Source organism: Streptomyces sp. NPDC006610, from assembly GCF_040611575.1.
Lineage (GTDB): Bacteria > Actinomycetota > Actinomycetes > Streptomycetales > Streptomycetaceae > Streptomyces.
This window is the reverse complement of record NZ_JBEXOP010000028.1, coordinates 1-57,671: the sequence shown is the minus strand read 5'-3', so window position 1 is coordinate 57,671 and position 57,671 is coordinate 1. Positions and strand designations below refer to the sequence as shown.

The 57,671-nt window shown below is 74.0% G+C and carries 41 protein-coding genes (1 of these 41 running past the window's edge); 17 read left to right on the top strand and 24 right to left on the bottom strand.

What is annotated here, in order from left to right:
* Positions 1–916 carry the 3' portion of an aminoglycoside phosphotransferase family protein gene (locus ABZY13_RS22285; RefSeq protein ID WP_356633377.1) on the top strand. It extends 263 nt beyond the left edge of the window, so the window shows 916 of its 1,179 coding nt (coding positions 264–1,179); its start codon lies off the left edge, out of view; the stop codon is at positions 914–916.
* 234 nt (positions 917–1,150) lie between these two features.
* On the top strand, positions 1,151–3,133 hold the full coding sequence (locus tag ABZY13_RS22280; protein WP_356633375.1) for an N-acetylmuramoyl-L-alanine amidase: 1,983 nt from the start codon (positions 1,151–1,153) through the stop codon (positions 3,131–3,133).
* A gap of 16 nt (positions 3,134–3,149) precedes the next feature.
* On the opposite strand, the gene ABZY13_RS22275 is transcribed toward ABZY13_RS22280, so the two are convergent.
* The 8 genes from ABZY13_RS22275 to ABZY13_RS22240 form a co-directional block, all read right to left on the bottom strand.
* Entirely contained in the window at positions 3,150–3,647 is a 498-nt protein-coding gene (locus ABZY13_RS22275; protein WP_356633373.1) for a hypothetical protein, read from the bottom strand.
* 83 nt (positions 3,648–3,730) lie between these two features.
* Positions 3,731–4,660: a universal stress protein gene (locus ABZY13_RS22270; protein WP_356633371.1), complete on the bottom strand. Its 930-nt coding sequence runs from the start codon at positions 4,658–4,660 to the stop codon at positions 3,731–3,733.
* A gap of 141 nt (positions 4,661–4,801) precedes the next feature.
* Entirely contained in the window at positions 4,802–5,044 is a 243-nt protein-coding gene (locus ABZY13_RS22265) for a DUF397 domain-containing protein (protein ID WP_356633369.1), read from the bottom strand.
* A 135-nt stretch (positions 5,045–5,179) separates the two neighbouring features.
* Positions 5,180–6,445, bottom strand: coding sequence for a hypothetical protein (locus tag ABZY13_RS22260; protein ID WP_356633367.1), 1,266 nt, complete (start codon positions 6,443–6,445; stop codon positions 5,180–5,182).
* Positions 6,442–7,956 carry an acyl-CoA synthetase gene (locus ABZY13_RS22255; RefSeq protein WP_356633365.1) on the bottom strand — a complete coding sequence of 505 codons (1,515 nt, stop codon included), beginning with the start codon at positions 7,954–7,956 and terminating at the stop codon, positions 6,442–6,444. The genes ABZY13_RS22260 and ABZY13_RS22255 overlap by 4 nt, the downstream gene beginning before the upstream one ends.
* A gap of 71 nt (positions 7,957–8,027) precedes the next feature.
* Entirely contained in the window at positions 8,028–9,596 is a 1,569-nt protein-coding gene (locus tag ABZY13_RS22250; protein ID WP_356633363.1) for an NAD(P)/FAD-dependent oxidoreductase, read from the bottom strand.
* Positions 9,597–9,653: 57 nt separating this feature from the next.
* Positions 9,654–11,867 carry a tetratricopeptide repeat protein gene (locus ABZY13_RS22245; RefSeq protein WP_356633361.1) on the bottom strand — a complete coding sequence of 738 codons (2,214 nt, stop codon included), beginning with the start codon at positions 11,865–11,867 and terminating at the stop codon, positions 9,654–9,656.
* A gap of 180 nt (positions 11,868–12,047) precedes the next feature.
* Complete coding sequence (locus ABZY13_RS22240; protein ID WP_356633473.1) at positions 12,048–12,422, bottom strand: ferredoxin; 375 nt, start codon at positions 12,420–12,422, stop codon at positions 12,048–12,050.
* 120 nt (positions 12,423–12,542) lie between these two features.
* Here ABZY13_RS22240 and ABZY13_RS22235 point away from each other — a divergent pair, with 120 nt between their 5' ends.
* The 3 genes from ABZY13_RS22235 to ABZY13_RS22225 all read left to right on the top strand — a co-directional run bounded on the left by ABZY13_RS22235 (position 12,543) and on the right by ABZY13_RS22225 (position 13,777).
* The gene (locus ABZY13_RS22235; protein ID WP_356633359.1) at positions 12,543–12,947 is read left to right on the top strand and encodes a ChaB family protein; all 405 of its coding nucleotides are present in this window, start codon (positions 12,543–12,545) and stop codon (positions 12,945–12,947) included.
* Between the two features lie 37 nt (positions 12,948–12,984).
* Positions 12,985–13,350: a DUF6479 family protein gene (locus ABZY13_RS22230; protein WP_356633357.1), complete on the top strand. Its 366-nt coding sequence runs from the start codon at positions 12,985–12,987 to the stop codon at positions 13,348–13,350.
* A gap of 79 nt (positions 13,351–13,429) precedes the next feature.
* Positions 13,430–13,777: a hypothetical protein gene (locus ABZY13_RS22225; protein WP_356633355.1), complete on the top strand. Its 348-nt coding sequence runs from the start codon at positions 13,430–13,432 to the stop codon at positions 13,775–13,777.
* A 33-nt stretch (positions 13,778–13,810) separates the two neighbouring features.
* On the opposite strand, the gene ABZY13_RS22220 is transcribed toward ABZY13_RS22225, so the two are convergent.
* From ABZY13_RS22220 to ABZY13_RS22195, 6 genes are all read right to left on the bottom strand, one after another.
* Positions 13,811–14,263 (bottom strand): RpiB/LacA/LacB family sugar-phosphate isomerase, encoded by a 453-nt coding sequence (locus ABZY13_RS22220; protein ID WP_356633353.1) that lies wholly within the window; start codon positions 14,261–14,263, stop codon positions 13,811–13,813.
* A gap of 188 nt (positions 14,264–14,451) precedes the next feature.
* Entirely contained in the window at positions 14,452–16,845 is a 2,394-nt protein-coding gene (locus ABZY13_RS22215; RefSeq protein WP_356633351.1) for a glycosyl hydrolase family 65 protein, read from the bottom strand.
* A gap of 135 nt (positions 16,846–16,980) precedes the next feature.
* Positions 16,981–17,388, bottom strand: a complete 408-nt coding sequence (locus tag ABZY13_RS22210) for a luciferase family protein (RefSeq protein ID WP_356633349.1) — start codon at positions 17,386–17,388, stop codon at positions 16,981–16,983.
* Between the two features lie 71 nt (positions 17,389–17,459).
* Positions 17,460–18,542: a LacI family DNA-binding transcriptional regulator gene (locus ABZY13_RS22205; protein WP_356633347.1), complete on the bottom strand. Its 1,083-nt coding sequence runs from the start codon at positions 18,540–18,542 to the stop codon at positions 17,460–17,462.
* Between the two features lie 91 nt (positions 18,543–18,633).
* Entirely contained in the window at positions 18,634–20,394 is a 1,761-nt protein-coding gene (locus ABZY13_RS22200; RefSeq protein ID WP_356633345.1) for a beta-galactosidase, read from the bottom strand.
* 201 nt (positions 20,395–20,595) lie between these two features.
* Positions 20,596–21,435 carry an aldo/keto reductase gene (locus tag ABZY13_RS22195; RefSeq protein ID WP_356633343.1) on the bottom strand — a complete coding sequence of 280 codons (840 nt, stop codon included), beginning with the start codon at positions 21,433–21,435 and terminating at the stop codon, positions 20,596–20,598.
* A gap of 210 nt (positions 21,436–21,645) precedes the next feature.
* Between ABZY13_RS22195 and ABZY13_RS22190 the strand changes: the two genes are divergently transcribed.
* The 3 genes from ABZY13_RS22190 (at position 21,646) to ABZY13_RS22180 (ending at position 24,103) form a co-directional block, all read left to right on the top strand.
* Positions 21,646–22,671, top strand: a complete 1,026-nt coding sequence (locus ABZY13_RS22190) for a DJ-1/PfpI family protein (RefSeq protein ID WP_356633341.1) — start codon at positions 21,646–21,648, stop codon at positions 22,669–22,671.
* A gap of 140 nt (positions 22,672–22,811) precedes the next feature.
* Positions 22,812–23,414 carry a DJ-1/PfpI family protein gene (locus tag ABZY13_RS22185; protein ID WP_356633339.1) on the top strand — a complete coding sequence of 201 codons (603 nt, stop codon included), beginning with the start codon at positions 22,812–22,814 and terminating at the stop codon, positions 23,412–23,414.
* Positions 23,415–23,614: 200 nt separating this feature from the next.
* Positions 23,615–24,103: a DUF6069 family protein gene (locus tag ABZY13_RS22180; RefSeq protein ID WP_356633337.1), complete on the top strand. Its 489-nt coding sequence runs from the start codon at positions 23,615–23,617 to the stop codon at positions 24,101–24,103.
* 84 nt (positions 24,104–24,187) lie between these two features.
* Here the strand turns inward: ABZY13_RS22180 and ABZY13_RS22175 are convergent, their stop codons facing one another.
* Both ABZY13_RS22175 and ABZY13_RS22170 read right to left on the bottom strand, forming a co-directional pair.
* Positions 24,188–24,862, bottom strand: a complete 675-nt coding sequence (locus ABZY13_RS22175) for a hypothetical protein (protein WP_356633335.1) — start codon at positions 24,860–24,862, stop codon at positions 24,188–24,190.
* Positions 24,863–25,411: 549 nt separating this feature from the next.
* Entirely contained in the window at positions 25,412–26,605 is a 1,194-nt protein-coding gene (locus ABZY13_RS22170; protein WP_356633333.1) for a phospholipase D-like domain-containing protein, read from the bottom strand.
* Positions 26,606–26,774: 169 nt separating this feature from the next.
* On the opposite strand from ABZY13_RS22170, the gene ABZY13_RS22165 reads away from it, so the two are divergent.
* Positions 26,775–27,584 carry an alpha/beta hydrolase gene (locus ABZY13_RS22165; RefSeq protein WP_356633331.1) on the top strand — a complete coding sequence of 270 codons (810 nt, stop codon included), beginning with the start codon at positions 26,775–26,777 and terminating at the stop codon, positions 27,582–27,584.
* On the top strand, positions 27,584–28,846 hold the full coding sequence (locus ABZY13_RS22160) for a SpoIIE family protein phosphatase (RefSeq protein ID WP_356633329.1): 1,263 nt from the start codon (positions 27,584–27,586) through the stop codon (positions 28,844–28,846). The genes ABZY13_RS22165 and ABZY13_RS22160 overlap by 1 nt, the downstream gene beginning before the upstream one ends.
* A gap of 31 nt (positions 28,847–28,877) precedes the next feature.
* Here the strand turns inward: ABZY13_RS22160 and ABZY13_RS22155 are convergent, their stop codons facing one another.
* Positions 28,878–29,903 (bottom strand): LacI family DNA-binding transcriptional regulator, encoded by a 1,026-nt coding sequence (locus ABZY13_RS22155; RefSeq protein ID WP_356633327.1) that lies wholly within the window; start codon positions 29,901–29,903, stop codon positions 28,878–28,880.
* A gap of 315 nt (positions 29,904–30,218) precedes the next feature.
* Here ABZY13_RS22155 and ABZY13_RS22150 point away from each other — a divergent pair, with 315 nt between their 5' ends.
* From ABZY13_RS22150 to ABZY13_RS22135, 4 genes are all read left to right on the top strand, one after another.
* On the top strand, positions 30,219–31,532 hold the full coding sequence (locus ABZY13_RS22150; protein WP_356633325.1) for an ABC transporter substrate-binding protein: 1,314 nt from the start codon (positions 30,219–30,221) through the stop codon (positions 31,530–31,532).
* 118 nt (positions 31,533–31,650) lie between these two features.
* Positions 31,651–32,628: a sugar ABC transporter permease gene (locus tag ABZY13_RS22145; protein WP_356633323.1), complete on the top strand. Its 978-nt coding sequence runs from the start codon at positions 31,651–31,653 to the stop codon at positions 32,626–32,628.
* Between the two features lie 14 nt (positions 32,629–32,642).
* Positions 32,643–33,569, top strand: coding sequence for a carbohydrate ABC transporter permease (locus tag ABZY13_RS22140; RefSeq protein WP_356633321.1), 927 nt, complete (start codon positions 32,643–32,645; stop codon positions 33,567–33,569).
* A 56-nt stretch (positions 33,570–33,625) separates the two neighbouring features.
* Positions 33,626–35,071, top strand: a complete 1,446-nt coding sequence (locus tag ABZY13_RS22135; protein WP_356633319.1) for a GH1 family beta-glucosidase — start codon at positions 33,626–33,628, stop codon at positions 35,069–35,071.
* Positions 35,072–35,237: 166 nt separating this feature from the next.
* On the opposite strand, the gene ABZY13_RS22130 is transcribed toward ABZY13_RS22135, so the two are convergent.
* The gene (locus ABZY13_RS22130; protein ID WP_356633317.1) at positions 35,238–36,227 is read right to left on the bottom strand and encodes a Gfo/Idh/MocA family oxidoreductase; all 990 of its coding nucleotides are present in this window, start codon (positions 36,225–36,227) and stop codon (positions 35,238–35,240) included.
* 581 nt (positions 36,228–36,808) lie between these two features.
* Between ABZY13_RS22130 and ABZY13_RS22125 the strand changes: the two genes are divergently transcribed.
* A complete protein-coding gene (locus ABZY13_RS22125; RefSeq protein ID WP_356633315.1) occupies positions 36,809–39,571 on the top strand; it encodes an AAA family ATPase in 2,763 nt (920 codons plus the stop codon).
* A gap of 47 nt (positions 39,572–39,618) precedes the next feature.
* Positions 39,619–40,572 carry an ACP S-malonyltransferase gene (locus ABZY13_RS22120; RefSeq protein ID WP_356633313.1) on the top strand — a complete coding sequence of 318 codons (954 nt, stop codon included), beginning with the start codon at positions 39,619–39,621 and terminating at the stop codon, positions 40,570–40,572.
* Positions 40,573–40,639: 67 nt separating this feature from the next.
* On the opposite strand, the gene ABZY13_RS22115 is transcribed toward ABZY13_RS22120, so the two are convergent.
* Both ABZY13_RS22115 and ABZY13_RS22110 read right to left on the bottom strand, forming a co-directional pair.
* Positions 40,640–42,241, bottom strand: coding sequence for a PQQ-binding-like beta-propeller repeat protein (locus ABZY13_RS22115; RefSeq protein WP_356633311.1), 1,602 nt, complete (start codon positions 42,239–42,241; stop codon positions 40,640–40,642).
* Between the two features lie 158 nt (positions 42,242–42,399).
* The gene (locus ABZY13_RS22110; protein WP_356633309.1) at positions 42,400–44,070 is read right to left on the bottom strand and encodes an AMP-binding protein; all 1,671 of its coding nucleotides are present in this window, start codon (positions 44,068–44,070) and stop codon (positions 42,400–42,402) included.
* 76 nt (positions 44,071–44,146) lie between these two features.
* Here ABZY13_RS22110 and ABZY13_RS22105 point away from each other — a divergent pair, with 76 nt between their 5' ends.
* Positions 44,147–44,437 carry an acyl carrier protein gene (locus tag ABZY13_RS22105; RefSeq protein ID WP_356633307.1) on the top strand — a complete coding sequence of 97 codons (291 nt, stop codon included), beginning with the start codon at positions 44,147–44,149 and terminating at the stop codon, positions 44,435–44,437.
* A gap of 148 nt (positions 44,438–44,585) precedes the next feature.
* Here ABZY13_RS22105 and ABZY13_RS22100 read toward each other — a convergent pair whose 3' ends face one another.
* The 4 genes from ABZY13_RS22100 to ABZY13_RS22085 form a co-directional block, all read right to left on the bottom strand.
* On the bottom strand, positions 44,586–45,842 hold the full coding sequence (locus tag ABZY13_RS22100; RefSeq protein WP_356633305.1) for a pyridoxal phosphate-dependent aminotransferase: 1,257 nt from the start codon (positions 45,840–45,842) through the stop codon (positions 44,586–44,588).
* 61 nt (positions 45,843–45,903) lie between these two features.
* Positions 45,904–47,226 (bottom strand): lysine 2,3-aminomutase, encoded by a 1,323-nt coding sequence (locus tag ABZY13_RS22095; RefSeq protein ID WP_356633303.1) that lies wholly within the window; start codon positions 47,224–47,226, stop codon positions 45,904–45,906.
* Between the two features lie 310 nt (positions 47,227–47,536).
* Positions 47,537–49,138 (bottom strand): amino acid adenylation domain-containing protein, encoded by a 1,602-nt coding sequence (locus ABZY13_RS22090; RefSeq protein ID WP_356633301.1) that lies wholly within the window; start codon positions 49,136–49,138, stop codon positions 47,537–47,539.
* A 41-nt stretch (positions 49,139–49,179) separates the two neighbouring features.
* Positions 49,180–57,671, bottom strand: an 8,492-nt coding sequence (locus ABZY13_RS22085; RefSeq protein ID WP_356633299.1) for an SDR family NAD(P)-dependent oxidoreductase, incomplete at its 5' end; no start/stop codon positions are given.

The following is a 57,671-nucleotide window of genomic DNA, read 5'->3' as shown; positions in this document are numbered from 1 at the left end:
CCAGCGGATCTGCCCGGAGTTCGCCCCGGTGCAGGTGCTGCGGCGCAGCGGACGGGCCGTGCTGCTGGTCGGGACCACCGGGCGCAGCACGGCGGTGGCCAAGTGCCTGGTGGACCAGTCCCCCGCCTGGGCCGAGCGGATCCGGCACGAGATAGCGGCATACCGCTCGTTCGTCCGGCACCGCCCGCCCGTGCGGGCGCCCCGGCTGATCGCTGCGGATCCGGAGAACGGCACGCTCGTGATCGAGCGGATGCCGGGACGGGTGGCCGCCCTCCAGCGGCACCCCGTGGAAGCCCCGCCGCGCGCCGACATCCGGGCGGCGCTGGGAGCGGTCCGCCGGCTGAACTCCTGGCGGCCCCCGGCGGGCACGTTCGACGCGCCGCTGGACTACGCGGCGCGCATCACCCGGTACCACGAGCTGGGGCTGCTCACCGACCGGGACCTGGGCGACCTCCAGAAGCTGCTGCACGGCATCGCGCACGCGGCGGGCCGGCAGGGCATGGGCCAGTTCTGCCACGGCGACGCGCTGCTGAACAACGTCCTGCTCTCCCCCGCCGGGCCGGTGCTGGTGGACTGGGAGCACGCCGGCTGGTACCTGCCGGGCTACGACCTGGCCACCCTGTGGTCGGTGCTCGGCGAGGCCCCGGCGGCGCGCCGGCACATCAGCCAGATCGCCCAGTCCGCGGGCCCGGCCTCGCGGGACGCGTTCCTGGTGAACCTGATGCTGGTGCTGACGCGGGAGATCCGTACGTACGAGACGGCCGTCCAGCGTTCGATGCGCGAGACGGCCCCGGCTCCGGCGGCCCACCCCGGCGCGGTGCCGACGGGCGAGGAACAGCGGCTGCTGCTGCGCCGGCTGCACGACGACTGCCAGCTGGCCCGGCGGGCGGTGCGCGCGGCGGTCGGGACCCGCTGACGGGACACGAGGGCCCGTGGCGCACCGCCCCGAAGGTGCGCCACGGGCCCTCGTCATGTCCCGTGCCCTGTGCGGCGGGCGTTCATTGGTGTACGCCACTGACGCCCCGCAGGCCGCGCCGACCCGGGAAAACGCCGGGGTGGTCGCATGATTGACGGATCGTCGGAGAGCCGGTAGCACTGACACGCCCGGCCCCGCACGGCTCATCGCGCCCGACCGTCACAGGAGGCTGCATTGCGAGGAACCGCCCACGACCCCAGCCGAGCCGGCGGAGCCCTCCGCGGGCGGCGCACCGCCGGCGCCGTGGCCTCGGCGGCGCTGCTGCTGCCCCTGCTCGGTGCCGCCCCGGCCGGATCGGCGCCGCCCGCCGCACCGGCGGGCGGGCTCCAGGCGGCGTTCGCCGCCGCTGCCGCCGCCTACGACGTGCCGCAGAGCGTGCTGCTGGGCGTCTCCTATCTCCAGTCCCGCTGGGACACGCATGGCAGCGCTGCCAGCGTGACCGGCGGCTACGGTCCGATGCACCTGACCGACGCCCGTACCGCCCTCGCCACCGCGCCGCCGCACCACAGCGAGGGGGAGGAGGATCCGCGCGGCGACGACGCCCGCACGCCGCTGCGTCCGGAGGCGGAACTGCCGGACACCGGTGAGCTGCCCGCGCGGCTGCGGACCCTGCCGAAGGCGGCCGAGGTGTCCGGGCTGAGCCCCGAGGCGCTGCGCACCGATCCCGCGGCCAATGTGGCGGGCGGCGCCGCGCTGCTGGCCGCCGCGCAGCGGGAGCTGGGCGAGCCGGCGAGCGACGATCCGGCGGACTGGTACGGGGCGGTGGCGCGTTTCTCCGGCGCGGACGACACCGCGACGGCGGCGGCGTACGCGGACGACGTGTACGACGTGATCCGCTCCGGCGAGGAGCGGATCACGGACAGCGGCGACCGGGTCGCCCTGCCCGCCCGCCCCGGCCTCGCCCCGGACACCGCCCAGTTGCGGCGCACGGGCCTGCGCGCGGCGTCCGCGGCGGGCACCGAGTGCCCGCCGACGGTGTCGTGCGAGTGGATCCCGGCCCCCTACGAGCAGTTCGGTGACGGTGACTACGGCAACCACGACCTGGGCGACCGGCCCGTCTCGCAGGACATCGACTACATCGTCGTGCACGACACGGAGGGCCGCTGGGAGGGCGTGCTGAGGATGGTCCAGGACCCGACGTACGTGTCCTGGCAGTACTCCCTGCGCTCCACCGACGGCCACATCGCCCAGCACGTCAAGGCGAAGGACGTGGCCTGGCACGCGGGGAACTGGTACGTCAACGCGAAGTCGATCGGCCTGGAGCACGAGGGCTTCCTGGCCTCGCCGGACGCCTGGTACACGGAGGCGATGTACCGCTCGTCGGCGCGGCTCGTGCGGTACCTGGCCCGGAAGTACGACATCCCGCTGGACCGGCAGCACATCCTCGGCCACGACACCGTGCCGGGGCCGACGACGGCGACGGTCCGCGGGATGCACACCGACCCGGGACCGTACTGGGACTGGCGGCACTACTTCGCCCTGCTGGGCCGGCCCCTGGTGCCCACGGCGGGCCCCGGCAGCGGTGTGGTGACGATCCGGCCGGACTACGCGTCGAACCGGCCGGAGTTCACCGGGTGCGCGACCGCCGGGCAGCCCTGCCCGGTGCACGGCTCCAGCGCGGTGCGGCTGTACTCGGGTCCCGGTGAGGGCTACCCGCTGATCAAGGACATCGGACTGCGACCGGGCGGCCAGGACTCGACGACCGGGGTCAACGACATCGGCTCGCGGGTCTCCACCGGGCAGCAGTACGCGGTGGCGGAGCGGTCCGGCGACTGGACGGCGATCTGGTACCTGGGCCAGAAGGCCTGGTTCGAGAACCCGGCCGCAAACCCGACCGCCGTCCCCGCCCGGGGCCGGGTGATCACGCCGAAGGAGGGGCTGGAGAGCGTCCCGGTGTACGGGCGCGCCTATCCGGAGGCGTCCGCCTATCCGGCGGGGGTGCCCGCGCAGTCGGTGTCGCCGCTGCCGTACAAACTGCTCGCCGGCCAGAAGTACGTCGCCGGGGAGAAGGTGCCGGGCGAGTACTACTACGCGGTCGCCTTCGACCCCGCCGGGCACCGGGTGGTGCGCGGCGACGACCTGTACTACCAAATCCAGTTCGGCCACCGGGTGGCGTTCGTCCGGGCCGCCGACGTCACGGTGACGACGGCCCGGTAGGCGCGGGCGGCGGGCCTCAGCCCTGCTGGAAAAGCTCCGCCGGGAGCGGCTTCAGCAGGGCGTACAGGTCGTCGGTGATGGGGCGGTCCCAGGCGGCGATGGTGACCAGGACGCTGTCGCTGCGGTCGAACTGCACGCAGGAGATCCGGCTCTCGGAGAGCTTCAGCCGGCGCACGATGAGCAGGTTGTCGCCCTGCATGACGGGCACGTCCTCGGTGCCGACGACGGTCACCTCCTCGTCGTTCTCCAGCGCCAGCAGCAGCTGGGCCACCTCGAAGGGGACCTGTCCGTCGGCGATCTCGCGGGCCGGGGAGCCCTCGGGCAGATTGCCGATGATCATGGCGGGACCGCGCCCGCCGAACAGGTCGTAGCGCAGGAAGACGCCCTGGCAGGTGCCGTCGGGGGCGGGCAGCAGACCCGCGCCCAGGTTGCCGGGCCAGTCGCCCGGGTCCATGGCCAGCACGTCGAAGTCGGGCCCGGCGGGAGTGGCGCTGCGGCGGCGGAGGAACGACATGCCGCCATGGTACGTGCCCACGGCCCGTCGGCGACGGCTGGGCAACCCCGCGGTCGGGGCGGGCACGGGTGCCGTGCGGCCGGTCAGTCCTCCGGCGGGGCCGGGGGCACGACGGCGACGGGACTGGCCGCGTGCAGCAGGACGGCGTGGGTGACCGAGCCCATCATGCGGGCGGGCGCGAGCAGCCGTCTGCGGTGCCGGCCGACGACGACCAGGTCGGCGTCCTGGGAGGCGGCGACGAGATGGCCGGCGGCGTCGCCGGGAGCGAGGTACGGCTCGGCGCGGACGTCGGGGTGGCGTGCGCGGTGCGGGGCGAGGAAGCCCTCGGCGAGGGCCCGGGTCTCGTCCTCGACCGCGCCCTGGTCGATCCCGGTCGGCACCGGCTCGCCCATGGTCCCGGCCCACACCTGCACCGGCCACGGATAGGCGGCCACGACCTGGAGGCGGGCGCCGCGCAGGGCCGCCTCGGCGAAGGCGAAGGCGAGCGCGGCGTCGTCGGGGCCGTCCGCGTTGAGGCCCACGACGACGCGGGGGCCGGGGCCGGTCGGCGGGGCGCCGAGGGGCCGGTCGACCTCGCGGCCGGGCCGGGGCACCACGACGACGGGGCACGCTGCGTCCCGGGCCGCGGCCAGGCCATTGGAGCCGAGCAGCAGCCGGGCGAAGCCGCCTCGTCCGCGGGAGCCGAGGACGAGCAGCTGTGCGTCGGCGCCCAGTTCGGGCAGCAGCGCCGCGGGCTGGCCCTCGGGGCCGAGGTACGCGACACCGCTCCCGCCGTCCGGCCGGTCCGCGCCGCGCCGCGCCAGGTGCTCGCGGGCGCGGGCCAGGACCGGGTCGTCCGCCGGTTCGGGCAGCGGGGCGACGCCGGTGCCGGCGGGGACCCGGACCGCGTACTGCCGCACGTGGACCACCCGCAGGGGGGCGCCGCGCCCGCGGGCGGCGTCGTACGCCCAGTCCAGCGCGCGCACGCTGTCGTCCGAACCGTCGAACGCCGCGATGACCGGCAGCGTGCTCATGGGTCCTCACCTCCGGAGGGCGGCCCGCCTGTTCCCGGGGTCAGCCTCGCTCAGACACCGCCCCGGGAGGCCATACGACATCGCGTGTCCGGAAAATCGGGGGGAACACCCCCGGATCGGCTCGCGGGCCGCGCGCGGGGCCTACGTCAGGTCGAACTCTCCTTCGCGCGCGCCGGAGACGAACGCGCCCCACTCGGCGGGGGTGAAGATCAGGGAGGGGCTCTCCGGGCGGCGGCTGTTGCGCATGGCGATGAAACCCTCGACAAAGGCGATCTGTACGTCCCCCAGGCCGCGGCTGCTGGACTGCCACTCGGCCTTGCTGAGGTCGAGTTCCGGCTTGTCCCAGCCCATGAGCGGCTTCTGCTGGGTGGTGCTGTCGGCCACGTCCGTGCTCCTCCCGGTTCGTCGTCCGCGGTCAGCCTAGCGACCGGTTCCCCGGGCGGACAGGCCGTGTGAGCGGCTCCCTCCCGGGCGCTCGGTCCGGCGGGCCGGCCCCGCCGGGTGCGGGTGCGCCGCCGGTCAGCGGCGCGGGGTGCCGCGCAGGGAGGCGAGGACGAGGCGGCCGTAGCGGGTGGTCAGGGCGGCCGTCGTGGCGGCCAGGGCGGCGAGGAGGGCGAGGACGAGGTGGCGGGGGTTCTCGTCGCCGAGGACCTGGAGGACGGACAGGGCGGTGCCCAGCGGCAGGCCGAGGATGGTGAGCACGCCGAGCGCCCCGGCGATCTGCCCGCTCTCGCGGGTCTGCACGATGCGGCTGTAGTCGGCGGCCTCGGCGAGGATGTCCGCGAACAGCTCGGGCAGGCGGTGGCGGGCCTGGAAGGCGCGCAGCAGGCCGTCGGCGGGTCCGTGCACGGTCTGGTGGCGCCGCCAGTGGGTGCTGCGGAAGACGGCGATGTTGCGTTCCAGGGCGAAGACGCGGCGGGCGAGTCCGGGGGCGCTGCCGAAGACCTGGGACAGTTCGTCGGTGAGGGCGTCGAGGTGGTCGCGCTGGACCATGCCGAGCAGCAGCGCGTCGAGGTGGACGGTACGGGCCTGGGCCAGGGCGAACCCGTAGAAGTCGCCCTCCCCGCGGTCGGGGCGGTGGCCCAGGAAGGCGGCCCCGTGCCGGTCGACGAGGGCGCTCCAGTCCGCCGAGATGCGGATCGCCTCGGCGGCGACGCGTTCGAGCCGCTGGGGCGGGGAGGGGTTGTCGTCCTCCGTGGCGCGGGCGGCCAGGGAGCGCAGCCAGCTGTCGGCGGAGGGCGGCAGTTCGCGGTCGGCGTCGCGCAGGGCGGCGGTGTGGTGGGCGGCGGGGGTGAAGAAGGCGACGGTGTAGGGGCGGGCGAGGGCGAAGGGGGCGGCCGGCGGGCGGGTGTCGGCCGCGTCGGCGAAGAGCACGGCCGGGTCGAGCGAGCCGGTCAGCGGGTCGGGGCCGGCTCCGGGGCGGTGGCCGATCGCGCGCAGTGTTTCCAGCAGGCGGGGCCCGGTGACGGTGAAGTGCAGGACGCCGAGGCCGCGCCGCGGCGCGCCGGGTGTCGCCGCGCGCAGCAGCTCCAGCCCTTCGAGGCGCAGCGCGCCCTCGGTCACGGACACCGTCCGGTGGCGCCGGTCGTCGTAGAGGGCGCGGGCGGCGGCCGGTGCGAAGTACCGGGCCCGGCGCTCACGGTCCCAGGCGCCCTGCCCGGCGCGGAAGGGCAGCGGCCCCGGCGTCCACCCGGTCTCCCGCGGGCCGCCGTCGGGCAGCGAGACGGGCAGCACGACGGTGACCGTCTGCCGTATTCCGGTGGCGCTGCTCAGCTCGCCGCTCAACCGGCGTTCCCCGCGCCGTCCGCGAGCCGGTCCCGCAGCTCCCTCTTGAGGATCTTGCCGCTGGCGTTGCGCGGCAGCTCCGGCACGAACACCACGCGCTTGGGCGCCTTGAACGGGGCGAGCCGCGTGCGGGCGTGCGCGATCAGCTCGGCCTCCGTGACCTCGCCGCGCGGCACGACGACGGCGGTGACGGCCTCGATCCAGCGTGCGTCGGGCAGGCCGACGACGGCTGCCTCGGCGACCGCCTCGTGCGTGTAGAGCGCGTCCTCGACCTGGCGGGAGGCGACCAGCACGCCACCGGAGTTGATGACGTCCTTGACCCGGTCGACGATGGTGAAGTAGCCGTCCGGGTCGCGCACCGCGAGGTCGCCGGAGTGGAACCAGCCGCCGCGGAAGGCCTCGGCGGTCTCCTCCGGCTTGTCCCAGTAGCCCTCGCACAGCTGCGGAGAGCGGTAGACGATCTCGCCGGGGGTGCCGTCGGGGACGTCGTCGCCGTTGTCGTCCACGACGCGTGCTTCGACGAACAGGACGGGCCTGCCGCAGGAGTCCATGCGGCCCTCGTGCTCGTCGGGGCCGAGGACGGTGGCCAGGGGGCCGATCTCGCTCTGGCCGAAGCAGTTGTAGAACGCGAGGTCCGGCAGGCGGGCGCGCAGCCGCTCCAGGACGGGCACCGGCATGATCGACGCCCCGTAGTAGGCCTTGCGCAGGCCGCCGAGGTCCCGGGTGGTGAAGTCGGCGCGCCGGGACAGGGCGATCCACACGGTGGGCGGTGCGAAGAGGCTGTCGACGCGTCCGGCCTCGATCAGGTCGAACAGGCGGTCGCCGTCGGGGGCGTCGAGGACGATGTTGGTCGCCCCGACGGCGAGGTAGGGCAGCAGGAAGACGTGCATCTGCGCGGAGTGGTACAGCGGCAGGGCGTGTGCGGGCAGGTCTCCGGCGGACAGGTCGAGGGCGGTGATGGCGCTGAGGTACTCGTGCACCAGGGCGCGGTGCGTCATCATCGCGCCCTTGGGCAGGGCGGTGGTGCCGGAGGTGTACAGCAGCTGCGCGAGGTCCTCGGCGCCGGGTTCGGGACCGTCGTACGGAGTGGCGTCCGGCAGTGCGGCCAGGAGCGAGCCGGCCGTGTCGCGCAGCGGCAGCACGGGCGTCCCGTCGGGCAGCCGGCCGGCCAGGCCGGGGTCGGCGAGGACCAGCGAGCTGCCCGACTGCCCGACGAGGTGGGCGAGCTCGTCGCCGGTGAGGTTCTGGTTGACCGGTACGTGCACCAGGCCGGCGCGGGCGCAGGCGAGGAAGCCGATGAGGTAGGCGTCGGAGTTGTGGCCGTAGGCGGCGACCCGGTCGCCGGGGGCCAGTCCCCGGCCGCGCAGCAGGCCCGCGGCGCGCGAGACGGCGTCGTCGAGTTCCTGGTAGGTCCAGCGGCGGTCGCGGTACTCGACCGCGAGGCGGGCCGGGGTGCGGCGGGCGCTGCGTCGCAGCAGGCCGTCGACCGTGCTGCCGTGTCCGGGCGTCATGGGACCCGATCCTCGGCGCCGCGCGGGACCATGGTCAAGGACCGCGGCGCCGACCGCTCTTTGACGGGTCGTCAGTCGGTGCTCGCCTCCAGTGCCGCCATCGCCGCGTTGTGCCCCGGCACCCCGCTCACCCCGCCGCCGCGCACCGCGCCCGCCCCGCACAGCCAGACGTTGGCGTGTTCGGTCTCCACGCCCCAGCGGCCGGCGCCCTCCTGGGCGTAGGGCCAGGAAAGGTCGCGGTGGAAGATGTTGCCGCCCGGGAGCCACAGGTCGCGCTCCAGGTCCAGCGGTGTCTTCGCCTCGATGCAGGGGCGGCCGTCGGCGTCGGTGGCCAGGCAGTCGGCGAGCGGTTCGGCCAGATGGGCGTCGAGCTGGGCGAGGGTGGACGCCAGGAGTTCCTCGCGCACGGCGTCGTTGTTCTCCCGGAAGAGGCGGGCGGGGGTGTGCAGGCCGAAGAGGGTGAGCGTCTGGTAGCCGCGGGCGGCGAGTCCGGGGCCGAGGACGGTCGGGTCGGTGAGCGAGTGGCAGTAGATCTCCGAGGGCGGCGTGCCGGGCAGTTCGCCGGCGGCGGCCTGGCGGTGGGCGGTGGCGAGCTGGCCGTAGCCCTCGGCGATGTGGAAGGTGCCGGCGAACGCCTCGCGCGGGTCGACGGAGGTGTCGCGCAGCCCGGGCAGCCGGCGCAGCAGCATGTTGACCTTCAGCTGGGCGCCCTCGGCCGGTTCGGGCGGCGCCGCGCCGGTGAGCGCGGCGAGCTGCTGCGGGGAGGCGCCCACCAGGACGTGCCGGGCGGCGACGGCGCCCTGTCCCTCGGGCGTGCGGTAGAGGACCTCGGCGTGCCGTCCGTCGGTGTCGACGCGCAGGGCCTCGTGCCCGGTGGCGATGACGGCGCCGGCGTCGCGGGCGGCGGCGGCCAGCGCGTCGGTGAGGGCGCCCATGCCGCCGACGGGGACGTCCCAGGCGCCGGTGCCGCCGCCGATGACGTGGTAGAGGAAGCAGCGGTTCTGCTTGAGGGAGGGGTCGTGGGCGTCGGCGAAGGTGCCGATGAGCGCGTCGGTGAGGACGACGCCGCGGACCAGGTCGTCGGTGAAGTGCTCCTCGACGGCGACGCCGATCGGTTCCTCGAACAGCGCGCGCCAGACCTGTTCGTCGTCGATGCGGCGGCGCAGTTCCTCGCGGGTGGGCAGCGGCTCGGTGAGCGTGGGGAAGACCCGTTCGGCGACGTGGGCGGTGGCGCCGTAGAAGCGCCGCCAGGCCGTGTACTCCCGCTCGCCGCCGGTCAGCCGCGCGAACGCCTCCCGGGTGCGGGCCTCGCCGCCGCCGACGAGCAGTCCGGTGGGCCGGCCGTCGCGTTCGGCGGGGGTGTACGAGGAGACGGTGCGGGTGCGGACCCGGAAGTCCAGGCCGAGGTCGGTGACGATCTTGCGAGGCAGCAGGCTGACCAGGTACGAGTAGCGCGACAGCCGGGCGTCGACGCCGGGGAAGGGCCGCGTGGAGACGGCCGCCCCGCCGGTGTGGTCGAGCCGTTCCAGCACCAGCACCGACCGTCCGGCGCGGGCCAGGTAGGCGGCGGCGACCAGGCCGTTGTGTCCGCCGCCGACGATGACGGCGTCGTAGCGCCGGTGGTCCTCGTGTACGGGCATGTCCCTTGGTAACACGCGGTGATCGCGGCCGGCCAGGGGAGCGGCGCGGCGCGCGGGTCAGACGCCGCCCGCGGCCCGGGGCCGGCGCAGGGCCGCGGCCTCCCGGCCCCGGCCGAGCTGCTGCAGGCAGTGGGCCTCGTCGTTGCGGGCGGCGAGGGTGTCGGGGTGGGTGGGGCCGAGGGCGCGGGCGCGGGCGTCGGCGACCGCCCGGTACTCGGCCAGGGCCTCCGCCCAGCGGCCGAGCCAGCCGAGGCCGACGGCGACCTCGCGCCTGCTGATCAGGGTGTCGGGGTGGTCGGGGCCGAGGACGCGGGCGCGGGCCGCGGCCACCTCGTGCGACTCGGCGACGGCTTCCGCCCAGCGGCCGAGGCGGCCGAGGTTGACGCCGAGGCCGTGCCGGGCGCGCAGGGTCTCCGGGTGGGCGGGGCCGTGGACGCGGGTGCGGGCGGCGATCAGCTCGCGGTAGACCCCGAGGGCCTGGTCGCTGCGGCCGAGGCGGCCCAGGCTGATGCCGGTCTCGTAGCGGGCGGCGAGGGTGTCGGGGTGGTCGGGGCCGAGGACGCGGGCGCGGGCCTCGGCGACCTGGCCGTAGGTCACGAGGGCCTCCTCCCAGCGGCCCAGCCGACCGAGCGCGTAGGCGACCTCGTACCGCGTGACCAGGGTGTCGGGATGCTCCGGGCCGAGGATCCGGGCGCGGGCGTCGGCCACTTCGCGGGCGATGCGGTGGGCGTCCTCGACCCGGCCGAGACGGGCGAGGTTGAGGGCGAAGTTGTGGCGGCAGCGCAGGGTGTCGGGATGGTCGGGGCCCATGCTCCGCTCCCGGGCGGCCAGCACCCTGACGTACACCTCGTGGGCGTCGAGGGGACGGCCGAGCTGGCCGAGCACGTACGCGGTCTCCTGACGGGCGGCGAGGGTGTCGGGGTGGTCCGGGCCGAGCAGCCGTTCCCGTGCGCGGGCGACGTGGTCGTATTCGTGCAGGGCCTCGGCGGCGCGGCCGGTGCGGCTGAGCAGGAAGGCGATCTCGTAGCGGCTGGCGAGGGTGTCGGGGTGGTCGGGTCCGAGCAGCCGCTCGCGTTCGGCGGCGACCGCGCGGTGCACCTCGCCGGCCTCGTCCCAGCGGCCGAGGCGGGCCAGGCTGAGGCCGGCGTTGTGGCGTCCGGCGAGGGTGGTGAGGGCGTCGGCGGACGGGGCGGACGGGACGGGAGTGGGAGACGCCAAGGGGGGCACGGTGGTGCGGCCGGCGCCGGGGCCGGTGGTCCATGCGCCGGTGAGGGCGGTGGCCGGGTCCGGCGTGAGGGGGCCGGGCGCTGCGCCCTCGGCCCTGCGTCCGGCGGTCATGCCGCGGGTCCAGGCCGGCAGCCGCGGATCGCGCGGGGTCCGCCCGGGCCGGCCGCCGCCCTGCGCCGTCGCGTCCACCGGGACGGTACGGCACCCGGCTATGCGGCGCGCCAGCTCGGTCGCGTCGGACGGGCGCTCGTCGGGCCGCTTGGCGAGCAGGTCGAGGACGATCCGCTCCAATTGCTCGGGCAGCTCGGGCCGGTGGTCGCGGGGCGGCGCGGGGGGCGTGTCGCGGTGGGCGACCAGGATGGACCAGGCGTCCGGGAGGTCGAACGGCGGCTGACCGGTGGCGAGTTCGTACAGGACGCAGCCGAGCGAGTAGAGGTCGCTGCGCTGGTCGACCTCGCCGCCGGCGATCTGTTCCGGGGACATGTAGTGCGGGGTGCCCATGGTCACGCCGGTGCTGGTGAGCCGGGAGCCGGCGCCGATGTCGTCGCCGAGGCGGGCGATGCCGAAGTCGCAGATCTTCACCGTGCCGTCGGTGAGGCGGACGATGTTGGCGGGCTTCAGGTCGCGGTGGACGATGCCCTGGGCGTGGGTGTGGGCGAGGGCGACGGCGACCTGCTCGGCGATGTCGAGGATGTCCGGGACGGACAGCGGGCGGCGCTCGGCGTCGTCCAGGACCTGGCCGAGATTGCGGCCGTCGAGCAGTTCCATGACCAGGAAGAGCACGCCGTCGGACTCGCCGAAGTCGTGCACGACGGTCACGCCGCGGTGCTGGAGCGCGGCGGCCACCCGGGCCTCGCGGCGGAACCGCTCCCGGAGCATGGCGGTGAACGACTCGTCGTGCTGCGGGCCGAACGGCTTGAGGCACTTGACGGCGACGTGCCGGCCGAGCGACTCGTCGCGCGCCCGCCAGACCTCGCCCATGCCGCCGCGCCCGATCGGATCCAGCAGCCGGTACCGGCCCTGGATCAGTCTGTTCTCCCCCATCGTGTGCCGTCGCCCCCGTCGTTCCTCGCCGCGCCCGCCCCTGGCGCCTCCAGTATGGCGACCCGTCGCCGCGCTGGGTACGCCGCGGGTGGGGCACCGCGCCGGGTGACCCGGCCGGCTCGCGCCGGGGCGTCCGCGCGCACGCCGCCGAAAGCCGTCCCGCGCCGGCCGGGGGCCGCGTCAGTCCAGGCCGGCGAGGAAGTCCGTGCACGCGCGGGCGCAGGCCCGGCACGCCTCGGCGGCGGCCTCGGCCCCCTCCTGGTGGTCGAAGACCTGCGCGGTCTCCAGGCAGACGGTACGGCACCACTCCAGCTGCACCCGCATGCCGGCCTCGTCGGTCGTGTTCTGCTCGGACAGCATGCGGCAGGTGGCGTCGCACACCTCCGCGCACATGATCCCCTTGCGTCGGACGAGTTCCTGCTCCTCGGTTCCGTTCGGTTCCACGAGACTCGCGCGCAGCGCAGCCGCACGTGCACACTCCGTGCAGCTCTGCGCACAGGCGAAGCGGTCCTCCAGGAACCGGAACAGCTCCTGCTGCGATGTCGTAGTCACCAGGTGCGAGTAGCCGGGCCGTCACCCGCCAAACCCGGCGGGACGGGGGCCGTTTCCCCGTTCCCCCGCGCGGGCACCCGTGCCTCCCGAGCACCACCCGACGCACCGAGGGAGGTGGATCACGTGCCCGGACGCGAGGAACTGCCCTCGACCCTGGAGCGGTCCTCCCGGGAGGCCCGGCGCACCTGGATCAAGGCGCACGACTCGGCGGTCGAGACCTACGGCGAGGGCGAGCGCGCCCACCGCGTGGCCTACGGAGCGCTCAAGCACACCCACGAGAAGGTCGGCGACCACTGGGAGCGCAAGGAGGGCGGCCGCAGGGGCCCCTCCGACCCGCAGTCGGCGCGGCCCCGCGGACAGGGCGGGCGCAGCGGCGAGGGCGTCGACGAGAGCGCCTCGAAGGAGCACTTGTACGACGTCGCCAAGCGGCTCGGCGTCGACGGCCGGTCGCGCATGTCCAGGGCGGAACTGCTGGACGCGATCCGCAAGGCCAACCGGTCCCGGACCCGCGCCGCCCGCGAGGGGTGACCCGGTTCGCCACCCCATTAGGGGGTATTCGTCCGATATGACTATCGCATCGACGCAGCTGGCCGAGGCGAGCGGCCTGATGAGCCTCGGGATGTTCGCCGTCCCCGTCGCGCTGCTGATCCTGCTGGCCGGCAGCTTCTGGCTGGGCTCCCGGCTCAAGCTGCGCGAGCCGCCGCGCCCGCGCCCCGAGGAGCAGCCGAAACTGCCGCCGGAGGGCCCGGTGCACGAGATCCGGGAGAGCCGGGAGCCCGACGAGGTGCCCCGGTCCCCCAAGGGCGGTCGCGCGCTCACGCCGTACGAGCTGACCAACATGCAGACCCGGCCGGGCGCGGCGAAGCCCCGGCCCCGCTGGAGCCGGGGCAGCAGCGGCTCGTTCGGCGGCGGCGGCCTCGGCGCGCACTGAGCCCGCGCACCCGGCCGGCCCGTGGGGACCGCAGATCAGCCGGAATCCCGCAGTCAGACGTCAAAGGGAGTGAAGTCCCATGGCCGACCCCGGCCGCAGCACACTGCCGCTGCCCGACTACGACCATCTGCCGATCGGCGGCCTGGAGTCCCGGGTGCGGTCGCTGACCGCCGAGGAGGTGGAGGAGCTGCTCGCCTACGAGCGCACGCACGCCGACCGCCTCCCGGTGACCGAGGTGCTCACCGCCCGCCTGGAGCAGCTGAAGTCGGGAGCCGAGCCGACGTCCGGCGACCCGGGGGCCCTGCGTCCGGAGCAGGCCCGGGGCCGCACCGGCTCGCACGTGTCGCCCGCGACGTCCCCCGAGCCGTTCGGCGCCCCGCCGCACGGCACCCCGGACCAGCGCGGCAAGTCCAAGGGCGATCGCTGACGACGCGGGGCCGACCCGCGCCGCCTACGCCGACTACGCCGACCTGGCGGAATCCATGCGCCGGATCCGGGCGACGTTCCACCGGTCGTCCGGGTCCGCACTGGGCCGCCCCGCGAACCACGCGTCGAGGATCTCCCTCAGCAGCGGCTCCGAGGTGAGCCGGAGGCTGAGGGCGAGCACGTTCGCGTCGTTCCAGCGCCGCGCGCCGTCCGCCGAGTAGGCGTCCGTGCACAGCGCCGCCCGCACCCCGGGCACCTTGTTGGCGGCGATCGAGGCGCCGGTGCCGGTCCAGCAGCACACGACCGCCTGGTCGGCCCTGCCCTCGGCGACGTCCCGGGCGGCGGCCGACGAGCAGGCCGCCCACTGGGGGTCGTCGCCCTCGCGCAGCGCACCGTGGGCGCGCACGTCGTGGCCCCGCTCGCGCAACTCGGCGACGAGCAGGCGGGCCACGGGTTCGTCCATGTCCGAGGAGACGGAGATCCGCATGGCCGCGAGCCTACGCCGCCCGCGGGCTCACGTGGCAGCCTGGTCGCTGTCCCGCGGCACGCCCCGGTTCCGGGCGCGGACGGCGTGGCCGGCCTTCACCAGGGTGCGCGTCATGGCGGCGCGCCCATGATGCCGGTGCCGAGGACGCCCACGGTGCGCAGGTCGGTCATGCGCCCCGCTCTCTCGTCTCACGCCCGCTCGCGCAGCGGGGCCGGGCGGTCCGGCAGGGCCAGCCGGATCGTCTCCCCCGGCTGGAGCCGGACGGCGCGGTCGGGGAGGCGCACGGCGATGGGGAACGCGTCCGACGACGGCATGGTGATCTCCATCTGGCCGTGCCGCAGCCGCAGCCGGATGCCCCAGTTGCCCTGGTAGCGCAGGGAGACGCCGTAGGTGGAGAGCTCGGGCAGCGGCACGGGGTCCAGCCACAGGGCGCCGTCGCGGGTCTCCAGACCCGTCAGCCCGCGCTGCACGAGGTCGAGGGTGCCGGCCATCGCGCCGAGGTGGATGCCCTCGCCGGTGGTGCCGCCCTGCACGTCGGCGATGTCGCCGCGCAGGGCCTCCTGGACGAACTGCCAGGCCTCGCTGCGGCGGGCGCGGGCCAGGATCCAGCCGTGCACGAGTCCGCTCAGGGTGGAGCCGTGGCTGGTGCGGTGCAGGTAGTGGTCGACGGTGCGCCGCCAGGTCTCCTCGTCCAGCCGCAGCCCGAGCCGCCGGAAGAGCGCTTCCAGTTCGGCCGGGGAGAAGAGGTAGCCCAGCATCAGGACGTCGGCCTGTTTGGAGGCCCGGTAGCGGTTGACGGTGTCGCCCTCCGCCTCCAGGATCCGGTCCAGCCGGCGGATGTCGCCGTACTGCCGCCGGTAGCCGTGCCAATCGAGTTCGGCGAGGTCGCCGTAGCCCTCGAACTGGCTGATGACGCCCTCGTGGAAGGGGACGTGGAGGGTGCGGGACACCTCCTCCCAGCGGTGGAGTTCGCCGTCGTCCAGGCCGGTGCGCTCGGCCAGCTCGCGGCGGCGCGGCTCGGGCAGGCCGTGCAGCAGTTCCAGGGTGCGGGTGAGCACCCAGGAGGCGGTGACGTTGGTGTACGCGTTGTCGTCGAGGCCGGGCTGTACGGCGTCGGGGTAGGCGTCGTGGTATTCGTCGGGGCCGACGACGCCCTTGATGCGGTGGCGGCCGAGGGACTCGTCGTAGGTGGCGGCGTCGGCCCAGAAGCGGGCGATCTGGAGCAGCATCTCGGCGCCCTTGGTGTGCCGGAACTCGGTGTCGCCGCTGGTCTCGCAGTACTGCCACACATTGTAGGCGATCGCCGAGCCGACGTGGTGCTGGAGGTGGGAGTGGTCGGGCAGCCAGCGGCCGGAGCGCGGGTTGAGGTGCAGCTGCTGGGTCTCCTCACGTCCGTCGCTGCCGCTCTGCCACGGGTACATCGCCCCCTTGCGCCCGGCGTTCACGGCGGCGGTGCAGGCCTGTTCGAGGCGGCGGTGGCGGTAGTGCAGCAGGGCGCGGGAGATCTCGGGGAAGTGCAGGTTGAGGAAGGGCAGCACGAACAGCTCGTCCCAGAAGACGTGGCCGCGGTAGGCCTCGCCGTGCAGTCCGCGGGCGGGCACCCCGACGTCGAGGTCGGCGGTGTGCGGGGAGAGCGTCTGCAGGACGTGGAAGAGGTGCAGCCGCAGGATGCGGCCCGCCTCGCCGGGCACGTCGACGTCGGTGCGCCGCCACAGCTGGGCCCAGGCCGTGCGGTGCGAGCGCAGCAGCGCGTCGAAGCCGGGAGCGCGCTCGACCCGGGCGACGGCGGCGTACAGCGGGTCGCTGATGGCGGGGTCGCGGGAGGTGTGCAGGGCGACCGTCTTGTCGACGGTGAGGGCATGGCCGGGGGTCAGTTTGAGCCGGGTGCGCTGGGTGGTGCGGGGCAGGGCGTGGCGGATGGCGACGGGGCCGTCGGCGGTGATGCGGGAGGCCATGCCGACGCGGATGTCGGAGGTGCGGGTGCGGCAGCGCAGCCACACCACGTCCCGTTCGGCGCCGGAGTGGGCGTGGGTGAGGTGGCGGCCGTCCAGGTCGCGGTAGCGGGGCACGCCGGCGTTGGTGACGCCGGCGTCGACGGCCGCTTCGACGTGCAGTTCGCCGGTGAAGCCGTCGGCGGTGAACTCGGTGCGCAGGGCGGCCAGATGGGGGTCGCCCATGTGCACCAGGCGCTGCTGGCGCACGGTCAGCGCGCGCCCGCCGCCGAGGTCGAACCGGGTCAGCCGTTCCAGGACGCCGGAGGACAGGTGGAGCACGGCGCGGTGTTCGAGGACGGGGGTGGTGTCGGGAGTGATCCACGGACGGCCGTGCAGCCGGAAGCGCAGCGGCAGCCAGTTGGGCAGGTTGACCATGTCCTCGTTCTCGACCTCGCGGCCGGACACGGTGGAGACCAGCCGGTTGTAGCAGCCGGCCACATAGGTCCCCGGGTAGTGGACGTCGTCCGCGACGCACTCCGGCAGGGCTCCCCGTGTGGCGAAATAGCCGTTGCCGAGGGTGCACAGCGACTCCCGCAGCCGTTCGTCCGCGGCCTCGTAGCCCTCGTACTCCCAGGTCCAGCCCGTCACCTCGGCGCTCCTCCCGCATGCGGCCGGCCGGGTCCGCCCAGGCGGTCCCGGCTCCGTGCCCCAGCAGTGTCCCTCCGTGGGCGGGCACGGCGGCGCGCCCACGCCGGACGGGGGCGGGATCGGTGGAGGGTCCGGTCAGATGCGGGGAGGGGCCAGGCCGGCCGGGTCGCGGCGCAGGACCGTGACGCGGTGGAAGTTGCAGGCGTCGAGGGCCGGGGGCACGCTCGGCGGCTTGGCCTGGTGGACCTGGAGGGCCATGCTCACCAGGCTCAGCAGCAGGTCGACGTCCGTGTCGCAGTCCAGGTGGACGGTGACCCACCGGGAGCCGGGCAGCAGCCGGACGGCGGTGGTGTCCCGCAGGTCGTGGGCGAACCGCCGGATGGCCCGGTCGGTCAGGTGGAGGTCCACGTCGTGGTCGGTGTGGAAGTGGGCTATCTCGCTGTACGGGGAGCGAACTGCCCGCCCTGTGCCGCAACTGGCCTGGCCCGCCGTGAGGTCGGGCCAGGCTTCCAGTCGCTCCAGGGCGCGCTGGGCCAGAGTCATGCGCCCATCGTCACCCGATCACCGCGCAGATACCAGAGGTTGAGCGATTCGTAACCCAGGCGAGAGGATCCTCACCCGGCGGAGGGGGCCGCTCCGGTGCTGCGGCGGACGACCAGGCGGACCGGAACGACGGATTCCGTGCGGGGGCCGCGGCCCGTGCCGCCGTCGGCGCGGTCGAGGAGGTCCAGCAGCAGGCGCAGCGCGCGCCGGCCGATCTCGCCGAAGTCGGTGCGCACGGTGGTCAGCGGCGGCAGCAGATGGGCGGCCTCGGGGATGTCGTCGTAGCCGGCCACGGAGACGTCCTCGGGGACGCGGCGGCCGGCCTCGTGCAGGGCGCGCAGCAGGCCGAGGGCCATCTGGTCGTTGGAGGCGAACACCGCGGTGACGCCCGGGTCGCGGGCCAGCCGGCGGCCGAGCGCGTAGCCGGAGTCGGCGCTCCAGTCGCCGGCGAGGGGTTCGGGGACGGTGGCGCCGGCCGCGGCGAGGGTGGCGCGCCAGCCGGCGGCGCGGACGTCGGCGGCGGTCCAGCCCGCGGGGCCGGCGATGTGGTGGACGGTGGCGTGACCGAGGCCGAGCAGGTGCTCGGTGGCGGCGCGGGCGCCGTCGCGGGAGTCGGCGGTGACCATGGGGATGCCGCCGCCGAGGTCGTTGTCCAGCATCACCATGGGGGTCTCCAGGCGGGCCTCGGCCAGGGCTGCGGCGACGTGGCGCTGCGGGGCGATCGCGATGACGCCGTCCGCGCCCTCGGCCGACAGCCGGTCCACCGCGCGGGCCACGGTGTCCCGGTCTGCGGTGGCCAGGGCGATGGAGCTGACCAGGTAACCGGCGTCCTGCGCCGCGGTGTTGATGGCGGTGAGGACCGAGGCGGGTCCGTAGCGGGCGGCGTCGAAGGAGATCACGCCGAGCAGCCGGGTGCGCCCGCTGGCCAGGGAGCGGGCGCTGCGGCTGGGCCGGTAACCGAGGGCGCGCATCGTGTCGAGGACGGCCTGCCGGGTCTCGGGGCGCACGGACGGGTGGTCGTTGAGGACACGGGAGACGGTCTGCTTGGAGACCCCGGCCCGGCGGGCCACGTCGGCCATGACCGGCCGTGCGCCCGCGAAACTGCGGCGGCTGCGCCCTTTGGGGGCCGTGCCGTCGTCGGTGCTCGGTGTCATGCGGGCGGCGCTTCCTCGTGTCCTCGTGCCGGCGGCCCTGCCCCGTCCGGCGGATCCACAGGATAGGCCGGGCGGGGCGGACCGGGCCGGGTCAGGGCTTGACCCACCCGAGGTCGGGGGTGTCGGTGAGGTGCGCGTGGCGGCCGGTTGCGCCGTGCAGTTCGAGCAGGACGAGGTCGTTGGCGCCTGGGCGCAGCACGGGGCCGGGGACGTAGAGGGTGCGCTGGGGGCCTCGGTTCCAGTAGCGGCCGAGGTGGAAGCCGTTAATCCAGGCCTGCCCCTTGGTCCAGCCCGGCAGGGCGAGGAAGGCGTCGGCCGGTGCGGCGACCTCGAAGACGCCGCGGTGGAAGGCGGGACCGGCGGCCTCGACGACGTCGCGGGCCGCGAGGGGCGGCGCCGGGTCGTCCAGGGCGACGGGGTGGCAGTCCCAGCCGCGCAGGGCGGCGCCCTGGAAGGCGACCCGGCCGAGGAGCCCCTTGGGCGAGCCGATGCGGGGGCCGTAGTTCACGCCGCCCATGTGCTCGACGAGGACGTCCAGGATCGCGCCGGTGCGGGGCGAGCGGACGTGCAGGGCCTCCTCGTGTCGTTCGTGTTCGAGGACGCCGGCCGGGGCGCCGTCCACGAAGACCTGTGCGCGGTCGCCGACGCCGCCCTCGAAGTGCAGCAGACCGTCGCCGGAGGCGGGCAGGGTGGTGCGGTAGAGCACGTATCCCGAGCGCTGTCCGAGGTCGTCGAAGGTGAGCGGGTGCTCGCTGCGCACGGCGCCGGGGAGCCCGGCCGCGTACGGCAGGAAGGGGGCGCGGCGGTCGAGTTCGACGGTGGTGGGCGGGAGTTTGGGCGCGGGGGCGGGGACGGGTTCGTCGGGGACGGGCGCGTGGCGGGCGATGACCTCGCGGAAGGCGTGGTACTTGGAGCCGGGGTCGCCGCTCTCGGCGAGCGGGGCGTCGTAGTCGTAGGAGGTGACGACGGGGGCGTAGGCGTGGTCGTGGTTGGCGCCGTTGGTGAAGCCGAAGTTGGTGCCGCCGTGGAACATGTAGATGTTGACGGAGGCGCCGGCCGTGAGCAGCCGGTCGAGGTCGGCGGCGGCGTCGGCCGCGTCCCGCACGTGGTGCGGCTCGCCCCAGTGGTCGAACCAGCCGATCCAGAACTCCGTGCACATCAGAGGGCCTTCGGGCAGGTGGGCGCGCAGGGTGGCGAGGCTCGACTCGATGCGGCTGCCGAAGGTCCCGGTGACGAGGGTGTCGGGGAGGCTGCCCGCGGTCAGGTGGGCCGGGTCGGCCTGGTCGCAGGTGAACAGCAGTTCCTCGACGCCGCGGGAACGCAGGCCCGTGCGCAGGTGTTCGAGGTAGGCGGCGTCCTTGCCGTAGGCGCCGTACTCGTTCTCCACCTGGACGGCGATCACCGGGCCGCCGGCCGCCGCCATGTGGGGCAGGAGCGGCGGGATCAGCGCGTCGAGGTAGCGGTCGATCGCGTCGGTGAAGCGGGGGTCGCTGCTGCGCAGCCGGATGTCCGGGTCCGAGGTGAGCCAGGAGGGCAGGCCGCCGCCGTCCCACTCGGCGCAGATGAAGGGGCCGGGGCGCAGCAGGACGTGCAGGCCCTCCGCCTTGGCCAGGGACAGGTAGCGCGGCAGGTCGAGGATGCCGTCGAGGACGAGGGGGCCGTCGGGGTCGGGCTGGTGGGCGTTCCAGGGGACGTAGGTCTCCACGGTGTTGAGCCCCATCAGCCGGGCCTTGCGGAGGCGGTCGGCCCACTGGTCCGGGTGGACGCGGAAGTAGTGCATCGCGCCGGAGATGATCCTCAGCGGCTCGCCGTGCAGCAGGAAGCCGTCGGAGGTGGTGGTCAGGGCGGGCATGGAGGTCCCTTCGGGCGGTGGGCCGGGCCATCGCGAGTGTTACCGGTAACATTACTCGCGTCAAGATCCCCCGCACGGTGGTGTGCGGGGGTTGCCGGTGTCAGGCCGGCGCGGGGGAAGGCGGAGTGCGAAGGCTGCGGGTGCGTCAGGCCGGCGGGGCGAGCGGATCCCCCACGCGGTGGCGTGCGAGGGCTCCCGGTGTCACGCCGGTGGGGCCAGCGCGTCCAGCCGGGCGCGGTGGGCGTCCGTCAGCCGCAGCTCGGCGGCGGCGACGTTCTCCTCCAGGTGTCCGATGCTCGCGGTGCCGGGGATGGGCAGGACCACCGGCGAGCGGGCCAGCAGCCAGGCGAGGGCGACCTGCGTCGGCGTGGCCTCCAGCTCCCGGGCGACGGCGGCGACCTCCTCGCGCGCGCCGGCGCCGCCGTGCGCGACGGGACGCCAGGGCAGGAACGCGATCCCGGCCGCCGTACACGCCTCCAGGACGGGCTCGTGGGCGCGGTCGAGCAGGTTGTAGGCGTTCTGCACGCTGACCACGTCGATCGTCTTCCGAGCCTGTTCCAGATCGGCGACCGTCACCTCCGACAGCCCGATCCGGCCGATCTTGCCCGCTTCCTGCAGCTCGCGGAGGGTGCCGAGCTGTTCCGCCATCGGGGTCTCGGGGTCGATGCGGTGCAGCTGGAGCAGTTCGAGGCGTTCGACGCGCAGCCGCCGCAGGGCGTCGTCCACCTGCTGCCGGAGGATCTCCGGCCGGCCGTCGAGCCGCCACTCCCCGCCGGGGCCGGTGCGGGCCACGCCGACCTTCGTGGTGATCAGCAGGTCGTCCGGGTAGGGGTGCAGGGCCTCGGCGAGGAGTTCCTCGTTCGCGCCGGCGCCGTAGAGGTGGGCGGTGTCGATCAGGGTGACCCCCAGCTCGACCGCCCGCCGCGCCACGGCCATGGAGGCCGCCCGGTCGGGGCCCGGCTCGGTCGGCAGGCGCATCGCACCGAAGCCGATGCGCCCTACGGGCAGGTCTCCCCCGATGCGGAATGTGCGCGCTGTCATGCGTTGCTCTCTCCCTCGTCCAACAGCGCACGCTACCAAGCCGGTTGGGCGATCACCGGTGGCCTGGGCGGCCGGTCGTCGTGGGCGGCCGGTCACGGGTGGCGGGCGCGGCTGTCGTGGGCGTCGCGGCGGTGACCGCCGGTGGCCATGGCGCGATCCGTGGGGTGCGTGTCGTTGACGCCAACGGCGCGCGGAGCCGACGGTGGAGAGGTGACCCAGCGACGCATCGTCTTCGTGATCTTCGACGGTTTCCAGCAGCTCGACCTGGCCGGACCGCACGAGGTGTTCCACCACGCCGCACATCACACGGGCGCGTACACGTGCGAGGTCGTGGCCGCCCGCTCCGGTCCGGTCGCCACCAGCAGCGGGCTGTCCGTGCACGCAGGACACGGCGTGGACGGGGCCGATCCGCACGGGATCGACACCCTGGTGGTGGCCGGCGGACAGGGCGTCGACGAGGCCCGGCACGACGAGGAGCTGGTGCGCTGGATCGCGGCGGCGGGCGGCGATGCCCGGCGGGTCGCCTCGGTGTGCAGCGGAGTGTTCCTGCTGGCCGCGGCGGGGCTCGTCGACGGTCACCGGGTCACCACGCACTGGGGCCGGGAGGAACAGCTCACCCGTGAACACCCGGGCCTGCGCGTCGACTGCGACCCGGTGTTCATCCGGGACGGCCGGGTGTGGACGTCGGCCGGGGTGACCGCCGGCATGGACCTGGCCCTCGCCCTGGTCGAGGACGACCTCGGCCGCGAGGCCGCGCACGCGGCGGCGCGCGAGCTGGTGCTGTTCCTGCGCAGGCCGGGCGGCCAGTCGCAGTTCAGCGTGGCGCTGTGGTCGCGGCAGCCGGCGACGGATCCGGTGCGCGCGGCCGTGACGGCGATCCACTCCTCGCCGGGCGCCCGGCACGGCATCGCGGACCTCGCCGCGCACGCCGGGCTCAGCCCGCGTCACCTCCAGCGCCGCTTCACCGCGGAACTGGGCGTCCCTCCGGCGGCGTACGTCGAACAGGTGCGCGTGGAGGCGGCCCGGCGGGCGCTGGTGGAGGGCGACGAGCCGGTCGAGTCCATCGCCCGGCGTCATGGCTTCGGCACGGCGGAGACCCTGCGCCGCACCTTCCAGCGCAGGCTCGGCGTCGCGCCCTCCGACTACCGGGCGCGTTTCCGCTCCGCCGGCGGACCGGCCGTCCGGGACCTCGCCCGGCCTCTCGGCGACCGACCCGCCCGCCCCATCGGCACGTGAAGGCCCATCGGCACGTAACCCGGTCGACTCCATCGGCACATGACGCTCCGTCGGCATGAACCCCATCAGCACATGCCCGCCCATCGGCACATGAGCCCCATGACCACGCGAACCCATCGGCACTTGAGTGAGGAATGCGCATGACGACCTATGGCCTGCTCGTCTTCGACGCGGTCGAGGAACTGGACTTCGCCGGCCCCTGGGAGGTCTTCACGGCCTCCGCCCTGCTGCGCGGCGGCGCGGACAGGGCGGTCCTCGTCGCGGAGCGGCCCGGCCCGGTCCGCTGCGCGAAGGGGCTACGCGTGCTGCCCGACCACACGCTGGACGACCATCCCGCGCTGGACGTGCTGACGGTGCCCGGCGGCCGGGGCGCCCGGTTGGTCGAGCCGCGCAATCCCGTGGTCACCGGGTGGATCGCCGAGACCGCCGGGCAGGCCGCGTGGGTGCACGGCGTGTGCACCGGCGCGTTCCTGCTGCACGCCGCCGGTCCGGCCCGGGGCCGGCAGGTGGCCACGCACCGGGACCACGAGGACGAACTGGCGGCGAAGGGCGACGTCACCGTCGTCCGGGACGCCCGCTACGTGGCCGACGGGAACCTGCTCACCAGCCAGGGGGTGTCCGCGGGGATCGACAGCGCGCTGTGGCTGGTCGGCCGGCTGCACGGCCGCGATCACGCGCGGGCCGTACGGCGTGAGATCCAGTACGACCCGGCCCCGCCGTATCTCGCGGACGAGCCGGTCTGACACCGGCGGCGGGTGTGCTGCCCCGAACGGAGGAGGGGGCGGGTGCGCTGCCCCGAACGGAGGAGGGGGCGGGGGCGCGGCCCCGGCAAGGGGTACGGATGGCGCACGCCCCTCGAGGACGAGGGGGTGAGCAGGGCGCGCACCCCCTGGAGGGCGACAGGGTGAGCAGGGCGCGCACACCCGTCACCAGGAGGCCGATCGTGCAGTCCCCGAACCAGTCCTCCGACCGCCGGAATGGGTCCCCCGGGACCGGGAGCGCGCCGGACTCCCCCGGTCGGCGCCTGGACGCGGCCCGGCTGTGGGCCGGCGGGGTGATGACCGCCGGCCTGGTGGGGCTGACCGCCATGGCGGCCGTGCTGCTGGTGCGCGGCGTGATGGGGATCGCCGTGTTCTCCGCGCCGTCGGGCGGCGGCTCCACCGGCTGGCTCGCCGGGGGCGCGGCCGTCGTCGCGCTGACCGCCACGGGGCTGCTGCATCTGCTGCTGCGCAGCGCCTCACGGCCCGGACGGCTGTTCTCCCGGATCGTCGCCGTCAGTACGGCGGCGCTGGTGGTGTGGCCGTTCACCACCTCGGCGAGCACGGAGACCAAGGTCGGCACCTGCGTGGTGTTCCTCGCGATCGGCGCCGCCCTCGGCTCCCTGCTGTCGGCGGTCGGGCGGGGTGCGTCGGCGCGGCGCGGGGGCGGCTGAGGACGCGCCTCGCGCTCGCACGTTCGCCTGTCCTGCCCCGTGCGCCCCGCCCTGCGCGCGGACCCCGCCGCGCCGCGCGACCCGTCAGGTACCCGCGGGCCGGGCCCGTACGACCAGCAGGTCCCCGTGCAGTTCCTCCGCCGGCACCTCCAGCCCGGCCCATGCGGCCGCGGCGGCGAGCAGGTTGAACGGTCGGTGCGGCGCGCAGCTCACGTCGGTCCTGAGGTCCGGCAGCGCGGGCAGGCGCTCGGCCAGGGCCCGGGCGGCGGCCTCCGCGTCGGCGGCGTGGGGTCCGGCGGCCGTCGGGACGGGTTTGCCCGCGCCGGAGACCAGCGCCTCGGCGAGCAGCAGCCGCGGGCCGTGCGCGGCCGACCAGCGGTGCGGGACGGTGGTCGCCGCGGTGCCGGGCGCGATCGCGGCCAGCCTCGCGAGCAGCCACGCGGCCTGGGCGACGCCGGTGGCCAGGACTCCGGCGCCGGCGCCCGCCGACCAGGGCCGGTTGCCCTCCCCCGCCCTCGCCCGGCCCAGGTCGCGCCAGCCGTCCGCCCGGTCGGCGGCCGGCACCGGCACGCACCCGGGGGCCTCCAGCACCAGCGCCGCCCGGCCCCCACGGGCCAGCGCGCCGGCGAGCGCCTCCGCGGCCGTCCCGGGGTCGGACCCCTGGGCGACCAGCGACAGTCGCGGCGCGTCGACCGCGGCCCAGGCGAAGCGTCCCAGCGCCACCGATCCCACGTCGACCCCGACCACCCGCACGTCCATCGGCCAAGTCCACCACACCGTACGGCCCGATCGGCTCAGACCGCAAAGAACCGTGTGCGGTGCGGGGAGACCCGCAACCGCCGGATCGGGTCGGCGAGGTTCTCGGCCGTCGCCGGGATCGTGCCGCGCAGCCGGTGCGGGAACACCCCGGCGACCGCGGAGGCGGCGAAGCCGGCTCCGCAAACCCGTCGGTTCGCATGCGCGACGGCCGCACTCGCTCAGGTCCCGGTGGAGCACCTCACCCAGCGGCCCGCTGCCGGGAAACAGCAGGCAGTGGCGGAGCGGCGCGTTGCGCGCGGCGCCGGCGAGGAAGGGGGCGAGGGCCGGCGGCGGGGCGTCGGGGGCGCTCCGTGCCGCGCGGGCAGGGCCCACCGTCCCGTACGACGTCGGCGCGGGCGTCGGCAGCCGGCGCCCGGAGGTGGCAGTGGTGCGGGCAGAGCGTGGCCGGCCGGCGCCGACGCGGCGGATGAGCGGGGCGACGCCCACCGCGCTCCGCCGAGGGGACGCGTCGAGCACTCCGTCGAGGCCCCCGCCCCCGCCGGACCGCGCTCACAGGAACCGGCGGATCGGCACGACGGCCGCCTCCCGCGCCCGGTGCAGTGCGGAGCGGCGCTTCCAGCGCGCCTCCCGGATCACCTCGGCGTCCCGCAGGTCGTCGTCGTAGTGACCGTCGAGCGTGGCCGTGAACTCCCTGTCCAGCACGGCGAGCATGATCTCCTCGTCGTGGTCGAGGGAGCGGCGGTTGAAGTTGGTCGAGCCCACCAGCGCGGCGATGCCGTCGACGGTGACGATCTTGGCGTGCATCATCGTCGGCCGGTACTCGTATATCTTCACGCCGCAGGCGATCAGGGCGCCGTAGTGGTGCCGGCCCGCCAGCCGGCAGACCCGCTTGTCGGTGTGCCGGCCGGGCAGCAGGATCTCCACCTCCACGCCCCGCCGGGCGGTGGCGCACAGCAGCTCCACGAAATAGGCGTCCGGCGCGAAGTAGGCGGTGGCCAGCCGGAAGCGGTCCTCGGCCGACTCCAGCATCACCCGCATCAGCGTCTGGAGATCCTGCCAGCCGAAGCTGGCCGATCCGCGCACCACCTGCACCACCGCGTCGCCCTGCGGCCGGTGCGGCACGAACCGGTCGTGGTCGTCGAAGAGTTCGTCGTGGCACTCTGCCCAGTTCTGCGCGAAGGCGGCGGCGACGCCGTCCACGGCGGGCCCGCGGACCTCCACGTGGGTGTCGCGCCACTCGCGCTCGTCGCGGGCGTCGCCGCACCACTCCTCCGCGATGCCCACGCCGCCGGTGAAGGCCGTCTGCTCGTCCACGACGAGGACCTTGCGGTGGCAGCGGTGGTTCTGCTTGAGCGGGGAGATGACCAGCGGCCGGCGGAACCAGGCCACCTGCACGCCGGACCGCTCCATCTCCGCCAGCAGGTGCTTCTCGATCAGCCGGCTGCCGAAGCCGTCCAGCAGCAGCCGCACCCGCACGCCCGCCCGGGCCCGGTCGGCCAGCGCCTCGGCGAACTCGCGGGCGATGTCGCCCTTCCAGTACACGAACGTCATCATGTCCACGGTGTGCCGGGCGGACCGGATGGCCGCCAGCATCGCCGGGAAGATCTCGTCCCCGTTGCGCAGCGGGGTCAGCGCGTTGCCCTCGGTCGCCGCGATGCCGATGAGCCGCTCCAGTCGGCGGCGTATGCGAGCGGTGCGCTGCCGGACGTCCACCGGCGCGGGCCGGTCCTGCGTGCTGGTCATGAGGTCACTCGCCGGAGCCCACAGGGGACAGGAAGCCGCGCTGCCCGGTCCGGCGCGGGACGCGGCCAGCAGACTGTACTCCCCGGCGCCGAACTCCCCGTGCCGCCCGTCCGGCGGTACGGCGTCGGCGGCGCGACCGGAAATGGGACGGTCTGCGAGAATATGCCTCATGACCGTGCTGAGCAGGAATCACGTGACCGTTTCCGGTCGGCCCCAGGGGCCGGTGGTGATGCTGGCGCACGGCTTCGGCTGCGACCAGAACATGTGGCGGCTGGTCGTGCCGTACCTGGAGCGCGACTTCACCGTGGTGCTGTTCGACCACGTGGGGGCGGGACGCTCCGATCTGTCGGCGTGGAGCCCGGAGCGCCACTCCACCCTCGACGGGTACACCGAGGACGTGCTGGAGATCTGCCGTGAGCTGGCGCTCGGCCCGGTGACGTTCGTGGGGCACTCGGTGAGCGCGACGATGGGCGTGCTGGCGGCGGCGCGGGAGCCGGGGGCGTTCTCCGGCCTGGTGCTGCTGGCCCCGTCGCCGTGCTTCATCGACGATCCGGCGGCCGGGTACCGGGGCGGCTTCAGCGCCGAGGACATCGACGAACTCCTGGAGTCGCTGGAGGCGAACTACCTGGGCTGGGCGGGCGCCATGGCGCCGGTGATCATGGGCAATCCCGAGCGGCCGGAGCTGGGCGAGGAGCTGACCAACAGCTTCTGCCGCACCGATCCGGAGATCGCCCGCGTCTTCGCCCGGGTGACATTCCTCTCGGACAACCGCGACGACCTGGCCCGGGTCGCCGTGCCGACCCTGGTCGCCCAGTGTTCGCGGGACGCGATAGCGCCCCCGGAGGTCGGGGCCTTCGTGCAGTCCCGGATTCCCGGAAGCCGGCTGGTCACCCTGGACGCGACCGGGCACTGCCCCCAGCTGGCCGCCCCACAGGAGACGGCCGCCGCGATCACCGGCTTCGTCACCGCGCTGCCCTGATGCGCGGCAGCGACGACGACGCGAGCGGCGGGCCCGCCCGGGACCCGGGCGATGACCGTACGGCGTTCTCCGCGCTGCTGGAGGACAGCGCCGAGGATCTGTACGAGAACGCGCCGTGCGGCTATCTGTCCACGCTGATGGACGGCACGATCGTGAAGGTCAACAGGACGCTGCTGGACTGGCTCGGCCGCGCACGCGGGGAGCTGGTGGGGCGACGGAGCTTCTCGGATCTGCTGACCGTGGGCGGCCGGCTCTACCACGAGACCCACTTCGGCCCGCTGCTGCGCATGCAGGGCGAGGTCAGCGGCATCGCCCTGGAACTCAGGACGGCCGACGGGACCCGCCTGCCGGTGCTGGTCACCTCCACGGTCAAGACCGGCCCCGACGGCGAGCCGCTGCTGGTCCGCACCACCGTCTTCGACGCCCGGGACCGCCGCGCCTACGAGACCGAACTGCTGCGGGCGCGCCGGCGGGCGGAACGCGAACGCGAGGAGCTCCGGCGGCTCAACGCCACCCTGCAGCGGACCCTGCTGCCCCCGGCGCTGGACAGCGTCCCCGGCCTGGACGTGGCCGCGTACTACCACACGGCCTCCACCGACAAGGTCGGCGGCGACTTCTACGACCTGTTCCCGCTCGCCGCCGGGAAGTGGGGGCTGTTCCTCGGCGACGTGTGCGGCAAGGGCGCCGCCGCCGCGGCCATCACCTCCCTGGCCCGCTACACCCTGCGCGCCGCCGCCGTGTACGACCCCGACCCGGCCGCGGTGCTGAGCAATCTCAACACCGTCCTGAACCACGAGTACAACGGGGACGACCCGCGGTTCTGCACCGTCGTCTTCGGACTGCTCACCCCCGACGCGGAGGGGGAAGGCTTCCGGATCACCCTGGCCGGCGGCGGACACCCCCCGGCCCTGCTCCTGGGCGAGGACGGCAGCGCCGGCTTCCTCCACACCCCCGGCGGACAGCTCATCGGCGTCCTGCCCGACGCCCAGATCGCCACCACCACCGTCCGCCTCGGGGCCGGCGACACGCTGCTGCTCTACACCGACGGCCTCACCGAGGCCCGTACGGCCTCCGGCGGCGACGACGGCCGCTACGGGGACGACGCACTCCTCGACTTCGCCCGCGCCCTCGCGCCCGGCACCGCGTCCGGCGCCGTGGCCGCGGTCCGGGCCCTGCTCGACTCCTTCGGCACCGGGCTCGACGACGACGCGGCGGTCCTCGCCGTGGGAGTGCCGGGGACCGGCGGCGCCGGACCCCGGTGAGCCAGTATTCGCTGTCGCGAACGTTTTGCCGTCAGGACGACTCCCGCACGACCAGCTCCGTGGGCAGCGTCAGCTGCCGCTGTGCGGCGTCGCCCTCGGTGATCTCGGTGATCTCGGTGAGGAGGATGCGGGCCATGGTGCGTCCGAGTTCCTCGACCGGCTGGCGGACGGTGGTCAGCGGCGGGTCGGTGTGGCGGGCCAGGACGGAGTCCTCGAAGCCGACGACGGCGACGTCGTCCGGCACCCGGCGTCCCTGGCGGCGCAGTTCGGCCAGGGCGGCGACGGCCATCAGGTCGGAGGCGGCGAAGACGGCGTCCAGGTCCGGCACGCGTTCAAGAAGCGAACGCATTGCCCGCCGGCCCCCCTCCTCGGTGAAGTCCGCGACCTCGACGAGCCGTTCGTCGGCCGTGCGGCCCGCCTCCTCGTGCGCGGCGCGCCAGCCGGCGAGCCGGGCGCGGCCGACGTCCATGTCGAGCGCACCGGTGATGGTGGCGACCCGGCTCCTGCCCCGCTCCAGCAGATGGCGCACGGCGGCCGCGGCGCCACCGGCGTTGTCGGAGCCGACGTAGCTCAGCCGTTCCCCCTCGTCACGGCGGCCGGCCAGGACGACGGGCAGGCCCATCTCGTCCAGCAGCCCCGGCAGCCGGTCGTGTTCGTGCACCGACACCAGCAGCACTCCGTCGACCCTGCGGGTGGCGACCGACGCCGTGAGCTGGTCGCGCTCGGACTGGTCGCGCACCAGCATCAGCTGGAGCTGGGTCCGCGTCTCGGCGAGCACCCCGCTGACGCCGCGGATCAGCGCGGCGAAGAACGGCTCCGCGCCGAGCCGGCTCTCCGACTCGGGGATCACCAGCGCGACCGCGTTGGTGCGGTTGGTCACCAGGCCGCGGGCCACCGAGTTGGGGACGTAGTTCAGCTCCTTGATCGCCGCGAGGACCCGGGCCCGCGCGTCCGCGCTGACGAGGTCGGAGCCGTTGATCACGCGGGAGACCGTCGTCCGCCCCACTCCGGCACGGGCGGCGACCGTCTTGATCGTGGGACGGCGGTCCCCTGTCATGTGCTCCTCCCGGCGGCAACCACGACGGTGCCCGTCGCGGACTTGACCAGCGGCAATTGTGGCAGACGCCGGTGCGGCGGACAGCACCGCACCGGGGCCGGGCCGGGGCCCCGAGGCAAACGGCGTCACTCCTTCCGGAAACAAGTCGCTTTCAAGTTATTGACATGACGGCTTGCTTGGCACGAGTCTTCCAACCGCCGGTGGGCACGTTCCCACTCACTGGTGGGCACGTTCCCACCGCAACATATCGCCCCCCGTGCCATCGCGGAATCAGATCACTCCGGTGCGTCAGCGCCGTCGCTAGGAGGAACACACATGGGCACTGTCCCCAGGTCATTGCGTACGAGAGCGGTCGCGCTCCTGGCGGCAGCCAGTGCACTGTCGCTCGTCGCCGGCTGCGGCGGCGACGACGAGTCGGCCACGGGCGGCGGCAAGAAGGACGGCAAGGTCATCATCACCATGGGCATGTTCGGGGTGATGGGCTTCGAGGAGACCGGCCTGCTGGAGCAGTACGAGAAGGAGAACCCGAACGTCGACATCCGGGCCGAGATAGCCGGCGACGAGCAGACGTACTACACGGCGCTGCAGACCCGCCTCGCCGCGGGCAAGGGCCTCAAGGACATCCAGGGCATCGAGATCGGCCGCGCCAAGGAGATCGTCGACACCCAGGCCGCCAAGTTCGTGGACTTCTCCGACGTGGCGGGCACGGACCACTTCCTGCCGTGGAAGCAGTCCCAGATCACCACCGAGGACGGCAAGGTGCTGGGCCTGGGCACGGACATCGGCCCGATGGCCGTCTGTTACCGCAGGGACTACTTCGAGAAGGCCGGACTGCCCACCGACCGCGAAGAGGTCGCCAAGCTGTGGGAGGGCAGCTGGGACAAGTACGTCGAGGTCGGCCGCACCTTCAAGGAGAACTTCAAGGGCGGCGAGGTCGCGTACATGGACGCGGCCAGCGGTCTGTTCAACGCGATGGTCTACGGCTACCCCAAGCAGTACTACAACGCCAAGGGCGACCTGATCTACGACAAGAACCCCGCCGTCGAGGAGGCCTGGAACCTCGCCGCCGACGCGGCCGAGGACGGTCTGTCCGCCAAGCTGCGCCAGTTCCAGCCGGGCTGGGACCCGGGTCTGGCCAACAGCACGTTCGCCACGGCCGTCTGCCCGGCCTGGATGCTCGGTCACATCGGTGAGAAGGCCGGCGAGGCCAACAAGGGCAAGTGGGACGTCGCCAAGGCCCCCAAGGGCGCCAACTGGGGCGGTTCCTTCCTCGGGGTGGTCGAGCAGAGCCCGGTGAAGGAGGAGGCCAAGAAGCTGGTCGCCTGGCTGACCGCGCCGGAGCAGCAGGCCCACATCTTCAAGAAGCAGGGCAGCGTGCCGTCCTCGCAGGAGGCGCTGGAGAGCGCCGAGGTCAAGGACGTCACCCATGAGTACTTCAACAACGCCCCGATCGGCCAGATCTTCGGCGCGGCCGCCCAGGAGATCCCGGACAAGCAGGTCCTCGGCCGCAAGGACGGCGCCATCAAGGACCTCTTCTCGCAGGGTCTGACGCTGATCGAGCAGCAGGGCGCCTCGCGCGACGAGGCGTGGGAGACCACGGCGGAGCGCATCGAGAAGGCGGTCGGCTGACCTCTCGCACCACCGGGGCCCGTCGTCCGACCGACGGGCCCCAAGCCCTCCGGCCCCGCCGCGCTCCGGCGGCGGGCCGGGGCCGGCTCACGCATCCGCATCTCAGGAAGGAAATCCGGTGGCCACCTCCACCACCAAGGCCCCGGCCGGCGAAGGGCGGCACGGACGCCCGTCCCGCAAGCCGGGCGCCGCCGCACTGCTGCACCGGCTGGACGTCAAGGGCGCGCCGTACGCGTTCGTCGCCCCGTTCTTCGTCGTCTTCGCCGCGTTCAGCTTCTACCCCCTCGTCTACACCTCCTGGATCTCCCTGCACCGGGTCGAACTCGCCACTCTGGACGTCATGGAGTGGGTCGGGTTCGACAACTACGTCGAGCTGTGGAACGACTCCCGGTTCTGGAACGCGGTGGGGAACACCATCACCATCGGCGTCATCTCCACGGTTCCCCAGCTGCTGATGGCGCTGGGCCTGGCGCATCTGCTCAACTACCGGATGCGCGGCTCCCTCTTCTTCCGCGTCGCCTCGCTGGTGCCCTACGCCACCTCGGTGGGCGCCGCGGCGCTGGTGTTCACCATGCTCTTCGAGCGCGACTTCGGCATGATCAACTGGGCGCTCGGCACGGTCGGCATGGACCCGGTGAACTGGGAGGCCGACAAGTGGCCCGCCCAGATCGCGATCTCCAGCATCGTCATCTGGCGCTGGACCGGCTACAACGCGCTGCTGTACCTGGCCGCCATGCAGGCCATCCCGGCCGACCGGTACGAGGCCGCCGCCATCGACGGGGCCTCCCGGTGGAAGCAGTTCACCCATGTCACCGTGCCGGGCATTCGCTCGACCATCGTCTTCACCATCGTGCTCTCCACCATCGGCGCGACCCAGCTGTTCGGCGAACCGCTGATCTTCGGCCAGGGCCCCAACGGGATCACCGGCGGCGCGGACAACCAGTACCAGACGCTGGGTCTGCTGCTGTACGAGGAGGGCTGGAAGAACTACCAGATGGGCCGCTCGGCGACGGTCGCCTGGGCCATGTTCCTGCTGCTCGTCCTCGCCTTCGTGGCCCAGCGCCTGATCAAGCGCCTGCGCTCCCGTACGTCCTGACCAGGAGACCCCCAGTGACTTCCGAAAGCCTCCCGGTCCGGACGGACGTCCCGGTCCGGACCCCCGCCCAGCACGCCGCCGCGCACGGCCGGCGCCGCCGGATCCTGCGCCAGGGCGCCGGGCGGCAGCACCACGCGGGCCCGCTCGCCTACATCCTGCTCGGCATCACCGCGCTCCTGTCGATCTTCCCGCTGTACTGGACGATGGTGGCGGCCTCGACCGACAACACCCGCGTCAGCCAGACGCCGCCACCGTTCCTGCCGGGCCCGAACCTGTTCAGCAACCTCGCCCGTGCCTGGGACGAGGCCGCGATGGGCAAGGCCATGGTCAACAGCCTGATCGTGGCCGGCTTCATCGCCCTGTCCACGGTGCTGTTCGCCACGCTCGCCGGGTTCGCCTTCGCCAAGCTGCGGTTCAAGGGCCGCAACGTCCTGCTGATGCTGGTGATCGGCACCATGATGGTGCCGCCGCAGCTCGGCGTCGTACCGCTGTTCATGATGATGTCCGAGCTGGGCTGGTCGCAGGAGCTTCCCGCCGTCATCTTCCCCACGCTGGTGAGCGCGGTCGGCGTGTTCTTCATGCGGCAGTACCTGTCGGAGGCGCTGCCCGACGAACTGGTCGAGGCGGCCCGCGTGGACGGGGCGCACTCGCTGCGGATCTTCTGGAGCATCGTGCTGCCCGTGGCGCGGCCCGCGATGGCCGTGCTGTTCATGATCACGTTCGTGCACGCGTGGAACGACTTCTTCTGGCCGTTCGTGGTGCTCGACATGACCAACCCGACCGTTCCCGTGGCCCTGACGCAGCTGAGCGCCGGCTACATCCGCGACCAGTCCCTGATCATGGCGGGCGCGCTCCTCGGCACGCTGCCGCTGCTGGCGATGTTCATCGTCTTCGGCCGCCAGATCGTCGGCGGCATCATGCAGGGCGCCGTGAAGGGCTGACCGGCCCGCCCCGCTCCTCCCCCACCAGCCTCCCGCCTCTTGTCGAAAGGACATACGTGGTCACCGCAGCACAGCAGCAGACCGCGTCCGCCCCGGACGCCTCCCGCACCTTCCCGAAGGGCTTCCTCTGGGGCACCGCCACCGCCTCCTACCAGATCGAGGGGGCCGCAGCCGAGGACGGCCGCACGCCGTCCATCTGGGACACCTACGCCCGCACCCCGGGCCGGGTCCGCAACGGCGACACCGGCGACATCGCCACCGACCACTACCACCGCTGGCGCGAGGACGTCGCCCTGATGGCCGAACTCGGCGTGGGCGCCTACCGGTTCTCCCTCGCCTGGCCGCGGATCCAGCCCACCGGCCGCGGGCCCGCCGTGCAGCGGGGGCTCGACTTCTACCGGCGGCTGGCCGACGAACTGCTGGAGAAGGGCATCCAGCCCGTCGCCACCCTCTACCACTGGGACCTGCCGCAGGAGCTGGAGGACGCCGGGGGCTGGCCGGAGCGCGCGACCGCCGAGCGGTTCGCGGAGTACGCGGCCATCGCCGCCGACGCCCTCGGCGACCGGGTGCGGACCTGGACCACCCTCAACGAGCCCTGGTGCAGCGCCTTCCTGGGCTACGGCTCCGGTGTGCACGCCCCCGGCCGCACCGACCCGGTCGCCGCGCTGCGCGCCGCCCACCACCTCAACCTGGGTCACGGGCTCGCCGTCCAGGCGCTGCGGGACCGGCTCCCCGCCGACGGCCGGTGCTCGGTCACCCTCAACATCCACCACGTCCGGCCGCTCGCCGAGACCGAGGACGACATCGACGCCGTACGGCGGATCGACGCGCTGGCCAACCGGGTCTTCACCGGCCCGATGCTGCGCGGCGCCTACCCGGAGGACCTGTTCAAGGACACCGCGGGGCTGACCGACTGGTCCTTCGTCCGCGACGGCGACCTGACCGAGATCCGGCAGCCGCTGGACTTCCTCGGCGTCAACTACTACTCCCCCACGCTGGTCTCCAAGGCCGACGGCAGCGGCACGCACACCTCCGACGGGCACGGCCGCAGCGCCCACAGCCCGTGGCCGGGCGCCGACGAGGTCGCCTTCCACCAGCCGCCCGGCGAGACCACCGCCATGGGCTGGGCCATCGACCCGAGCGGCATGCACGAGCTGCTGCGCCGGCTGTCGGCGGACTTCCCCCGGCTGCCGCTGGTCATCACCGAGAACGGCGCCGCGTTCCACGACTACGCCGACCCGGAGGGCAACGTCAACGACCCGGAGCGGATCGCCTATCTGCGCGGCCACATCGCGGCCGTGCACCGGGCCATCGAGGACGGCGTCGACGTGCGCGGCTACTTCCTGTGGTCGCTGCTCGACAACTTCGAGTGGGCGCACGGCTACAGCAAGCGGTTCGGCGCGGTCTACGTGGACTACCCGACCGGCACCCGCATCCCCAAGGCCAGCGCCCACTGGTACTCCCGCGTGGCCCGCACGGGAGTGCTGCCCGCGGCCGAGTGAACCGGACCCGGTGCGGCGCTGCTCCTCCCCGCTCGGCGCCGCACCACGAGCCCGCCCCCGGAGCCCACCGCAATGGGCCCGGGGGCGGGCTCGTTCACGGGCTCCGCCTCCGGCGCGCGGGGCGCGCACCGGGGCACGTACGGGTGTCCCGGCCCGGCGCGCGCGGTCACTCCCCCGGGTAGCGCACCCCGATCCGCTCCCGCACCGCGTCCAGGGTGTCCATCACCGCGAGGGTGCGCGCGTGGGGCCACAGCGGTGATTCCGTCAGCCCTTCGCGCAGGCAGCGCATCACCTCACGTGCCTGGTGCTCGTAGCCGTTGCCTTCCTGCGGTGCGGCGGCGACGGTCTGCGGGTCGTGGCCGTCGCGGTGCAGTACGAAGGAGCGAGGGTTGAAGAACTCGGCCGGGATCTCGATGCGGCCCTCGGTGCCGTAGACGGCCGCCCGGCGCTCGTCGTGGGCGACCATGGAGCAGGACAGCACGGCCATCGCCCCGTCGGCGTAGCCGAGCAGGACGCCGGTCTGCGCGTCGACGCCCTGCGGGGACAGGCTCGCGTGGGCGGTGACGGAGTCGGGCGCGCCGAGGAGCAGATGGGCGAGGGAGACCGGGTAGGTGCCGAGGTCCAGCAGTGCCCCGCCGCCGGCCGCGGGGTCCCACAGCCGGTGCTCCGCGGGCGCGTTCATCCGTCCTCCGAAGGAGGCGTACACGGACCGCACCTCGCCGATCGCGCCGTCCGCGACCAGTTCCGCGATGCGCAGGATGAGGGGGTTGAGGCAGGTCCACATGGCCTCCATCACGAACAGGCCCTGTTCGGCGGCCAGTTCGGTGAGGATGCGGGCCTGGCGGCCGCTGAGCGCGAACGGCTTCTCGCACAGCACCGGCTTGCCCGCCTCCAGGCAGGCACTCGCCGCGGCGACATGGTGGGCGTGCGGGGTGGCGACGTAGACGACGTCGACCTCGGGGTCGGCGGCCAGCTCGCGCCAGCTGCCGTGGGCCCGGGGGATGCCGAACCGCTCGGCGAAGGGGCGGGCGGTGGCGAGTGACCGGGATCCGACGGCGGTGACCCGCGCGTCCGGCAGCCGCAGCAGGTCGTCGGTGAAGGCGGCGGCCATCCCGCCGGTCGCCAGGATCCCCCAGCGGATGGGCTGCTCACTCACGTACGTCTCCTCCTCGGCACGGTCACGGACTGCCTGCGCAGCCTAGTGGGCACGTTCCCACCTGCGTCGAGACGTCCATCATCCGGTCGCCGCGCCCGGCGCTCGACCAGAACTGTGCCGAGATTTGAGGGAATCTCGAATTCCCTTCCCCAGGAATTTCTATTGAATCGCGTCAGCGCCCATCGAACCACGAGTGTGTCCCAAGGTGAACAAATTCCGTCACCCCATCACAACTGCCGAGTAATAAGGAGATTGGGGGTACGCTGCCAGCAGAGTTTCAGCCAATGCCTTCTACCCGCATAGACGCCATTGCGCCTGCTGAATACAGTGGTACGGTGCCACGCTCGCCACCAGGAGGTACCCCGTGAGCAAGAGCAACTTGCGGCGCAATACCTGGGATGCGCGCACCACCTGTACCTGACCCCTGCCGCGTAGCGCTCTCTTCGCCACCCCCCGCTCTCACCCGCACGCCGTTCCGTGAGAGGGCATTTCCCGTAACACACCGTCATAGCTGAGTGATTCTCCACATCCACGTCACGGGGGATTTGGTGTCGGAATTTGATTCGTCCCGCGCACTCGAATTGCTGAAGAGAATCCTGGTCGAGAGTTCCGAGGGCGCCTGCGGCCGGCTGGCCGTGGTGCAGGGCGGACTGACCTGCGGAAAGACCACACTGCTGCACGAGTTCGCGCAGTGCGCGACGGACACGGGCGCGCTGCTGCTGGGCGCCACCGGATCACGGACGGAACGCGGGCTGCAGGCCGGCCTGATCGACCAGCTGTTCCAGAGCCAGGGGCTGCCCGCCGGGAGCATCGACCGCGTACGGGCCATGATCACCTCGGCCATGCTCGTCGAGCAGGACGACGGCGAGCCGCCCCTCCACACGGTCCTGCGGCCCAGCGCCCTGCTGGTCCACGAGGCCTGCCGGGCGATGCTGGAGCTGTCCCGGACCCGTCCGCTGGTCGTCGTGGTCGACGACGTCCAGTTCGCGGACGACGTCTCCCTTCAGCTGCTGCTCTATCTGCTGCGCAGGATGCGCTCCGCGCGGATCGTGATGGTGCTGTCCGAGTGGGACTGGCCGCAGCCGGCACTGTCGCCGCTGCGCGCGGAGCTGACCGGACGCCCGCACCATCTGATCCGGCTGGGGCCGCTGTCCGGTGAGGCGACCTCCCGGATGGTCCGGCAGGCGCTGGACAGGCGGGTCGGCAGCGGGCTCGCCACCGCCTTCCACGACCTGACCGGCGGCAACCCGCTGCTGCTCACCGCCCTGCTGGAGGACCACCGCAACGCCGAGGACGAAGAGCGCGACGGCCGGGACGGGGCGGGCGACGAGGAGTCGCCGGCGGTCGGCTTCGCGTTCGCCCGGGCGGTGGCGGCCTGTCTGCACCGCTGGGAGCCGATGGTGCTGGAGGTCGCGCAGGCGATCGCCGTGCTCGGCGACCGGGCCGATCCGGAGCTGATCGGCCGGCTGATGGAATTGCGCGGCGAGGACGCCGAGCGCGTGATGCACACCCTGGGCCGGGCCGGGCTGCTGCTCGGCGGGCGCTTCCGGCATCCCATGGCGCAGACCGCGGTGCTGGGCACGCTGTCCCCGGGCGGACGCTCCGAGGCGCACAGCCGCGCCGCCGAGCTGCTCCACCAGCGCGGCGCGACGGCGCTGGAGGTGGCGCGCCAGGTGATCGCCGCCGGCCGGGCCGCCGAGGAGTGGACGCTGCCGGTGCTGCGCACCGCCGCCGAACAGGCCCTGGTGGAGGACGACGTCACGCTCGCCGTGCAGTGCCTGGAGACGGCGCTGCGCGCGTCCGGCGACGGGGCGGAGACCCTGGCCGTCACGGCGGCGCTGGCGAGGACGGCCTGGCGGATCAACCCGTCCGTGGCGGCGGCGCACCTGCCTCCGTTGCAGGCGGCGCTCCAGTCCGGCTCGCTGGAGGGGCGCGACGCCGTCACGCTGGTGCGGGGCGCGCTGTGGAGCGGCGACACCGAGGGCGTGACCGCGGCCCTGCGGGCGCTGTCGGACTCCGCGGCCCTGGACGACGCCCAGCTGTACGCCGAGATACGGCTGGCCCACCAGTGGCACTACGGCTCCGACCGGGGCCGGTTCCGGGCGGTGAAGTCGGCGTCGGCGGCGGGCAGCGAGCCGTGGAGCTACGCGGCGAACCAGCTGGCCGCGGCCTGGAACCACAAGGAGAGCCGTACGGCCACCGACTGCGCCGAGCAGATCCTGCAGAGCTGCCGGCTGGAGGACTCGACCCTGGAGGTCGTCGCGTCCGCGGTGCTGGCCCTGCTGTCGGGCAACAAGCTCCAGGAGGCCGCAGCCTGGTGCGACCAGCTGATGGAGGAGGCACAGCTGCGCGGGGCGGTCACCTGGCAGATGCTGCTGGGCGGTCTGCGCGCCCGGGTCACGCTGCGCCGGGGCAAGGCGATGGTCGCCTCCGCTCAGGCCGAGGAGGCGCTGGCGCTGCTGTCCGGGCAGAGCTGGGGCGTTCTGATCGGCTGCCCGCTGGCCACGCTGATCTCGGCGCGGACCGCACTGGGGCAGTACGACGCGGCGGCGGAGGCGGTGCAGCAGCGGGTGCCCGAGGAGATGTACGACACCGTGCACGGGCTGCGCTATCTGCACGCCCGCGGCCACTACTACCTGGCGACCGACCGGCCGCTGGCGGCGATCAGCGACTTCCAGCGCTGCGGGCGGTCGATGCAGGGCTGGGGCCTGGACGTGGCGTCGCTGATCCCGTGGCGCAGCAGCCTGGCGGAGGCGAACCTGCGTCTGGGCCGCACCCGGGTGGCCCGGGACCTGGTCAACCGGCAGCTGGAACAGGCCCGGACGATGGACGACCGGGCCCGGGGCATCTCGCTGCGGGTGCTCGCCGCGAGCAGCGAACTCGGGCAGCGGCCGGCCCTGCTGCGGCAGGCCGTGGAGTGCCTGGAGGGCGCCGGTGACCGGCTCGAACTCTCCGTGACGCTGGAGGAGTTGAGCCAGGTGTACCAGCAGCTGGACGAGTTCGACCGGGCGCGGCTGCTGTCCCGCCGGGCGGCGCAGGAGAGCAAGGCGTGCGCCGCGGGGCCGGCGCCCTCCCGGCCGCGGGCCGCGGGGCGCACGGCGGACCCCGCGCCGCCCGCCGCGGGGCCGGTGCGTCCCCACGCCGAGCCGTCGCGGCTGCCCATGCTCAGCGACGCCCAGCGCCGGGTCGCCGAACTGGCCGCGCTCGGCCACACCAACCAGGAGATAAGCCGGCGGCTCTACATCACCGTCAGCACGGTGGAGCAGCACCTCACCCGGGTGTTCCGCAAGCTCGGCGTCAACAGCCGCAACGACCTGCCGCTGACCCTCAGCGATCTGGCCTGAGCCGGACCCGTTCCCGTCACCCCCGCACAGAGCGAGGAGTCGTACCCATGGATACCCGACCCCGGCCCGGCGCCGCCATCGTCTTCCCCGGCATGGGGCCGTCCTCCTTCGCGGACGTGGCCCGGTTCATGCTGGTCAACCCCCACGCCCGCAAGCTGGTGGCCGAGGCCGACGAGGTGCTCGGCCACTCGCTGGCCGACCGTTACGAGCAGGCCGAGGGCGACTACTCGCCGTACGCGCAGATCGCCTTCGTGGTGAACTGCCTGGCCCTGGCCCGGTGGGCCGGGGAACGGCACGGGATCGAGCCGCAGTACGTGGTCGGGCCGAGCTTCGGCGGCCGGGCGGCGGCCGTCCACGCGGGCGTGCTGAGCTTCCCGGACGCGGTGCGGACGACGGCCCGTCTGGCGGACTGCATGGACGAGTACTTCGCGCGGGAGCATCCGGACCTGGTCACGCACTCGTTCGTGCGCGTGCCGCGGGAGCGGCTGGACGAGATGCTGGCCGAGCTCACGGACCGCGGCGAATGGCACGACGTGTCCTGCCACGTGGACGACGACTTCTTCATGGTGACGCTGTCGGAGAAGTCGCTGGAGCCGTTCCAGCAGCGGGTGCGCTCGGTGGGCGGCCTGTCCCTGTACACGATGAAGCCGCCGATGCACTCGCACGTCTTCGGCGGGCTCCGTGACCGGGTGGAGCGGGAGATCTTCGCCGGGCTGTCGTTCGCCGATCCGGTGCTGCCGGTCGTCGCCGACCAGGACGGCACGGTGCTGACCACCGGCGCCGGGGTGCGGACGATGCTGCTCGACGGCTTCGTCCGGCCGGTGCGCTGGCCCGACGTGGTCGCCTCGCTGCGGGAGGCGGGCGTGGGCCGGCTGTACGTGGCCGGGCAGGACGCCATGTTCACGCGCGTGGGCTGCACCACGCGCGCCTTCGAGGTGGTGCCGTTCACCCCGAGGGCGGCCCTGCAGCCGGCCCGCAGGAGCATGCCGGCGGCCCGCTGACCGCGCCGGGACGGCGCGAAAGGGGCCGGCGTCGGGTGACGCCGGCCCCGCGCATGGTGCGGTGCGCCTACTCGCCGTTCACGGAGAAGGCGTAGAACGTTCCGGTCGTGGTGGAGCCGGTGGTGCCGGCGTAGGCGAACTTCACGTAGCCATTGCCCCAGTAGACGGTGCCGTCGACCACCGCCGGGCCGGCGATGGAGGAGTACGGGCCGAGGAAGTCGAACAGGATGCGGCCGGTCGCGGCGTCGATGCCGTACATCCGGCCGCTGGTGGAGGCGGCGTAGAGCACGCCGCCCGCGACGGTGACCGGGGCCCAGGCGTAGCCGGGTGACGGGTCGGCGATCTGCCAGGCGATCCTTCCGGTGCGGGCGTCGAGCGCGGCGAAGGAACTGCCGGTGGTGGTGGTCCCGTCGGGCAGCCGGTAGGGCTCGCGGCCGAAGTTGCCCTGGGCGAGGTAGACGCGCTTGCCGTCGGTGGCGGTGCCCCAGAGGATGCCGCCGACCTTGCCGCCGGGGCCGGTCGCCGCGCTCCACACCACCTCGCCGGTGAGGGCGTCGAGCAGCCAGTACTCGCCGCTCTTCTGGCCGGCTCCGACGACCGGGCGGCTCGAACCGTCGGCGTCCTTGACGGTGAACAGGTGTGCGCCGTCGCCGAAGTCGTAGTCGGGTCCGACGTGGGCCGGGCAGTTGTTGGGCGGGAAGCCGGGCAGGCAGCCGACGTTCCAGGCGTCGAACCGCGCCCGTCCGCTGGCCCACTTGACGCTGCCGGTGCCCATGTCGAGGGCGAGCACCGAGTCGACGTGGTTGTCGGGGTCCATGCACTCGGCCGGGCTGCCGCCGGCGTTCTGGCAGTCGCCGACGCTCTGCGGGACCTGGTAGTTGTTGCCGGTGGTGAAGTAGACGGTGCGCCGTGCGGCGTCGATCGCCGGGGTGCCCCAGACGGCCGCGCCGCTGTAGCCGCCCGCCCGGCCGCCGTTGTCCGGCACGGTGTGGCGGGTCCACAGCACGCGCCCGGTCCTCGCGTCGACGGCGTTGGCGCTGCCGCGGAAGGTGCAGCAGGGGTAGGCGGGGTCGGCCGCGGCGAGTTCGGACTCCCGCGAGGAGACGCCCTGGTAGATCACGCCGTTGTGGACGACCGGCGACTGGGTGAGCACGGCGAAGGGGTGGCTGTCCAGGCGGGTCTTCCAGCGCAGGTTGCCGGTGGTGGCGCTGACGGCCATCAGGACGGCCTGGGAGTAGTCGCCGATGTAGACGGTGTCGCCGACGACGGCCGGGCTGGAGCGGGAGACCGAGCCGGCGTCGCCGGTGTAGTCGGACACCGGACGGGACCAGATTCTCCTGCCGGTGCGCGCGTCGACCTTGTGCAGGTGACCGCCCCAGTCGGGGAAGTAGGCGGCGCCGCCCACGACGGCGGCGGTGGCGGACACGTCCCCGTGCGTGGTGTAGGTCCACTTGACCGCGAGCTTGCTCGCGTTGGTCGTGTTGACCTTGTACTCCAGTGGATTGGAGCGGGTGTTGGCCACGTCGTGTCCGGCCATCGGCCAGCTCGGCGCGGTGCCGGTGGCGCCGGCCGGCTGCACGCCGGGCAGGACGGCGGCGGTCAGCACCAGCAGGGACGACAGCACCAGCCGGCGGACGCGGCGGGTGTGTCTGCGGAGAAGGTGATGCACTGCATCGATCCCTTCGGTCGGTGGTTGTTCGACTGCCGTCGCCCGGTGCGGCGCGGGCGAGGCCCCTCGGTCGGCGCCGGCAGGGCGACACGATCGGCGAAGATCGTCCTGGCCGGAAAGTAGCGGCGCCGGTGGCCCGGGACAGCCCCTACGGCCCCCTACCGGGGCTGCTGCCGTCGTGGCGCGCCCGCCGAGGGGCCGTGCCGTCCGAGCAGTTCGGCGGCCAGTGCGGTGAGCCGCAGCCGGTCGGTCTTCTTGTTGGTGTTCAGCGGCCACTCCTCGAGGCGGTGGTAGTGCCTCGGGATCATCTGCTGCGGCAGCGTCCGGGCGAGTCCGCCGGCCAGTTCCCGCGGGGAGGTGTGCTGTCCCAGGTAGAACACGAAGAGTTCGGTGCTGTGGTCCACCGGCACCCCGACGACGACCGCGTCCTGCACGGTGGGGCAGCCGCGCAGGGCGTGTTCGACCTCGGCGAGTTCCACCCGGTGGCCCTGCACCTGCACCTGGGCGTCGACCCGGCCGAGGTAGACCAGTTCGCCGCCCCCGGTGCGGCGCACCCGGTCTCCGGTGCGGTACCAGAGCCGGGAGTCCCGGCGCAGGTACCTGCCCTCGCCGTCGGCGGGGTCGAGATAGCCCGCGCACACCTGCGGTCCGGACAGCCACAGCTCGCCCTCGGTCCCGGCGGGCTCGCCGTCCTCGTCCAGGAGCAGTTCCTCGTGGCCGTCGTGGAGGCGGCCGAGGGGCACCACTCCGTTCACGCCGAGCGCGGGCGACGACTCGGGCGACCAGCGGTGCCGGTGGGTGGTGATGGTCGTCTCGGTCGGCCCGTAGACGTTGATGACGGCGGAGCCGGGCGCGGCGCGCTGCCAGTCGTCCGCGTCGCGGCACTGCAGGGCCTCCCCGCCGAAGAAGGTCCACCGCAGCGACGGCATCGCGGCGGGGGCCAGTCCACCGGTGCGGCGGGCGAGCGCGATGACGCTCGGCGCGGAGAACCAGACGGTGATCCCGTGCCGCGCGACGAAGGCGGGCAGGTCGCGGTAGGCGTGCGGCGGGACCGACACCAGCGGCGCCCCGACGGCCCAGGCGCACCACAGGTCGGAGACGGCCGAGTCCCAGTTGAGGTTGGCGGCCTGGGAGAAGACGTCCGCGGCGGTGAAGTCGTACCAGGCGTCCATGAGGCCGAAGTAGTGGGCGAGGTTGCCGTGGGTGAGCCGCACGCCCTTGGGGCGGCCGGTGGATCCCGAGGTGAACAGCACATAGGCGACCCGGTCGGCCGGCACGGGCCTCGGCCCGGCCAGGGCCTCGTGCGGCTTCGGCTCCAGCCGGTGGAAGCCGGCCGGCAGGCCGGTCACCGGTTCCGCGGCGGACACGGCCGTCCGTGATTCGCGCATCGCGTCGAGTACGGCCGTCCCGGCCGGCGGTTCCGGGGCGAGTACGGCCAGGTCCCGCTGCCCGACGGGCAGTTGGGCCAGGCCGGGCAGGAGCGCGGCGCCCTCCTCGTCCACGATCAGCGCGGACACGTCGGCGGCCTCCAGCATCCGCCCGGTCCGCTCCGCCGGGAAGTCGGTCAGCAGCGGCGCCACCGGCACGCCGGCGTAGACGCACGCCAGGATGCCGACGTACGCCCGCACCCCGCGCCCGGCGAGCACACCCACCGCGGCGGGGGGTCCGCCGGGCGCGGCGAGCAGCGCGCCCGCCCACGACAGCGCCGTCGTGTGCGCCTGTTCGTAGGTCACCGTCTCCTCACCCACGCGGACCGCCACGCCGTGGGGCGAGGCGGCCAGTCCGCGCAGAAAGCGAGCGTGCAGCGCGACGTCCGCCGGCCCGTCCATCCCGTTTCCCTTCCGTTCGTTCGGCCGGAAATACCCGCCGTTGACAATGTCCGGACACCGGCTTCATCATTTCCGCATGTCTGAAGAAATCATCACCGAAAACATCGGCGGCACTTCCGGCCGGAACGAGATGTTCGAGGCTCTCCTGCGCCGTTTCCTGCCTTTTCTGCCCGCCGACGAACCCCTTGCCGAGGACGCCCCCCTGCGCGACCTCGGCCTGGACTCCATGGGTGTCGTGGAGCTGCTCGCCGCCCTGGAGAGGGCCTTTGACGTGCGATTCAGGGACGACGCGCTGAGCCTGGAGAACTTCGCGAGCCCGGGGAGGCTGCGCCACACCCTGGACCGGATGAGGGAGCTGCCCGCCTGAAAGGAATTCGGGCGCAGGGCCCGGAGAAGCGAATGAGCGGCGAATCGGCGCCACCGCTCTCCGGGCATTCCGAACGCCCTCTCCACGACTGGCCCCGCCACGCCCCGCGGAAATCCGTGATACCTGATCGATGCAATGGCCGGACGGTTTACGAACACAATGCGGTGAAACTCTTCTCGAGCCGCTGGAGCACGCTCCGGACGTGGGGCAGCCGCACCGGGTCGGCCGAGTCCAGGGCCTGCTGCTGCTCCTCCTGCGTGTCGCCGTAGAGCATGCTCGTGGCGGCCTTGAAGCGCAGGGCCTGCGGGGAGTCGCCCAGGTGGTGCCCGGCCAGGACGGCGATGCCGTAGGTGTCGAACAGGTACTGGAACAGCGACGCCGAGTCGCACACGCCGTGCTCGGCGAGCACGGGCCGCACGGGTTCAAAGTCCGGGTAGACGTAGAACCCGCCCGTCGGCGGGCGGCACCGGGCCCCGGCCGAGAGCATGATGCCGTGCACCGCGCGGGCCACCGCCCCGTGCAGCCGGGCGCTCGCGGCGAGCCGCTCGCGCACCTCGGGCGGCTCGGCGAACGCGTACTCCGCGACGGCCTGCATGGGTCCCGCCAGGGTGGACCAGACCTCGCTGGCCACCGAGACCACGCCCTCCCGCAGCCGGGTCCCCCAGGGGCCCTCGGGGAAGCGGGCCGCGCCGATGCGCCAGCCGCCCAGCGCGAGGCTCTTGCTCAGCCCTGTCGTCACCACCGTCCGCCGGGGCGCCACCTCGGCCGGGCTGAGCACGGGCAGCGCGGGGTCGTGGACGATGTCGCGGTAGATCTCGTCGGAGACGACGAGCAGGTCCTCCTCCTCCGCGACCGCGCACACCGCGCGCACCAGGTCGGGCGGGGCGAGGGTCCCGGTGGGGTTGTCGGGCAGGGTGAGCACCACGATGCGCGGGTCGTGCCCGAGGGTGCGGGCGGCGGCGACGGTCTCGCGCAGCGCACCGGGCTCGGGCACTCCGCCGCATTCGTCGGGGATCGGCACGCCGAAGGCCCGCTTGCCCGCCAGCCGCGCCTGCGGGGCGTATGTGTTCCAGGCCGGCCGGGGCAGCAGCAGGTCGCCGGGGGCGGTGAGCTGCAGGGCCATCAGCAGCGGCTTGCTGCCCGGCGCGACCACCACCTGGTCGGGGTCGGTCGGCAGGCCGCGGCGGCCGAAGTAGCCCGCGACGGCCGCGCGCACGGGGAGCCCGCCGGCGACGGGGCCGTAGGCGTTGCGCCCCGCACCCTGGGCGAGCCGCTCGGTCAGCGGCCGGAAGGGGGGCAGCCGGGCCTCGCCGAAGCCGAGGTGCACGATGGACTCGCCCTCCGCCCTGCGCTGGTCCACGATGTGGTTGAGCGCCAGATTGGGGGAGACCTTGGCGTCGGCCATGGCCGGCTCCTCTCAGCGTGATCGACGGCCGGATCGGAGCCGGCCTCGGGGGGGTGCTCGGTCAGACCAGTCCGGTGTGCGCCGCGGTGAGGTCGTCCGGGGCGTTCTCGTCGAACTTCAGCTCGTCGAGCCAGGCCGCGCTGTCGCTGTAGTGCGCCCGGAAGGGGCGGCCGACCAGCTCCGGGTCACGGGCCTGGAGCATCCGCAGCTGGAAGTAGCGTCCGTGCGGGGTCTCCTCGACGCCGTCGACGACGACCTTGCCCGGGGTGGCCGACATGACCGGTCCGCGCACGGTGCGGGCGAGGCCGGGCAGGGTGCGGTAGGCGTCCTGGAAGATCCGGGCGGCCCGGGCGAGGGGCACCTTGAAGTAGTCGTAGGGGCCGGTGTCCCGCTCGACGAACATGTAGTACGGGACCACTCCGGCGGCGAGTTCGGCCCGCCACATCTCGCTCCACGTCTCGGCGTCGTCGTTGATCCTGGCGATCAGCGGCGCCTGGCCGTAGACGAGGGCGCCGGTGGCGCGGATCCGGGCCAGGGCCCGGCGGACGACGTCCGTGCCGAGTTCCCGCGGGTGACTGAAGTGCGCCATCACGGCGAGGTTGCGGCCGGACGCGACCACCTGCTCGAACAGCCGCAGCACGTCGTCGGCGTCCTGGTCGGTGACGAACCGCTGGGGCCAGTAGGCCAGCGACTTGGTGCCGATCCGGATCGTCCGCACGGTGTCCACGGCGAGCAGCGGTTCCAGGTGCCCGCGCAGCCGCTCGGTCGACATCACCATCGGGTCGCCGCCGGTGACCAGGACGTCGGTGACCTCGGGCCGTTCGCCGAGGTACTCGACGAGCAGCCGCGGGTCGGGCGCGGCGAAGCGCAGTTCGGCGTCGCCGACGAACTGCGCCCAGCGGAAGCAGTAGGTGCAGTAGGCGTGGCAGGTCTGGCCCTGGCCGGGGAAGTAGAGCACGGTCTCGCGGTACTTGTGCTGCATCCCGGGCAGTTGGGCGCCGTCCCGGGTGGGGACGTTCAGTTCCTTCTGCCCGGAGGGGTGCGGATTGAGGCGGGCCCTGATCCGCTGGACCAGCGCGGCGAGTTCGGCCTTGGTGTCCGGGGTCGCGGACAGTTCGGCGAGGTGGCGCTCGTCCTCGGCGGGGAGCATGCCCGTCTGCGGGAAGACGAGCCGGAACATCGGGTCGTCGGGGACGCGGTCCCAGTCGACGAGGTGCTGCAGGACGTAGTCGTTGACGCGGAAGGGCAGGACCTTCGACACCAGCCGCACGGCTTCCCGGACCTCGGCCGGCAGACCGTAGCGGTCCGCGATCTCGTCGCACTGGCGTGGCCCGTGGGCACGGAATCGCGGAGTCTCGAGGAGATTGGCTGCCAGCAGGGACATGCGGACATTCCTCTCGGTGGAGTGCGTCGAGGACTCCGTCTGCTGTCGACCGGAGCATGCTGATTGCGAGACCGACGGTAGTGACGGCGCCGTACCCGGTACCCCCCAGGCAACCCCAGCCGGACCCTTACGCGGGGTCCGGAGCGGGGGTGCGGGGGGAGCTTGGGGCGCGCCCGGCGGTCGGCGTGGGCCGGGGATCGGCGGCCGACGGCCGCCCGGGGTCGGCGGTCGCCGTCTGTCGCCGGTCGCTGGTCGTCTGTCACCGGTCGCCGGTCGTCCAGTCGTTCGCCGTTCGCCGGTGACCGTGGTCCTACGGGGTTCGGGCCCTCGCCCACTCCGTCAGTGCCCGGCGGTCGGTCTTGCCGTTGGCGGTGACCGGGAGGGCGCCGATCGACTCCACTTGCCGGGGGACCATGTACGCGGGCAGCGTCTGCTTGCAGAACGCGCCGAGCGCCTTGCCGTCGAGGGCGTCCGCGCCGGGTTCCGGCACGACGAAGGCGCCCAGTTCGGGGCTGTCCCCCTCCTTCGGCAGCGCCACTGCGGCCGCGGCGGCGACGCCGGGGTACTCCAGCAGGCGGCGTTCGATCTCGCCGAGTTCGACCCGGTTCCCGCGGATCTTGACCTGGAGGTCGGCCCGGCCGACGAAGTACAGCTCGCCGTTCTCGCCGTACTGCGCGAGGTCCCGCGAGCGGTACACCACCTGCCCGGAGCGCGGGTCGAGCGGGTCGGGCACCAGGGCCCGCCGGGTCGCCTCCGGGTCGTCCCAGTAGCCGGTGAACAGCGACGGCCCGCGCAGATGGATCTCCCCCGTCACGCCGGCCGCGTCGACCGGACTGCCGTCCTCGTCGATCAGCAGCATCTCGGCGCCGGGGTAGGCGTATCCGATGGAGAGCCGGTCCTGGTCGGGCGGGAGCGGGTTCGGCACGTCGGTCAGGGAGAACGCCATGGTCTCGGTCGGCCCGAAGCAGTTGACGACGCGTGCCCGGGGCAGCAGCGACTGCAGCCGGCGCAGCTCCGGAAGCGGGAACGCCTCGCCGGAGAACAGCACCCCGCGCACCTGGTCGGCGAGCGCGCCGATCCCCTCGCTCTCGTGCCGCAGCGCCGAACGCCAGATGGACGGCACCCCGTTGACCTGGGTGGCGCCGGTTTCCCGGAGGAACCGCAGCAGTCGGCGCGGCCAGTTGAGCAGTTCGCGCGGCACGGGGAGCAGGGTGGCGCCGCTGCCGAGGGCGAGGCCGATGTCCAGCAGCGAGAAGTCGAACTGCAGCGGCGAGGTCGTGGCCACCCGGTCCTCGGGGCCGACGATGCCGTGCTGGAGCATGCCCCGGTAGAAGGAGAGGACGCCGCGGTGACTCATCACCACGCCCTTGGGACGGCCCGTGGTGCCGGAGGTGAAGATGATGTACGCCGCGTCGGTGCCGACCGCCTCGCGCCGGCGCCGGGTGCGGGGCAGCGGCGGGCGCTCCACGATCACCCCGTCCGGGCCGAACCGTGCGGTGCCCACCTGCTCCGGGATGCCGTCGCGGCGTCCTTCGCGGGTCTGGAGGTGCAGTGCGGGCTCCGCGGCCTCGATGATCGACGCCAGGCGCGGCGCCGGCACCTCGGGGCCGACCGGGATGAAGGTCAGCCCCAGTGAGGAGCAGGCCAGCAGCATGGCCACGGCCGACGCCGAGTTGTCCGTCTCCAGGACGACCCGGTCGCCGATGTCGAGGCCGAGCTTGTCCAGGGCGAGGGCGTAGTCCTGCGTCCGCTGTTCGAGCCGACGGTAGGTCAGCAGGACCGGGGCGCCGTCCGTGGCGTCGTCGAGGATCGCCGGCCGGTCGGGGGCGAACCGGGCCTCGGCCAGCATGAATTTATGGATCCGCTGGGCCGCGCCGCGCTCGGCGTCGGCGGCCGCTCTGTTCGGGGTCACCGGAATCCCTCCCTCTCTCTTGCTCGGTGGCTGTGTCCGCCTCATGCGTCCCGCCACCCGGTCGCGGCGCGCGACAGTCGCGCCAGCCACTCGTCGATGGCCTGCGCGGTGGTCGGGGCGTCCTGTTCGGCGATGGTGAAGTGGGTGCCGGGCACCGTGCGCACGGCGTCGGCGGCGTCCCAGGTCGCCTGCCAGTCCGTCGCCCGGGGCGCGGGCGGTGCCGTGGACTCCGCGTCCGCGGCGGATTCTCGGTCCGACAAGGGTTCCCGGGTCGTGGCGGGTTCCGGGGTCGTGGCGGGTTCCGGTCCCGTCGTGGGTTCCCTTCCCGACGTGGTTTCCGCGTCCGTCGCGAAGGGGTCGCCCGCCTGGACGAACAGCAGCGGGGTGTCGATGCTCTCCTGCCGGAACTGCGGCAGGAGTTCGGCGTAGCGGCCCATGGCGGTGAGTTCCGCACTGCTGAACTCACCGAGGACGGCCGCTCGTTCCTCGACCGCGTACGCCATCCGGTCGAAGATCGCCTCGTTGATGCCGTGGCCCACCCGATAGGTGTCGGCCATGATGAGCGCCACCGGCCGAACGTCGTGCTCCCGTTCGAGGCGGGCGACGGTCGCGTGGGCGAGCAGGCCTCCGGATGAGAAGCCGTACAGGACGAACGGCTGTCCGCCGGCCGCCGCCAGCACGCTGTCGGTCAGTACGCGCACGGCCGCGTCCCAGGTGGCGGGCAGGCTCTCGTCCCGGCCGAAGCCCGGGGTGGGCAGCGCGACGACGGGCAGGGAGAGGCGGGCCGCGAGGCGGGCGTGCTGGTGCACTCCGCCGGCCACGGTCGGCGTGCTCAGGCAGATCAGCCGGGGCCGCTCGGGCCCGTCCGCGGGCTGCGGGCGGGCCGGGAAGGCCACCGGAGCCGGCAGGGCGGGCAGATCGGCGGTGCTCCCGAAGGTGGGCCGCAGGGCGGCGACGGCCTGGAGCATCGCCATGCCCTGCCGTGCGTTGCCTCTCAGGATCGCGCCGAGGAACAGGTCGTACAGGGTCTCCTCGCGCCGTCCGGCGACCGGTGAGGCGCCGGGTCGGCCGGGAGTCCGTCCCACGGGATCCGCGGTGCCGGCCGGGGCGGTGAGACGGGCGTGCAGGTGCTGGGCGAGTTCGGCCGGGTTCTTGCTGTCGAGGATCGCCATGGCCGAGAGGTTCAGCCCGGTCGCGGTGTTGAGCAGGTTGCGCAGCTCCACCGCGGTCAGCGAGTCGAAGCCGGCTTCCAGGAAGCCGCTCTCGGGGTCGACGGCGGACGCGTCGGCGTGCCCGAGCACCTGGGCGGCGCAGCCGAGCACGGTGTCCAGGACCAGCCGGGCGGCCTCGTCGTCGCCGAGCCCGGTGAGCCGCTCGCGCAGTGCGCCGCCGTCCGGCACGGGCCCGGCCGCCGCGGCCCGTCGGCGGGCCGTGGGAGCCAGTCCGCGCAGCAGGGCCGGGACCTCGTCGGTCCTGGTGCGCAGGGCGGCCGTGTCCACCCGCAGGGGCGCCAGTGCGGCCCGCCCGGTCGCCGGGGCCGCGTCGAAGAGCCACAGCGCCTCCGCCAGGGGCATCGCCGGTGTGCCCGAGCGGCGCATGCGCTGCCGGTCGGCCTCGGTCAACCACTGGCTGAGGCCCGTGTCCACGTCCCACAGCCCGTACGCCAGCGCGGTCGCCGGGAGCCCTTCGGCCCGGCGGCGCTGGGCCAGCCCGTCGAGGAACACGTTGGCCGCCGCGTAACTGCCCTGTCCGGCGGCCATGACCAGACCGCCGGCGGAGGACAGCAGCACGAACGCCGACAGGTCCAGGTCCCGGGTCAGCTCGTGCAGATGCCAGGCCGCGTCCGCCTTCGGCGCGAGCACCCCGTCGAAGCGTTCGGGGGTGAGCGCGCCGACCAGCCCGTTGTCGGCCACGCCGGCCGCGTGCACCACCGCGCGCAGCGGATGCTCCGCGGGGATGTCCGCCAGCAGCCGTGCCAGGGCGTCCCGGTCCGCCACGTCGCAGGCGGCCACGACCGCCCGGGCGCCGAGCCGCGCCAGCTCGGCCGTCAGCTCGGCGGCGCCGGGCGCCTGCGGGCCACGACGGCTGGTGAGCAGCAGTTGCCGGACCCCGTGCTCGGCCACCAGATGCCGGGCCAGCAGCGCGCCGAGCCCTCCGGTGCCGCCGGTGATCAGCACTGTGCCGTCGGGGTCCCACCCGGGGGCCCGGTCGTCCGCGACCGGCACCCGCGCCAGCCGGGGCACGAGCACCCGCCCGTCCCGGACGGCCGCCTCGGGCTCACCGGACGCGAGTGCCGCCGCGAGGCCGGACCAGGGGCCCGGCCGGGCGCCGGCCGCGCGCTCCTCCCGGCCTCGCGGGTCCTCCGGGCCCTCCAGGTCCACGAGCGCGAACCGGCCCGGGTTCTCCGCCCGAGCCGCGCGCACCAGTCCCCACACCGGGGCCTGCCGCACGTCGACCGGGTCGCCGTCGGCCGTGGCCACCGCGCCCCGCGTCGCCACGACCAGCCGCGACGCGGCGAACCGCTCGTCGGCCGCCCACGCCCGCACCGGCTCGAGTACGGACCGGACCGCCGCGCGGACCCCGTCGGGAACGTGCTCCCCGTCGGCGGCGGGCACCAGGAGGACCACCGCCTCGGGCACGGTCCCACCGGACTCGGCCAGGGCGTCCAGATCGGTGAACCGCGTGATGCCCGGGGGGAGTTGTGCCGCGTCGCCGATCACTGCCCAGCTCGGCGCCACCGTCGCGGTCCGCCCGGTTTCCGCTGCCGGGCGCCATTCGACGCCCAGCAGGGAGTCGCCGTAGCCGCTTGCCGCTCCCCCGAGTTGTTCCGTGGTCACCGGGCGCAGCACCAGCGCGGCCACCGAGGCGACCGGGGCGCCGCCGGAGTCGGCGAGGTCCAGGCGTACGGCGTCCTTCCGTCCCTCGGCGGGAGAGAGCCGTACGCGCAGCGAGGTCGCGCCGGCCGCGTGCAGGGTGACGCCGTTCCAGGAGAACGGCACGAGGGTTTGCGCCGCCTCGTTGGCGTCCGTGACGGGGCCGCCGAGCCCCAGGGCGTGCAGGGCGGCGTCGAGGAGAGCGGGGTGGATCCCGTACCGTGCCGCGTCGGTGTGCGCCCGCTCGGGCAGGGTCACCTCGGCGAACAGCTCCTCGCCGCGTCGCCAGGCCGACGTGAGCCCCTGGAAGACCGGCCCGTAGCCGAAGCCGTGCTCGCGCATCACGTCGTAGACGCCGCCCGTGTCGAGTTCGGCGGCGTCCGCCGGGGGCCAGTGCGCGAGGCCGTCCGCGCGGGCCGGGGCGCCCGTGGACAGCGTTCCGTCCGCGTGGCAGGTCCACGGGGCGCCGGGCTCGCCCTCGGCGCGGGAGTGGACGCGCACGCGTCGTCGGCCGTGTTCGTCCGGTGCCCCGAGGACGGTCTGCAGGCAGACGCCGCCGTCCTCGGTGAGCGTCAGCGGCGCCTGGAGCGTGAGCTCGTCCAGCGTGTCGCAGCCGACGTGGTCGCCGGCGCGGACCGCCAGTTCCACGAAGCCCGTGCCCGGCAGCAGGACGCTGCCCAGCACCTGGTGGTCGGCGATCCAGGTCTGCCCGGACAGCGACAGCCGGGCGGTGAAGGTGACGGCGCCCGAGTCGGGCTCGGGGACCGCCGCCGCGAGCAGGGGGTGGTCCAGCGCGAGCTGGCCGACGGAGGAGGCGTCGGACGCCGTCCGCTCCGACTCGACCCAGTACCGCTCCCGCTGGAAGGCGTACGTCGGCAGGTCCGTGCGGCGGGCGCCCGAGCCGGCGAAGAACGCCCGCCAGTCCACCGCCGCGCCGGACGTGTGCAGCCGGGCCAGGGCGGCGACCAGCGTCGCGGGCTCGGGGTGGTCACGGCGGGCCGCCGCGACCAGCACCGCCCGCTCGTCGGCGACCGACTGGCCGGCGAGCGCCACGGCCGCCCGGTCGGGCCCCAACTCCAGGAATCGGACGGCTCCTTGCTCCTCCAGGCACCGCACCGCGTCGGCGAACCGCACCGGCTCGCGCACCTGCCGCACCCAGTACTCGGGGTCGGTCAGCTCCTCGGCGATCCCGCCGGTCACCGTGGACACGACGGGTGTGCGCGGTCGCTCGTACGACAGCCTGGCCGCCGTCTCCCGGAAGCCGGCCAGCATCGGTTCCATGAGCGGTGAGTGGAAGGCGTGCGACACCCGCAGCCAGGACGTCAGGCGCCCCTCGGCCTCGAAGCGCGCCGCCAGTTCGACGACGTCGTCCTCCGGCCCGGAGATCACCACCGCCCGCGGCCCGTTGACCGCGGCGATGCCGACCCGGTCGGTGAGCCAGGGCCGTATCTCGTCCTCGGTCGCCTGCACCGCCACCATGGCGCCGCCGGCGGGCAGCGCCTGCATCGACCGGGCGCGGGCCGCGACGAGTTCGGCGGCGTCGGGCAGGGACAGCACGCCGGCGACGTGGGCGGCGGCGAGCTCGCCGACCGAATGACCGGCCAGGAGGTCAGGCCGCACCCCCCACGACTCCACCAGCCGGAACAACGCCACTCCGTGGGCGAACAGCGCGGGCTGCGCGAACCCCGTCCGGTTCAGCGCCTCCTGGTCCTCTCCCCACATCACGTCCCGCAGCGGCTGCCCCAGATGGGCGTCCAGCTCCCCGACCACGGCGTCGAAGGCCTCCGCGAACACCGGGAACGCCTCGTACAACTCCCGTCCCATGCCGATCCGTTGCGCCCCCTGTCCCGGGAAGAGGAAGGCGGTGCGGCCGGCGCGGCGGGCCGCACCGAGGATGACGCCCGGGTCGGACGCGCCCTCGGCGAGGGCGGTCAGTCCGCGGCGCAGGTCTTCCGGTCCGGTGCCGGTGATCGCGGCCCGGTGCGGGAGGGCGACACGCGAAGTGGCCAGCGAGTAGGCCAGGTTCAGGGGGGTGGGCGGCGCGCTGTGGTCGGCGCGGCTGCCGGGTCCGGTGGGCTCGGCCTCCTCGGCGTCTTCGGTGTGCTGGGTGTGATCGGTGGTGAACCGGAGGAGTTTGCGGGCCTGGGCGGCGAGCGCGGCGGGGGTGCGGGCGGACAGTATCCAAGGGAGCACCGGCAGGGGCGCCGTCTGCTGCGGCGCTTCACCGGCCGGTTCGACAGCCGGGGCGTCGGCCGCCGGGGCGGCCTCGATGATGACGTGGGCGTTGGTGCCGCTCAGCCCGAAGGAGGAGACCGCGGCGCGTCGGGGGCCGGTCCCGGCCGGCCACGGGCGCGCCTCGGTGAGCAGGGCGATGTTGCCCTCGGTCCAGTCGACGTGCGGGCTCGGCTCGTCGATGTGCAGGGTCGGCGGCAGCGTGCCGTGCCGCATGGCCATCACCATTTTGATGATGCCCGCCGCACCGGCGGCCGCCTGCGTGTGCCCGATGTTGGACTTGATCGAGCCGAGCCACAGCGGCCGGTCCTCCGGCCTCTCCCGGCCGTACGTCGCGAGCAGTGCCTGTGCCTCGATCGGGTCGCCGAGCCGCGTGCCCGTACCGTGCGCCTCCACGGCGTCCACCTCGGCGGCGGACAGGCCCGCGTTGGCGAGGGCCTGCCGGATCACGCGCTGCTGGGCCGGCCCGTTGGGGGCGGTGAACCCGTTGGACGCGCCGTCGGAGTTGACCGCCGAGCCGCGGATCACCGCGAGGACGGGGTGACCGTGGCGCCGGGCGTCGGAGAGGCGCTCCAGCAGCAGCACGCCCGCCCCTTCCGCCCATCCGGTGCCGTCCGCGGCCCCGGCGAAGGACTTGCAGCGCCCGTCGGGGGCGAGGCCCCGCTGTTCGCTGAAGTAGATCAGCGTCTGCGGGGTGGCCATGACGGTCACACCGCCGGCGAGCGCCAGGGAGCACTCGCCCGAGCGCAGTGCCTGCGCCGCGAGGTGCAGGGACACCAGGGAGGAGGAGCAGGCCGTGTCCACGGTCATCGCCGGGCCCTGAAGGCCCAGGGTGTAGGCGACGCGGCCGGAGACGACGCTGCCCGCGTTGTCGCCACCGTAGTCGTGGTACATCACGCCGGCATACACGCCGGTCGAACTGCCCTTCAGCGTCGCCGGGTCGATCCCGGCCCGCTCCAGGGCCTCCCAGGAGGTCTCCAGCAGGAGCCGCTGCTGCGGGTCCATGCCGAGCGCCTCACGCGGCGAAATGCCGAAGAAGCCGGCGTCGAACTCGGCGGCGTCGTGCAGGAAACCGCCGGACCGGGTGTACGTCCTGCCGGGCTTGCCGACCTCCGGGTCGTAGACGTTCTCGTCCCAGCCGCGGTCGACGGGGAAACCGGAGACGGCGTCGGCCTGCTCCGCCACCAGCCGCCACAGGTCCTCCGGTGTGGCCACCCCGCCCGGGTAACGGCAGGCCATGGCGACGATCGCGATCGGATCGTCCCGATCCGCCGGATCGGCGGCGCCGGTCCGCGCCGCGCCGGGCTGTCGCCGCTCGTCACGTTCCGAGAGCTCGTCGAGCAGATGCCGCGCCAGCACGGCAGGGGTCGGGTGGTCGAAGACCAGGGTGGCGGGCAGCCGGACGCCGGCGGCCCGGCCGAGGGCGTTGCGGAACTCCACCGCGGTGAGCGAGTCGAAGCCCAGCTCGCTGAAGGCCCGGTCCGGTTCGATGGTGTCGCCCGAGGCGTGGCCCAGCACGCCGGCGGCGTACCCGCGGACCAGGTCCAGCAGCAGGGCCTCGCGCTCCTCGACGGCGAGACCCGTCAGCCGGCTTTCCAGTGCCTGCCTTTCGGCTCCGAGTCCGGCTCCGATTGCGGTTCCGGTCCCGGCTCCGCTCACGGCTCCGTTATCGGCGTGTCCCGCCGGACGGGCTGGGGCGGTGGCTGTTCGACGTGTGAGCGGGCGTACGAGTGCCCGGAAGACGTGCGGCAGTGCCTCGCCCGCCTCGGCCAGTACCTTCGAATCGAGCACCATCGGCACCAGCAGCGCCGCGTCCGTCGCCGTGGCGGCGTCGAACAGGGCCAGGCCACGGTCGGCGTCGAGCGCGCCGACGCCGTTACGGCTCATGCGCCGGAGGTCGGCGTCGCCGAGCCCGTCGGCCATACCCGCCGTCCACAGTCCCCAGGCCAGCGACTGTCCCGGCAGGCCCTTCGCCCGCCGGTGGGCGGCGAGGGCGTCGAGGAAGGCGTTGGCCGCGGCGTAGTTGGCCTGGCCCGCGCCGCCGACGACGCCCGTGCCGGAGGAGAAGAGCACGAAGGCGGCGAGGTCGAGGTCCGCGGTCAACTCGTGCAGGTTCAGCGCGGCGTCCACCTTGGGGCGCAGGACGCCGGACATCCGCTCCGGGGTGAGGGTGCCGAGGAGGCCGTCGTCCAGGACGCCGGCCAGGTGGATCACCGCGGTCAGCGGGCGGTCGGCGGGAATGCCGGCCAGCAGCCCGGCGAGTGCGTCGCGGTCGGACGCGTCGCAGGCCGCGAGGGTGACGCCGGCGCCGAGGGCGGTGAGTTCGTCGGACAGCTGCGCCGCGGCGGGGGCGGCGGGGCCTCGCCGGCCGGCCAGGAGCAGGTGGCGTGCGCCGTGCTCGGTGATCAGATGCCGGGCGAGGAGACGGCCGAGGGCGCCGGTGGCGCCGGTCAGCAGGATGGTGCCGGTGGAGAAGGGGGTGGTGGCGGGGGCGGTGGGAGTGGAGGTGGTGGGAGTGGAGGTGGTGGGAGTGGAGGCGGTGGGAGTGGAGGCGGTGGGAGTGGAGGTGGTGGGAGTGGCTGGAGTGGTGTTTGTGGTGGGGGCGGCGGTGGTGCCGGGGCTGGTGCGGGTGGGAGTCAGGGGGGTGCGGGTCAGACGTGGGGTGTGGGGTGTGTCGTCCCGGAGGGCCGCCTGGGGCTCGCCGGTGCCGAGTACCGTCGCGAGGCGGGCCTCGGTGACGGGTCCGTCCAGGTCTGCCATGACGAACCGGCCGGGGTGCTCCATCTGGGCCGCCCGCACCAGCCCCCAAACGGCGGCGCCGGCCAGGTCCGTCACGTCCTCGCCGGGCAGCACGGCCACCGCGCCGTGCGTGACGATCAACAGGGTCGAATCGCTGAAGCGCTCCTCGGTGAGCCAGGTCTGGAGAACGCCGAGCACGCTGTTGACCCGAGTGTGCACCGCTTCGGCCGTCGTGCCCGGTTCGGTCGTGAGGACGACGACGTCCGGGACCGGAGCCCGGGGGTCCAACGTGTCCCAGTCGGTCGCGGTGCGGGTGCGGGGGGCGGCCGGGGCCGCCGGGCTCGGTTCGGGCAGCCACTCGAAGGTGAAGAGATTCTCGTGGAAGTCGGCCCGTGCGAGGGCGAGTTGCTGCTCCGACGCCGGGCGGCTGACCACCGAGCCCACCGAGACGACCGGTCGGCCCATGGCGTCCGTGGCCTCCAGGCTGAGGCTCTCGGGGGTGGGCCGGGTGAGCCGGACGCGGACCGTCGTCGCTCCGGTGGCGTAGAGGCGGACCTGGTTCCAGACGAAGGGCAGGGCTGTCCGGTCGCCGCCGCCGAGGAGGGCGGGGTGGAGGGCGGCGTCGAGGAGGGCGGGGTGGAGGGTGAAGCGGGTGGCGTCGGGGTGGGTGTGGTCGGGGAGGGTGATGT

Coding starts and splice junctions, on each gene's coding strand:
- ABZY13_RS22155 (WP_356633327.1), bottom strand. CDS start 29,903: ATGACAGGGGACCGCCGTCCCACGATCAAGACGGTCGCCGCCCGTGCC.
- ABZY13_RS22165 (WP_356633331.1), top strand. CDS start 26,775: ATGACCGTGCTGAGCAGGAATCACGTGACCGTTTCCGGTCGGCCCCAG.
- ABZY13_RS22095 (WP_356633303.1), bottom strand. CDS start 47,226: ATGTCCCTGCTGGCAGCCAATCTCCTCGAGACTCCGCGATTCCGTGCC.
- ABZY13_RS22230 (WP_356633357.1), top strand. CDS start 12,985: ATGACTATCGCATCGACGCAGCTGGCCGAGGCGAGCGGCCTGATGAGC.
- ABZY13_RS22100 (WP_356633305.1), bottom strand. CDS start 45,842: ATGGCCGACGCCAAGGTCTCCCCCAATCTGGCGCTCAACCACATCGTG.
- ABZY13_RS22275 (WP_356633373.1), bottom strand. CDS start 3,647: ATGTCGTTCCTCCGCCGCCGCAGCGCCACTCCCGCCGGGCCCGACTTC.
- ABZY13_RS22245 (WP_356633361.1), bottom strand. CDS start 11,867: ATGGGGGAGAACAGACTGATCCAGGGCCGGTACCGGCTGCTGGATCCG.
- ABZY13_RS22105 (WP_356633307.1), top strand. CDS start 44,147: ATGTCTGAAGAAATCATCACCGAAAACATCGGCGGCACTTCCGGCCGG.
- ABZY13_RS22185 (WP_356633339.1), top strand. CDS start 22,812: ATGACGACCTATGGCCTGCTCGTCTTCGACGCGGTCGAGGAACTGGAC.
- ABZY13_RS22150 (WP_356633325.1), top strand. CDS start 30,219: ATGGGCACTGTCCCCAGGTCATTGCGTACGAGAGCGGTCGCGCTCCTG.
- ABZY13_RS22160 (WP_356633329.1), top strand. CDS start 27,584: ATGCGCGGCAGCGACGACGACGCGAGCGGCGGGCCCGCCCGGGACCCG.
- ABZY13_RS22255 (WP_356633365.1), bottom strand. CDS start 7,956: ATGACGCCCGGACACGGCAGCACGGTCGACGGCCTGCTGCGACGCAGC.
- ABZY13_RS22200 (WP_356633345.1), bottom strand. CDS start 20,394: ATGCCCGCCCTGACCACCACCTCCGACGGCTTCCTGCTGCACGGCGAG.
- ABZY13_RS22225 (WP_356633355.1), top strand. CDS start 13,430: ATGGCCGACCCCGGCCGCAGCACACTGCCGCTGCCCGACTACGACCAT.
- ABZY13_RS22270 (WP_356633371.1), bottom strand. CDS start 4,660: ATGAGCACGCTGCCGGTCATCGCGGCGTTCGACGGTTCGGACGACAGC.
- ABZY13_RS22210 (WP_356633349.1), bottom strand. CDS start 17,388: ATGACTCTGGCCCAGCGCGCCCTGGAGCGACTGGAAGCCTGGCCCGAC.
- ABZY13_RS22195 (WP_356633343.1), bottom strand. CDS start 21,435: ATGACAGCGCGCACATTCCGCATCGGGGGAGACCTGCCCGTAGGGCGC.
- ABZY13_RS22170 (WP_356633333.1), bottom strand. CDS start 26,605: ATGACCAGCACGCAGGACCGGCCCGCGCCGGTGGACGTCCGGCAGCGC.
- ABZY13_RS22120 (WP_356633313.1), top strand. CDS start 39,619: ATGGATACCCGACCCCGGCCCGGCGCCGCCATCGTCTTCCCCGGCATG.
- ABZY13_RS22110 (WP_356633309.1), bottom strand. CDS start 44,070: ATGGACGGGCCGGCGGACGTCGCGCTGCACGCTCGCTTTCTGCGCGGA.
- ABZY13_RS22220 (WP_356633353.1), bottom strand. CDS start 14,263: ATGCGGATCTCCGTCTCCTCGGACATGGACGAACCCGTGGCCCGCCTG.
- ABZY13_RS22250 (WP_356633363.1), bottom strand. CDS start 9,596: ATGCCCGTACACGAGGACCACCGGCGCTACGACGCCGTCATCGTCGGC.
- ABZY13_RS22175 (WP_356633335.1), bottom strand. CDS start 24,862: ATGGACGTGCGGGTGGTCGGGGTCGACGTGGGATCGGTGGCGCTGGGA.
- ABZY13_RS22205 (WP_356633347.1), bottom strand. CDS start 18,542: ATGACACCGAGCACCGACGACGGCACGGCCCCCAAAGGGCGCAGCCGC.